We start from the raw sequence: 57,671 nt of genomic DNA on the forward strand, positions 1-57,671 counted from the left end.
GAGTTGTTATGCAACTATTATTAAATGCAAATGCAGCTAATATTGAAGATATAGAAAAAGTATATTATGAATTATTAAAAGAGGGGATTCCTAAATTTTTAGATTATTTTAATACTTTGGAAGAAAAAAATATCATAGAAAATACTGAGATAAGAAGCAGTAGAGTACAAAATTAATATGTACTAGGTATGTTATACTAGTAATATATTAACTATAGAAATAATTAAAAGAGGGATGAAATCATGAATATTCAAATATTTGGAGTGAAAAAATGCTTTGATACTAAAAAAGCTGAAAGATATTTTAAGGAAAGAGGAGTTAAGTTCCAATTTATAGATTTAAATGAGAAGCCCCTTAGTAAAGGGGAATTTCAGAGTATAAAAAGCTCTGTAAGTTTAGAAGGCATGATAAACAAGGAAAGCAAAGAATATACTAAATTAAATCTTGATAAAATAAGAACTTCTGAGATGAGAGAAGAAATAGCTCTGAAAAATTCAAAAGTTTTAAAAACACCTTTAGTCAGAAATGGAAAAAAAGCCACTATAGGATATATGCCAGAGGTGTGGAAAGATTGGGAACAGGAATAAAAATATAAATTATAAATTTATTGCATTGTGATATAGTAATTTAATATGAAAACTTCAATTTAATGAAATGACATAAAATCTAATTAAAAAATATTTTGTAAATATTTAATCACTAGTAGATATTTTATGAAATATATTACATAAAAGTATATATACAGTTAAAAGTGCTGTATAATTATTATAGATTTAAAATTCACATAATTACTTAAGGGTGAAATTTAACTTAGGGGGAATGGGAATGTCAGAGAAAATAAGAGCTATACTTTTAGGGGCTGGAGATAGGGGAACTATATATGCAAATTACATAAAAAATCATAGTGATCAAGTAGAGATTGTAGCAGTAGCGGAGCCAATTAAAGAGAGAAGAGAAAACATAAAGAATATGTTTAATCTATCACAAGATAGAGTATTTGACTCTTGGGATGAGACCTTGGCATTAGATAAAATAGGAGATGTAGCTATTATATGCACTCAAGATAGAATGCACTATGAACCCACTATGAAGGCATTAGACCTTGGATATCATGTGCTTTTAGAAAAACCTATGTCACCAATTTTAAAAGAGTGTGTGGATATGGTAAATAAAGCTGAAGAAAAGAATCGTCACTTGGTAGTATGCCATGTGCTTAGATATACGGAGTTTTTTAAGAAGCTTAAGGAACTTTTAGATAGTAAAATAATAGGAGAATTAGTTACAATACAGCATATAGAAAATGTAGGCTACTTCCATCAAGCACATAGTTTTGTTAGAGGGAATTGGAGAAATAGAGAGGAATCTGCTCCAATGATATTAGCTAAATGTTGTCATGATTTAGATTTAATGTATTGGTATGCTGACGGTGAATGTGAAGAATTATGTTCCTATGGAAGCCTAAGACATTTTAAATCAGAAAATGCCCCAGAGGGATCTACAGAAAGATGTTTAGATGCTTGTAAAATAAGAGATATTTGTCCTTATGATGTTAAAAAGATATACTTCAAGGGTGCTCAAAACAGCAGTAGTAATACTACTTCTACAAGGATGTGGCCGGCTAGTACTATAACAGAAGATTTAACTATAGAGGGCATAACAAAGGCCCTAGAGGATGGACCTTATGGAAGATGTGTATACCATTGTGATAACAATGTGGTAGATAATCAAGTTATTAGTATGAATTTTGACAATGGAGTTACTGTGGCATTTACTATGACTGCATTTACGGACAAAGTTTCAAGAATCACTAGATTTATGGGAACTCATGGAGAAATAAGAGCTACTACAGAAACTAATGAAATAGAGATTTATAATTTTAGGAATGGGACTATGGAAAAGATTAAAGTTGAGCCTCCTAAGAGTGGACATGGTGGAGGAGATTATGGAATAATGAATGATTTCTTCGAACTCATAAAAACTGATAAAATGAATAAGAGATTTACAACTGGAAAAATATCTTTATCAAGCCATGCTATGGCATTAATGGCTGAAGAGTCTAGATTGAGCAAAAAATCAATAAAATATAATGAATTTCTAAAGAATGGATATTAATTATAGTAAATATTTATAGAGAGGAATTGTTTATTTATGAGTGATGATTTTAAAAGAGTAGATCTGATGTCTGATGATGAGATATATGCAATGGCATATAGAAATGCAAAAGAGAAAAGTGAGTTTTATGTACATTTAGCAGTTTATGTGTTAGTTAATGCTATGCTATGGTTTACTATAGGCGGTGACTGGCAGATTTGGGTTATATTTGGATGGGGGATTGGGCTAGTATCCCATGGTATAAGCATATTCTTTGGAGTTAGTCATAAAAGAGTAGATAGAGAATATGAAAAGTTAAAACAGAAAATGAACAAATAAGAACTCAGCAGGATTTACCTGCTGAGTTCTTTAAATCTCTAACTTCTTTGGTGTTTTATTGCAGGTATCTATGTTAGGCACCATCATTAAAGCTATAAAACCTATTATAAATAAAGGAATTATTCCTAGGATTCCATTACTTGTTCTTCCAGTAAGTTGGGTAACTATACCCACTATAAAAGGTCCAAGGATAGCTGCAAACTTTCCAAATATACTATAGAATCCAAAAAATTCAGAAGATTTTTCTTTAGGTACAAGTTTTGCAAAATAGGACCTAGATATAGCTTGAATTCCACCCTGCGCGGAACCTACTGCCATAGCTAAAATCCAAAAATCAAAGGCACTATCTATAAAATATGCATAACAACAAATTAAGGTATAAGTTATAATTCCAACAAAAATAAGTTTTTTTCCACCATATTTATTAGCAAGTCTTCCATAAAGTATGGTGAATGGGAAGGCTACAAATTGAGTAACTAATAAAATTATTAATAGAGAAGTCATAGAAATTCCTAAATCAGTACCATAGGAGGTAGACATGCCTATAATAGTATGAACTCCATCTATATAGAAGAAAAATGCTATAAGAAATAAGAAGATAGGCCTATGTCTTTTAATCTCCTTAAAGGTTTTTCCAAGGTTCTTAAAAGATTTTTTTACCACATGGGGTTCTTTCTCAATATAGTATTTTTGATTAACATTTTTTAGTAGAGGCATGGTGAATAATCCCCACCATAATGCAGTTATAATAAAAGTTATTTTACAAGCTAAGGCTATACTTATAGGTAGAATATTTTTCTGAGTTAATAATACAATGGCTAAACATACTATAAAAGGTATAGTACTTCCTATATATCCGAATCCAAAGCCAAAGGAAGAAACCTTGTCCATTCTGTCTTCCGAGGTAACGTCTACTAAAAAGGCATCATAAAAAATATTTCCACCTGAGAAACCAATTACTGTAATAGTATATACCACAAGTAGTAAAATAGGAGTATCTTCAGGAACAAATACTAAGGCTATAGTTGATACTACACCTAATAGGAAGAAAAAGTTAAAAAATTTTTTCTTATTTCCTTTATAGTCGGCTATGGTTCCAAGTATTGGTGCTAGGAGTGCTACGATAAAGGTAGCTATGGATATGGTATATCCCCAAAGGGCTGTGGAAGTACTAGGTTCCATTCCGCCGTTTTCAGCTACCATCTTAAAAAACATGGGGAGTATGGTAGTACTTATAGTCATGCTATAAGCCGAATTTGCCCAGTCATACAGTACCCAACTTTTTTCTTCTTTACTCAATCCTTTCATATTACACCTCTATATATCTAATATTTTTTCTTCCACTACTCCATCGGTGTTTTTTAAAGAAAGTCCTAACAATTTAGCTAAGGTAGGTCCATGATTTATTATGTTTCCACTTTCAATTAAAGTATTGTTTTTTATACCCACACCACTTCCAATTAAAAAAGTAGTATAGTTTGGTTTCCTAGGAGAATATCCATGAGTAGCCTTTGTCCTATGTGATTTTACTCCAACTTCAACATCTTGAACTTCTTCAATGAAAGCACCTATATGTTCATCTATAAAGTAGTATCCTAATTTAGCTTCTAACATAAAGCTACAGCTAGGATCTGCACCAGCATCCTTAGCTTCTTGTGAATTTAATATGAATTCAATAGGACATTCATCCATAGAGGAAATATCTCTAAGAATTTTAAATAGTTTTTCCTTTGTTTCACTATGATTTTTATCTTTTAGGTAAATATAACTACTTCCATCACAACTTTTAGCAATAGTGGTGTAATTTTTAATGGCGCCTCTAGAATTAACACTTATAAGTCCATGTTTTAAAAATAGAGAATTTAATCTTATGAGTTTATTTCCTTCAAGGGAACTATGGTCACCTAGGGCCACAATAGTGCTTTCCTCATATATGTTTGAGATTTTTAATGAGGAAATTATTTCTCCTAATCTCCTGTCTTGACGTAAAAGAGATTCTTTTGTATCCACGCTATGAATACCAGTATAATGCTTATGGGTATCCACATCAGTTAAATGAATCAACATTAAATTAGGCTTGAAATTTAGTATGGTATATTTTGCACACTCAGTAACAAAATTATCCAAATAAGGTTCAGCTATACCATTTCTAAGATGTCCAAATTTTTTATTAAGAGTTAATTGATATTTTATAGAACCTGCTAAGGAAGACATGAAAATTTGATTATGCCAAGGCTTGGTACAACATATTTCAGGCATATTATAAGTTATTTTACTTCTTCCACTGACAGGCCAAAGTAGGGAACAGGTTTTTAAACCATTTTTTTCTGCTAAATCAAATAAAGTTTCTCCTTCTATATATTTTCTATACCAATACCAATCAGGAGTTTTTTCTTTAGGTTTTAATAGAGTGTTGTTTACTACACCATGATTGCAGGGATATTTTCCGGTAACTATGGTGGCATGAGCTGGATAGGTTAGGGTAGGATAAATACTTTCAACATTTTTTATGGTAGCGCCATTATGTATAAGTTGTGAAAAATTTGGAAGTGTACTTAATATAGTCAAATCCTCAGAGGAAACTGCATCAAAAGATATAACTATTAAATATTTTGGTATCATAATATTTACCTCTTTTTAAATATATGTATATATATTTTACCATTATATACAAATTTAGAATATAGTATATATGCAAATAAAAATAAAAAAGGAGCAAGTGCTCCTAAAATTTAACTTAATTTTTTAAAAAGTTTAGTTCCAATATTTTTTAACAATATCCATAGTGATAATATTAGTATTAATAATATTATAGATAAAATAATAAAATATAAATTTATAGCAGTAATTTCAAAGTATACAAATATACCAATAGGTATAGCTATAAACCCAAAGGAAAATAACATAGAAATTAAAACACTAGCACTTTGTTTTACCACCGCTGTGTCAGAATTCCACTCTAATTTAGGAAGGTATAGATTCACTATTAATCCAGTCATAGAGGTTAGAAAAGCACATAAGCTAGGCAAAAGAATCATCCAAAGCAAGTTTACTAGGTTTAACTTAAAGCTAATAGTAAATAATAGTGCGCTTAATATTATTGCTGGGATAGTAATTAATAAATTTACACCTATTTTACCCTTGAAAATATCTATCTCACTTATGGGCGAAGATTTTAGAATCCAAAGATTTTTTCCCTCTAGAGAGATAGAGGAGGAGGTTGTACAAGACATAAACACTGAACCGCATAATAATGCTAGCACCATCATTGGAAGTATATCTTCCCTAAGTGGAATTTGGAGAGTACTTTCTAAAGTAGATGGGCTTATAAATAAAGAGGCTATAGATAGTGCAACTATAAGTACCATTCCAAACAATGTATTAAGTACATATATATAAGAAGAAAAATATCTTTTACACTCTTTTTTTAATAGTGCAACTACTGGAGAAGAAGATTTTAATTTTCCAAGTTTATAATTAGAACGTTTATAGCTCTCTCCAAGCTTGGAAACTAAGGAATTAAAACTATTATTAAAAATTATAAGAAATATTATAAATGGAATTATAGATATAGCTACAAATTTAATTAATGAAATAATGTTTAAGGTATCTAAAGCTTCACTAAAATAATAAGCTGGAATATATATTTTCTTTATACCATGTAAAATAGAATCACTATTTGAGATAACGCTATTTAACACATCATTAAATTTAAAGGAGCCAATCATTACACCTATTAGCAATATAAAGCTAAATAAGGTTATAAACAAATTGCTATGCTTAATTTTAGAAGAAAAATAACTCAACATAAAAGCTAGTATAGAAGCTATAACTGCTGGTATTAATGGTATAAATAAAAATCCTATAATCAAATACAGCAAAAATATAGGTGAAGTATCTGTATTATTAAAATATACTAAGCATTGAGGTATAAATATAAATAGTTCAAAAAAGTAGTTGAATAGTAGTAGCCATAATACCTTGCTGGTAAGTATTGTGCTTGATTTAATTGGCAAAGGCATTAATATATTGTAGTCTCTTGAAGAAAATAAAATTCCTTGAGCATTGTAAATAGACATGAAAAAGCATATTAAGGTACTGCTTAGTACAGAATTTATCAATAGAATCTTAAGCATACCCATTGAGTTTAGAGTTGGTGCCATCTGTGAAGAAAGCATATAACTACTGAATGCCAACATTACCATAGCAAAGCCTATAGTAAAAACAATAAAAATACTTTTAAGCTTCTCACTCTTGTTTTCTTCTTTCATAAATTTATTTATGCCTGTATAGTTTATTGTATTAACTTTTAATAAATAAAATAAATTAGTCATTTTTAATCAACTCCAAAAAGATATCTTCTAAGGAACTATTTCCAATTACTTCTTCTGTTGTGCCTTGTGCTACGATTTTTCCACCTTTTATTATGGCAATTTTATCACAAAGCTTTTCTGCCACCTCTAATACATGAGTTGAGAAAAATATTGAAGCCCCATTATCACAAAGTTTCCTCATGATTTTCTTTAAGGTATGAGCAGCCTTAGGGTCTAATCCAACAAAAGGTTCATCTAGAACTAGTAGTTTAGGATTATGAATTAGTGCAGAGATTACAGTGAGTTTTTGCTTCATACCATGAGAATAAGAAGATACTAAGTCTCCTAAGGAATCTGTAAGCTCAAATTCATCCGCATATTTTTTTATTACTTCTTCTCTTTGAGTTTTAGATACTTTAAATATATCGCCAATAAAATTTAAATATTGAATACCTGTTAAGGATTCATATAAATCTGGATTATCAGGAATATAAGCTATGATTTCTTTGCATTTCATGGGATTCTTTTTTACAGATATTCCATTAATAAAGATATCTCCGCTATTTATTTCTAAAATACCAACTATGGATTTGATGGTAGTAGTTTTACCAGCTCCATTATGTCCTATAAAACCATATATTTCTCCAGGATTAACAGTAAGGGAAATGTTATCTACAGCTTTTTTTGAACTTCTATAGGACTTTGAAAAATTTTCTATCTTTAACATTGGAATTACCCCCTTTATTAATACAACGCATATGGCGAATATTTAGTTCAATGTTTTTTAATATTATATTTTAAATTTTGTATCTATTTTAAATGATTGTTGATTTTAGAACTACATACTATTACGAAGCAAGCTATTTATTAAATAAAAGCACTATGTTTTTTTATATAAACATACAGTGAATAAATAGTACTTAACCCAACCCAGCCCAAAATTCCAAACAGTATTGCCTTTTCAGCAGAAATAAAGAAAGATAAAGTAAATTGAGCTATAGCAAAGGGAAAGCTTGTATATCCAAGAAGCTTATGAGAAGCTCTCCAAGAATCTTCATCTCTACATGTCCAAGGTAATCTTAATCCAAAGTACCAATTTCTTTTAACTTGAGGCATTTTGTTTCCAAGTACCATCATGATTATAGAAATAAAGCCTACAATGAATTTTTCATTTGTATTTTGAAAAAATGGTGAATTTATTGGAGCTAAAACTGTGGCTAAAGTTACAATAACTAGTATACACATAATGAACCTATTTATAAATTTTAAGGTTTTCAATCTAGGACTATCTTCAGAAGTATTAGTTATTCTAGGTATGTATTTATCCCAAAGTATTAGGAAGATTAATAATGTACTTAGTACAATTCCTTCAATCATGGGAGTTTCAGGCAGGAATATGGCTAGAGCTATATATATTAAAGATATAAAAAATATAAGAACATGTATAAAATCAAATTTTCTTTTATTCATTATTTTTATCCTCCTCAGAATTAATCAAATTTAGAAAACCACATAGAGCTGATTGAAGTACTGAAGTATTTATTGAATATATAATAAATTGTCCATTTCGTTCTGCCACAATAAGTTCAGCATCCTTTAATATATCTAGATGTTTAGAAATAGAAGGCTTAGATATCTTAAAGCAGTCTGAAATTTCTCCGGCATTCATATCTTTTTTTGATAATAATGTTAAAATTTCTCGCCTAGTACCATCACTTAGAGCTTTAAATACTTTATTTATAACTATCACCATCCTTAAACGTAATCTTTCGTATAAGATAAAGTTTTATAAGAATTAAAATATGTACTTTTAAGATTAATTAAAAGTATTAGAATTATATCAAGTAATTTTAATTCATTGAAAGTAGATATTTAGCTAATTAGCTAAATATATTAATATAATAGTATAGAACTTATAAAAAGTAAAGATAAATGAAGAGTTTATTATAATAAAGCCAAAAATAAAAATATGATTAATATGGCTATTTTAAAGATAGTTTATATATTTTTGGTATAATATAACTATAAGAAGTGTTAATATAGGAGGTGTATGGTGGATAATATAGTAAATTTTAGTAGTTTGATATATGAAGATAAAAATAGAGTATACGAATTTATAAGAAAAATGGATGAAAATTATAATAGAGATTTAGAAGAGACTATGTCATTTTTAAATGGAGAAGTTTTTTCAAAAGGTGATAATTTCTTGATTCTATGCCATGAAAATAGAATAGTTGCAACTATGGGGGTTATTACTAAGGAGGCAGAAGTAAGTGGGTATTTATTTATATCAGAGGTATATGTAGAGAAAGAGTTCTATAAAAGTGGAATAGGAATAAATAGATTAGATGAACTTATGAAAGATATTCTTGGCATATGCAATAGATATGAGAAGAAAAAAATAAGAGTAGGGTTAAGAGATAAAATGAATTTCATAGAAGAGTTCATATTAGGCTATGACTTTCATAAAGTAGATGAAGCACTAGTAATGACAATAGATAGCATAGAAGAGTTGATATGTTTAGATAACCATGTAACATTACATCCACTTAGGGAAAAAAGTAAAGAGTTATTCATGCATATGCATAATAAAGGATTTATGGGCACTCCTAATTCTGCTAGTCTCAGTATTGAAGAGGTAGAAACCTTCATTAGCATGTATGTTAATCATGAGGAACTAATAGGGATTATAGAAGCAAACAATACTCCAATCGGCATGTATATGCTTACTATTGAAGGAGAGTTAGGTTGGATAGATAATATTGCCCTTATAAAGGAGTATAGAGGGAAGGGATATGGCAAAAATATAGTAGCTAAGGTTATTCAGATATTGAAACCTAAGGTTGAAGAAATAGGTTTATTGGTTATGACATCAAACAACATAGCCTATAATTTATATAAAACTGTAGGATTTAAGGAGAAAAAAATATTTTCAACTTGGTATGAGAAAGAAATAATTGGAGGGTAATATGATTTTTAGACAAGCTGTATTAAAAGATTTAGATAATATAGAAGTGATGCTTAAGTGTGTAGTTAAAGAGGGAAGAGGAAAAGGCTTAAACTGGACGGAAAAATATCCTAAAAGAGAGATCTTTGAAAAGGATATTTTGAAGAGAGAAGCTTACATAATAGAGAATGATAAAGAATTGGTTGGAGTAGTTGTATTAAATTCAGAGGAAGATATAAGCTATAAGAATTTATTATGGCAGGAGGATGAAAGGTTTATAGTTATACATAGATTTATGGTTTCACCCAACTATGAAGGTCAAGGATATGGAAAAAGATTTCTAGGAGAAATATTAGATTGGGCTAGAAAAAATAATTTTAGGTTGGTTAAATTAGATACAGAAGAAAAAAATATAAGAGCTCAAAGATTATATGAGAGTATGGGCTTTAAGCCAATTGGAGAAGTTCCTTTAAGTGATATAGAAGGAGTTTTTAAATGCTATGAATTTTTAATTAAAAATAATGAATCTTAAGGGAGATGGAAGTATTGGATATAGCCATAATTGGTTTTGGAGCTGTAGGCAAGGCTTTAGTTCAATTGATAAAGGAAAAGAAGGGAGAATTTTTAACATTAGGATTAGACCTAAATATTAAATATATAATAAATAGCAAGGGTGGAATATATAGTAATAAGGGGATAGTTACTGATGGATTAAATGTAAATTCTATAGAAGTGCATAATGATTGGAGTATCGGCTTGAACTATGGTCATATTATTCGTAATAAAGATGTAGACTTATTGGTAGAGCTAACTTCTACTAATATTATAGATGGAGAGCCAGGAATTACTCATATAAAAGAGTGCATTAAGGCAGGAATTCATGTAGTAACAGGTAATAAGGGGCCAATTTTATTTAATTATAGAGAGCTAAAGGTGCTAGCAGAGAGCCATAGAGTGCAACTTGGTATTGGATGTACTACTGGAGGAGCCTTGCCTTCAATAAATGCAGGACTATTTGATTGTGCAGGTGCCAATATTTCTTCCATAGAAGGAGTATTAAATGGTACTACTAATTTTATATTAAAGACCATGGAAGAAGAAGGTCTGGATTATAGCAAGGCCTTAAAAAAAGCACAAGAATTAGAAATAGCAGAAAGAAATCCTCAGATAGATGTAAAAGGCATTGATACTGCTATAAAAATAATTATATTAGGAAATGTACTTATGGGTAGCAACTTAACTTTAGAGAGCATAAGTATAGAGGGAATTGAAGAATTAACCTTTAAGGATTTAATGAAGGCAAAGGATAAAGGTAAAAAGTTAAAGCTTTTGGGAAAGGTTGAGAAAATTAGTGATGATAAATTTGAAGCTAGTGTAGCCCCAAAAGAAGTAGATAAAGGACACCCACTATATACTGTAGAAGGAAAAAATAAAGGGGTTTATTTTAAAACAGACACATTAGGAGATATAACAGTAATGGGAGGAGCATCCTCACCTAGAAATGCAGCGGCAGCTATAGTAAGAGATATCATAAATATACATAAAGGATATAAATTTATTTAACTTAAAATAGAACATTATAATTAATTGATAAAGTCAGGGGGAACAAGGTATGAAGGATTTAAAAAAATATGGGATAAAGATAGGAACCTTGCAGAGTGGTAAGAGAAATCTTATTACCGATGTAAAAGGAGTAAAAGTTGGACACGCTACTATAAAGGAAGAAGGGATAAATACGGGTGTTACTGCCATACTTCCTCATAGCGGAAACATGTTCAAAGAAAAGGTCTATGGTGCGGTACAGGTGATTAATGGCTTTGGGAAAACCATTGGAACAGTTCAACTTGAGGAATTGGGAACGATAGAAACGCCCATATTATTAACTAATACTTTAAATGTTGGAAAGGTAAGCCATTATCTAGTTCAATATATGTTGAAGGATAATGAAGATATAGGGACAACCACAGGAACTATAAATCCTATAGTATGCGAATGTAATGATGGATATTTAAATCATATAAGAGGGACTCATGTAGAGGAAGAGCATGTGTTAAAAGCTTTAGAAGAGGCCAGTGAAGAGTTTGAACAAGGAGCCGTTGGTGCGGGAACAGGTATGAGTTGTTTTGACTATAAAGGAGGTATAGGATCATCTTCTAGAATATTTAATTTAGGAGAAGAGGAGTATACTATTGGAGCTTTAGTATTATCTAATTTTGGTTTAAAACAGCATTTTATTTTAAATTATGAAACAACTAGAGAGTATTTGAATGATTCTTATGAGGATGAATTAGAGCAAGGTTCTATAATAATAATTCTTGCCACTGATGCTCCATTATGTAACCGTCAATTAAAAAGAGTAGCAAAAAGAGCGGGAGTAGCCTTAGGAAGATTAGGTTCTTTCCTAGGGAATGGAAGTGGAGATATAGTGATAGCCTTTAGCACTGCTAACAGAGTTAACCATTATGAAGAGAGAGGAACTGTAGATATTAAGGTTATAAATGAAAATCTAATAGATAGAGTATTTAAAGCTACTGTAGAGGCTACAGAGGAGTCCATACTTAAATCTATGATTCATGAAGAAGATTTCATAGGAAGAGACGGTCATATGAGTAAGAAGTTTAATTTTAATGGGATATAATTAATATAAAGAATTCTTGGGGATTTCTATTTCTTACTTAAAAATTCTTAAGAGTTTCCTACAATTTGCAATTAATTATTACTAAATAATAAGTGAAAAATTATTGACAGGTAATCTGATAAATGGTAAATTATCTACAATAGGAGATGATAGATATGAAATATTTAAAAAATAGAAAACATCATCATCATAGTTACAAGGTCTGGTAGTGGATAAATTTATTTTTAATCCATAGATACAGGCCTATTTCCGCTGTGTGGATGTATCTATGGTGAGATAGAGAAAAGTCTCTAAGGGTACATTTGCTCTTAGGGCTTTTTATTTTGATAAGGCATCTTGAAAAAATTATGTGAAGGAGAGAGAGAGATGAAAAGAGATATTGTTAAACCAAGTATTTTACCAGGATTTATGGAGCTTAATCCAAGAGAGCAAATAGCTTTTAATAAAATGCAGGATATTATAAGAAAAAATTATGAGAAGTTTGGATTTCTTCCTATAGATACTCCAATTATGGAAAAGAGTGAAGTTTTATTAGCTAAGACTGGTGGAGATACAGAAAAACAAATTTATACCTTAACTAAGGGTAGTAATGAAATGGCATTGAGATTTGATTTAACTGTACCACTTGCAAGGTATGTAGCACAGTATATGGATTCACTAACCTTCCCTTTTAAAAGATATCAAATTGGAAAGGTATATAGAGGAGAAAGGAATCAAAGAGGAAGATTCAGAGAGTTCTATCAGTGTGATATAGATATTATAGGAAATGGAGCATTAAATATAGTAAATGACGCTCAAATACCTGTAGTTATATATAATATATTTAAAGAACTAGGATTCGAAGATTTTGCTATTAGAATTAATAATAGAAAGATACTAGATGGATTTTTAAGAGGATTAAAGATAGATAGTTATACTGAGGTTTTAAGAACAGTAGATAAAATAGATAAAATTGGACCAGAAAAAGTTAGAGATGAGCTTCAGGAATTTATTTCATCAGAAGAAGATATAGAAAAAATAATAGGATTTATAACCATAGAAGGTACTAATGAAGAAAAATTAGCTACTCTTGATAAATTGGGTATAGACAATGAAAGATTTGCAGAGGGTGTTGAAGAACTAAAAACTGTATGTAAATATATCAGGGCTTTTGGTGTAGAGGAGAAAAATTATTCTATAGATTTTAAAATTACTAGAGGATTAGATTATTATACAGGAACTGTATATGAAACCTTCTTGAATGAATATAAGGATTTAGGTTCTGTATGCTCAGGAGGAAGATATGATGACCTAGCTAGCTTCTACACTGATAAGAAGTTACCAGGAGTAGGTATTTCAATAGGGTTAACTAGATTATTTTATAGTTTTATGGAAGCAAATTTAATAGATTTAACAAACAACTCCACCATAGATGCATTAGTAATGCCAATGGATGAAGAGTTAGATTATGGGGTTGAAATCTATAATAAATTAACTTCTCAAGATCTAGGAGCAGATATATATTTAGAACAAGGGAAATTCCAAAAGAAGATGAAATATGCTAATAAGCTAGGAGTACCAAATGTAATTATTTTAGGAGAACAGGAAAGAGTAGAAGGTAAAGTTCAGCTTAAAAATATGATTACTGGTGAACAAAGCAATGTTACCATAGAAGAAGCAATAAAATTAATTAAGCAATAAAAAGTAGGCTATGTATTCAATTTAATGGAATGCATAGCCTATTAATTTGAAAGTAGTGATAAATTCACATATAAGAAAAAATTAAGTAATAAGCAAATAAAAGAAGTTAAAAGTGCTATAATAGGGTTAGTAGGTATTAACAATGTTGAGGTTATAGAACGAAATTACTGAAAGTAAAAATTTAAATTATTAAATCAATTCTAAAATTATGAAACAGTGCTTTGGAGGAAGCTATGGAAGATATTATAGATATTAGAACAATAAAAAAAGAGGATATATCAATAATAAATAGAGTAATCCACAATTGTTTTAATGAATTCATTGCAATAGATTACCCTGAGGAGGGAATTAATGAATTTATGAGATTTATTCATACTGATAATATCATGAAAAGATATGAAAAGGGAAATTATACTTTAGTAGCCTGTAACAATAAGGAAATAGTAGGAGTTATAGAATTAAGAGATTTTATGCATATATCCTTATTATTTGTAAGTAAAGGTTATCATGGAAAAGGAATAGGAAGGGAACTGGTTAATCAAGCCATTGAAGTATGTAAGAAGAATTATTACATTAGAGCTATAACTGTAAACTCTTCACCTTATGCAGTAAAGATATATGAGAAGCTAGGATTTTACAAGATAGAAGAAGAAAAATGCATCCATGGAGTTAGATTTACACCTATGAAATTGAAGGTAAAATGATGATTACTTAATAATACATACAATAAAAAATAAATCAACTTTAGAATTAATAAAATTCTAAAGTTGGTTTATTCATTAAAAAAGAAAGCAATATGTTTTATCATATTTATAACCCTAAATAGAAATAATATCTGTTAGTTCATTATTTAAGAACTTAGATACTGCTTCCTCAACATTTCCACAAGCGCCTCTTATAACTTCTAGTCCTGAACGAGTTAAATGATTATAAGCCTTTTCATCAATTATATTAGCAATAACTATAGATACCTTTTCTCCGATAAGCATATTAGAGAGACCTAAATAATTGTCCTGAAGATCTTCAGAAGAAATATCAAATTTATCTGATATTTTATTATTTTTAATATCAACTATAGTAAAGCTTTTACTACTTAAAAAATTATCATTTATTAGACAACCTTTTTTAGGTATAGCAATAACCATATAAATCACACTCCTTTACTCATATTTCTACAATATATTATAGCACATTTAATTTAGAATTACCAATTATTATGGAACTTATGATATTATATTGAATATAATATGAGGTTTTTTAAAAAAAATTAGTATAAATTAATTTGTAACTTATTATTAGGATTATTTTAACAAAATATAAATTAACTATATTATAATATACTTTAAGAGTATTTTTGTAAATAATAATAATTTTATTACTAGTCTTTACATAAAAAAGAATAAAACTATATAAAAGCTTAATAAAATAGTAATTTTGTAATATTTTAAAAAAATATAGAATGTATCCTTTCAAAACTTAACTTAGTTTGAAAAGACACATTGAATTTTAATTTAATGTATTTTTGATAGATGCTCTAACTTTTCATAATCAGTAATAAATATTTTTTTATTACGTATAGCTATAACACCTTGATTTTTTAACTCATTAATAACTCTAGTAACTGTTACTCTAGAACATCCTACAAGGTTAGCTAGTTCCTCATGGGTTAGAGGAAAGACAATTTCAATAGAATTGATGTTTGCTATAGGATACTGTATAGACATCCTATATATGGTGGAACAAATTCGAGATTTAGGGGAAGATTTTAACAGATCTTTCATCTGAAATAGAGATATTTGATATTTTCTTACTACACTATGAAATATATATTGATAAAAGGTTGAGTTATTCCTAGAATATTCTAACAATACTTCATTATCAATGAAACACACTGTGGTGTCTTCAATAGCCTTAGGAATTATATTTATATGAGTAGCTGAAAAACTTTCCTCACCATAAATTTCTCCAGGTACTAAAAAAAATAATATTTTTTCTGAACCCGCTATAGTATACATACTAACCTTAACTTTTCCACTAATAATAACAGATAGCTTTTTATTGGGAAAATAGTCAAGCTCTGCACCTTTTTTATATTCCTTGGTTTTACCCAGAGGAGCAATACTTGTTAAGAAAAAATTTCGCATGTCTACTTGTGAATCCTTATTAAAAAAATCATTATACATATAATCCTCCATTGGGTAGTTTAATTATAATATATTATAATTAAAAACTTAAATTAAATACAATATAATTAAAAAAATTAATTATTTAAATAAAGGTTAAAGCTAGATAGCAGATTATAAAAAAACAGATAATCTAAAAAGATTATCTGTTTTTTTATAATCTACTATCTAGTTATTGTCTAACTATTATTCATATGTTGTTTCCAGTCTCCATGGGAGATGTAAATTGAGTGCTGAGTAAATTCAGCTTTGTCATTAAGAGCATATTTATATACATAGCATTGTTCAATTGAATTAGTTTCAAGATTCTCTACATCCATAATTACTCTATTATATTCATTCTTAGAAGAGTTTTGTCCGAAATATCCCTCCATTTCATCTATAGGAATGATATCTTTATGGAAGTCTTTTAAAGACATTATTTCTCCAATAACATCATCCTCTCCATCTAAAAGAGCAGGATATCCCTTGTGAGGCATATGATATAGTTTACCTTTAACTTTACCTAAGTACGATTCTTCTACTTTATTAGTAAGGTATTTATCATAATTAAAGAATCCATTTCTTAAACTACCATATACAAATACTTTTCTTTCATCCTTTGGTAATATCATTAGCAAATAGTCCCTCCAATTGTTTTTATGTCGTCTGTGCACTTTACAGCAGCTTCTATGGAAAGTTCAAGAGCTTTTGAAATATCCAGAATACTCATACTAGGCATATTTGGTTTTGCAATTACCTGATTTGGAATGTATGGGACGTGAATAAATCCACCTCTCATATTAGGATATTTTTTGTCTATAAGATATAATAATCCGTACATTATATGGTTGCAAACAAATGTACCAGCGGTATTTGATACTGCTGCTGGAATTCCATTGTCACTCATGTTTTTAACCATAGCCTTTATTGGCAGATTAGAAAAATAAGCTGGAGCTCCATCTTCCTTAATTTTTATATCTATTGGCTGATTACCTTCATTATCTTTAATTCTAGCATCGTCCATGTTTATAGCTATTCTTTCAGGATTTACTGTAAATCTTCCACCAGCTTGTCCTACACAAATAGTTATATCCGGAGTATATTGTGCTATATATTCCTCTAATTTTTCTAATGACTTCTCAAATACAGTAGGTATTTCTACTTTTATTATTTTAGCTCCTGCTATTTCATTAGGTAATAATTTAACTGCTTCTAATGCAGGATTTATACTTTCTCCACCAAAAGGGTCAAAACCAGTAATTAAAACTTTCATCATAAATTCCTCCTAGATTAGTTTAAAATGCTAAGAAATACATTAATAAAATATGAACTAAAAGAATAGTACAAGCTACAGGCACTTGATGTTTGATTATAAGATTTTTATCCTCAATCTCCAAAAGTGCAGCAGGCATTATGTTGAAGTTAGCACCCATCGGGCTCATTAACGTACCACAATATCCAGCAGTAAGAGCTAGTGCTCCAGCTATTGCAGGATTTGCACCTTGTGCAAATACGAAAGGTACTCCAACTCCAGCAGTTATTACGGCAAAGGCTGCATAGGCGTTACCCATAATCATTGTAAATAATGCCATCCCTATACAATAAGCAGCTACTCCAGCTAATATATTTCCTTGAGGAATTATTGTTGATATACCACTAGCTATAACTTCTCCAACTTGTGCAGCAGTGAATACAGCACCAAGGGCAACTAGTAGCTGAGGCAGTATACTTGTAGTTCCAACAGAGTTAAGCATTCTTACACCATCTTCTACAATATATTTAGGATTAGCTTTTGTAATTAATAGAGTTGTAAGGATAGCCACTACTGCGGATATTCCTATAGCAGCAGTTCCACTAATTTCAGTAAATTGAGCTACAAGTAGTGCAACTATAGCAATGACAAGAGGTGGTAAAAATACCTTGTTTTTTAATTTATTAGCTTGCTCTTCAGCAAATTTTGAATCTAAAGGTTTTAAAGTTACCATCTTAACTTGCTTAGAAGCAGTTAGAACTCCAAGAAATATAATCAAGATACCAACTGTTTCATAAGGTATAAATTTTCCAGCTATAAATATTACTCCAAGGATACCCCAGAATAAGAAAGTTCCATATCTAGCTTTGTGCTTTTTATCCAATATAGTAGTAACAGCAACTGATATCATTAAAAAACCTATTAAGGCGTAAAATATATCAAGTAAAAAATTTGATAATGCTTTCATATCCATATTTCAAAATCCTCCTTTATTATTTATTCATATATTTTTTATCTAAGGATTTATCAAGTAGGTAGTTTTGAGCTATAACTACTAATAATGTTGCTATAGCAGCTGGTATAGAAGCTTTAGCTACCTCAAGACCTGTAATCGAAACCCCTGCATCCTTTAATAATGGTAAATCATTTATGGTATTCATAACTAAAAGTACTCCAGAACTAGCCAAGAATAGGTTTTGTCCAAAGAAGTTACCGTAGTTCTCCATAGCGGCAGCAGCAGCTTTAATTTTATCTTCATCTTTTTTCTCTATTTCACCATATTTACTAACTGCAGCTCCTTGAGCCATAGGACTAATTAGGGGTCTAATAAATTGAGGATGTCCACCAAGTCTTATGGATAGGGCACCAGCAATTTGTCTTATTAGTACATAAAGACTAAATAATTTTCCTGTAGAAAGAGATTTAGCTTGACTTATTAGTTGAGTAGCTCTTTCTCTTAATCCATATCTTTCACATATACCTATTACAGGTAGAGTTAATATAAACAACGTAATATGTCTCTGTTCAACGAAAGTTTTTCCTAATGTATTTAATATTTCAGCTAGGCTCATATCACCTACGAATCCAGTAGCAACTCCAGCAGTTAAAACAACAGCAATTGTGTCCAATTTTAATGCAAATCCAATTATAACAATTAAAATACCAATTAATTTAATCATTCGTTTCACTGTCCTTTCATTATCATTAACATTTTTTATATTCTGATTATAGTAGAAATCAAAACTTAATTCTGTATACCTGTATACATTTTAAGTCATTCTATAATTTACTAAAAAAATTTTAAGTAAAGTTGTAAATAAGGGAAATAAGTAAATTATTAGGATAGATTTACTATACAGTGGATTTTAATTATGAGATCATGTGAAAACTTAACAGAATAGATATTCTATTGCAATGGATGAATAAAATAAAATTCTTCAAACGATGTATGATTGAAGAAGGAATGAGTATATAATAATTAGTATGTAATTGTGGGGAAAAAGCAATTTAGATTAAGTATAATTTCATTGAAGGATAAAGGAGAATACATATGCAAGATTTTCACATTGATTTACAAGAAGTTAAGGAGTTATGCGGAAACGTAGTATATAACAGAGCTGAAGATATGTATTTTAGGAATAAAATAAGAAAAGTGGATATAAAAGAGAATAATGAAAATATAATTTCAATAACTTCTATAGTAGAATCTGCCTATGATATTAAGAATTATAAGGTAAGTTTAATAATAAATAAGAGGAATTCTACAATATATAAAAGTTGTTCCTGTGAGGCTTTTGATACCTATAAAATATGTAAGCATATAGGGGCTACACTTATAAAGTTACATAGAGATGGACTTCATGAAAGGAGAGGAAAAATAAAGCATAGTGAGGAGCAGGAGCTTTTAGAGTTTTATAAAAATAATTATGAAGAAAAAATAGAGAAAGAAAATATAAACTTAGATATAACCCTAGTGGTAGAAAAGAATTATTATAATTCCAAAGAAAATCATTATTACTTAGAGTTTAAAGTTGGGTGTAATAGGCTTTATGTAATTAAAAATATTAGAGAATTTATTGAGGGAGTATTTATAAGAAGTAATACCTTATATTTTGGTAAAGAATTAGAATTCAATAGAAATCTATATAAATTTAGAAATGATGATTATGAGATATTAAAGCAAATAAAAGATATATATGATATGAATGCACAGGTAAATGAGAATCTTTATAGGAAGTCACTATTTCTTAGTGGAAAAAGGGCAGTACTTACAGAAAATCAATTATTGAGATTCTTAAAAGAAAAGCAAGGTAGTCATATTAACTTAGAGATTCATGGTGAAAATCATAAGGATATTGCTATAGTAGTAGGAGACCTTCCTATAAGTTTTTATATGTACCTAGATAAGGATTCTATTAACATAGAATTAAACGAAGTCATTCCTAAGGATATAAGTAAAGAGGGAGGGGTATATTTATTTGAAAATAAAATATATTTACTATCTCAAGATGAAAAAAAGGCTTTCAAACCGATCCATGATTTGATGGTTAAAAAGGGAAAGGGAACCATGAAATTTAATGTGGAGAACATATCACAGGTAGCAAATTACATACTTCCAGAGCTTAGGACATTAACACCAATAATAATTAAAGATGATAATATAAAAAAAATACTTCAAGAAGAGCCATTAAAAACTTCTTTTTACTTAGATAAAAAGGGGGATTTTATATTGTGTGATATAAAATTCACCTATGGAGAAGAGCGTTTTTCTTATAACTCAGAAGCTATGAATAAAGAAGAACAGAAGACTGTCATTAGAAATTTAAAAGAAGAGAGAAGTGTAGTAGAAAAACTAATTGAGTTAGGCTTCCATAAAGAGAAAAGTGAGTTAATTTTAAAGGAAGAAGATGATATTGTTGAATTTCTAACCTATGGAATTGAAGAGGTTATAGATTTGGGGAAGGTATATTATTCTGATAGCTTTAAAGAGATGAAAATACTAACACCTAAGATGTTTAAATCTTCTATATCCCTAAATAACTCTGATTTATTGGAATTTAGCTTCAATATAGAAGGGATAAATGAGGAAGAACTTAAGAATACATTTAGCTCACTAAAGCAAAAGAAAAAATATCATAGATTAAAGAATGGAGCTATTATTCCATTAAGGGGAGAAGAAATTAAAGAATTATATTCTATTATGGATAATTTCGATATTTCGCTATCTAAGCTTGCAAAAGGAAATGTAACTATACCTAAATATGCATCACTATATATTGATGAAAAAATAAGAGAGGGTTCTTTAGGATTCATTAATAGAAATAAAGAATTTAGAAATTTAATAAATACTATTAAAGAGATTAATGAAGTAGAGTACTCTTTGCCGGATCAATTGAAGGGAATTTTAAGAGGATACCAAGAGATAGGATTTAAGTGGTTTAAGACCTTAGCTAGTTGTGGTTTTGGTGGGATTTTAGGAGACGAAATGGGGCTAGGAAAAACTCTTCAGGCAATATCCTATATAGTTTCAGAAAAAGAAAATGGAACCCTTCAACATAAGGCTTTAATAGTTTGCCCAACATCTTTAGTTTATAACTGGGTTATGGAATTTGAAAAATTCTCTAAGGATATAAAGGTATTAGCTATAAGTGGAAATAAGGGAGAGAGAGAAGCATATATTGAGAGTATAGAGGACTATGATGTTATAATTACGTCTTATGCACTTATAAGAAGAGATATTGAGTATTATGAGAATAGGAACTTCTCTATATGTATTATTGATGAGGCACAGCATATAAAAAATCCAACTTCTCAAAGTTCTCAGGCAGTAAAGTCCATAAGAGCAAAAAATAGATTTGCACTAACTGGAACTCCTATTGAAAACTCATTAACTGAACTATGGTCTATTTTTGACTTCATAATGCCAGGATACTTAAAGAGTCATGGAAAATTTGTGAAATCTTTTGAAGGTCCTATAATTAAGGAGAAGGATGAAAAGGCACTAGGTGAACTTTTAAAATTAATAAGACCATTTATACTTAGAAGGTTTAAAAAAGATGTAGCATTAGAATTACCTCCTAAAATAGAACATAAAGTTGTAGTTGAAATGACAGATGAACAGAAGAAGATTTACTCCTCTTATGTGAATTCTTATAAGGAAGAGATGAAGCAAGAGATAAAAGAAAATGGTTTTAATAAGAGTAAGATAAAGATTTTAGCATTACTTACTAGGCTTAGACAAATATGCTGCGATCCTAGTTCCTTTATTGAGAACTATAATGGAGATAGTGGTAAATATTTAGCACTAGAAGATATTTTAGATGATGCTATAGGCAATGACCATAGAGTACTTCTATTTTCTCAATTTACTACTGTTTTAGGCAATATTAGACATAGACTTAGTAAAAGAGGAATAGAGTGTATGTATTTGGATGGATCTATACCTTCTCAAGAAAGAATGGATATGGTAAATAGATTTAATAGCGGAGAGGCCTCAGTATTTTTAATTTCATTAAAGGCTGGAGGTACAGGATTAAATTTAACTGGAGCAGATACTGTAATACATTTTGACCCCTGGTGGAATCCAGCAGTAGAAGAACAGGCACAGGATAGAGCACATAGAATCGGCCAAAGTAAGACAGTAGAGGTTATTAAACTTATAGCAAAGGGCACTATCGAGGAAAAGATATACAACATTCAAGAGATGAAAAAAGAGGTTATTAGTAAGGTACTAGATGGAGAAAATCACAATGACGTTATATTATCTTCTATGACGGAAAATGAGTTTGAGGAGTTATTTTCTTAAACATACTTTAGTTTTCATAGCACCAATAAAAACAAATAAGAATTAATTATAACTACAATATCACCACTTAAAAAGAATTTTAATTAATGATATTGTAGTTATTTTGTTTAATATATTATCACAAGGAGAAAAGTTGCATATTATAAATAAAAGATTCAATAATGTCTTTTATTTAAGCACAGACGTAGATAATTTATTTATGAGGTGATTTTATGAAGGTAGATATGGTATTTGAAGGTGGAGGAGTTTTAGGCATAAGTTTTGTAGGATCTATAGCATGTCTTAAAAAACATGGATACTCCATAGAGAGATGTGCGGGGGCTTCAGCAGGAGCTATAGTGGCAGCATTAGTTGTAGCAGGATATACTGAGGATGAACTATTTAAATTAATTAATACACTAAATTACAAATATTTAAATAAGCCTACTTACGCAAATGGAATAAAGGTACCAAAGCTAGCAAATTTATGGTTTAAAAAAGGATTGTATAATGGAAATAACATAGAAACTTGGATTGAACCTCTTTTAAAAGCAAAGGGAATTACAAAATTCAAGGATGTGATGAAAGATGGAAAGAGTAGATTAAAAATAGTGGCTTCAGATATAACTACAAGAAATATGCTTATATTACCTGATGACTTAATAAAGTATGGAATAGATCCAAAGGAGTTTGACATTTCCAAGGCTGTTACCATGAGCGCCAGCATACCATTTTACTTTACACCTTCTATATTAAAGTATGATGAAAAAAACATATATATTGTAGATGGTGGACTATTAAGTAACTTTCCCATATGGATATTTGATGTAGCAGGGGTTCCGAGGTGGCCAACCTTAGGATTAAAATTAAATGATGGAAAAAGTAGAACCATGCAGGGAATGGATGGATTTATAAACTATACAAAAGATGTAATTTTAGCTCCTTTAAATGTAAATGAAGAAACCTTTATAAGAGATAAAGATTTAGTTAGAACCATTACAGTAAAGGTGCCTAATATAAAGGCCACAGATTTTAATTTGGCGGATAAATATGCTATGGAAATGTATAATAATGGATATAAAGCTACGGAGGAATTTTTAAAGAGCTGGAATTTTAGTAGATATGTTCAAAATTATAGGAAATAACTAAAATATGATATAATAATTTGGCAGAGAAAAACATAGGAAGGAAGTAGTTTAATGGGAAAAGTTTTAGTACTTGCAGAAAAACCATCAGTAGGAAGAGAGATTGCTAGAGTTTTAAAGTGCGGAAAAAAGGGAAATGGATATATAGAAGGGGACAAATACATTGTGACTTGGGCATTAGGACATTTAGTTACCTTAGCAGACCCAGAAGTTTATGATGATAAATATAAAAGTTGGAAGTTAGAGGATTTACCAATGCTACCTAAGCATTTAAAGCTTGTGGTTATTAAGCAGAGTGGAAAACAATTTAGTGTAGTTAGAGAACAATTAAATAGAAAAGATGTAACAGACATAGTAATTGCAACAGATGCTGGACGAGAAGGAGAGCTTGTAGCACGATGGATAATAGAAAAGGTTGGAGTTAGAAAGCCAATAAAGAGACTTTGGATATCTTCTCAGACAGATAAAGCTATATTAGAAGGCTTTAGAAATCTGAAGCCTTCAGCTCAATATGATAATTTATATAGGGCAGCAGAGTGTAGAGCAGAGGCAGATTGGGTGGTAGGTTTAAATATTACGAGAGCACTTACGTGTAAGCATAATGCACAATTAACTGCAGGGCGTGTGCAATCGGCTACCTTAGCTATGATAGTTAATCGTGAAGAGGAAATAAGAAATTTTAAACCAAAGGATTACTATGTAGTTAATGCAAAAGCTAAAGGTTTTATTCTTCAATGGAGAGATAAAAATAATAATAGTAATATTTTTGAGGAAGATAGAGTAGAGAAAATTCTTTCAGTTACCAAAGGTAAAGATGGAAATATTGTAGATGTTACTGAAAGTTATAAAAAGCAATTTGCACCTTCGCTTTATGACTTAACGGAACTTCAAAGAGATGCAAATAGAATTTTTGGATATTCAGCTAAACAGACCTTATCTATAATGCAAAGACTTTATGAAAATTATAAGGTATTAACTTATCCTAGAACGGATTCAAGATATATTTCCACAGATATAGTGGCTACCTTGCCGGATAGATTAAAGGCAATCTCTATTGGAAGTTATAGAGCCTGTGCAGAAGAAATATTAAGAGGCAAAATAAATGCTAATAAGAGTTTTGTAGATAATAGTAAGGTAAGTGACCACCATGCTATAATTCCAACAGAAGAAAGAGGAAATATAGCTCTTTTGAGTAGTGAAGAAAGACATATTTATGATCTAGTAGTTAAAAGATTCTTAGCAGTGATGTTACCTCCTTTTGAATATTTACAAACCACTGTAACTGTAGATATTAATGGAGAAAGTTTTATAGCAAAGGGTAATGTTATAAAAGCTAAGGGTTGGAAGAAAGTATACGACAGAGCAGATGACCTAACAGAGGATGAGGATGAAAAAGATAGTCAGGTATTACCTGTAGTTAAAAAAGGGGATAAGTTAAATATAACAGCAGTTGAAAGTAAAAAATTAAAGACAAAGGCACCAGCAAGATTTAATGAGGGAACACTACTGTCAGCCATGGAAAAACCACAAAAATATGTAAGTGTAGATAAGGTTTCTGCAAAAACCTTGGGAGAAACTGGTGGTATAGGAACAGTTGCTACAAGAGCTGATATAATAGAAAAGTTATATAATATGTTCTATATAGAGAAGAACGGAAAAGAAATAATTCCAACGGGTAAAGGTAAGCAATTAATAGAACTAGTTCCTGATGAGTTAAAGTCACCTTTAATGACTGCAAAATGGGAATTAGAATTAGAACTTATAAGTAAAGGCAAAAAAGACCCTAGAGCCTTTGTAGAGTCTATGAGAAAATATGCAGCAGAGTTAGTTCAGGATGTTAAGGGTAGCAGTGATAAATTTAAACATGATAACCTTACAGGTAAGAAATGCCCTGAATGTGGAAAGTATATGCTAGAGGTTAAAGGCAAACATGGAGTAATGAATGTATGTCAAGATAGAGCCTGTGGTCATAGAGAAAATGTAAGTAAGTTTACTAATGCAAGATGCCCAGAATGTAAGAAGAGATTAGAGCTTAGAGGGCAGGGAGAAGGACAAATTTATGTTTGTCCAGGAACTAACTGTAACTTTAGAGAAAAGGCATCCTCCTTTAATAAGAGATTTGACAATAAAGGAGATAAGGTAAATAAAAAAGATGTAAGCAATCGCTTAAAGCAGATGAAGAAAGAAGCAGAAGCTCCAATGAATTCAGCACTAGCAGATGCACTTGCAAAGTTAAATTTAAAATAAAACATATATTAGATAATAAACTTAGAATTTCAATGAGTTATAGAAATAGTGTGGATACTCCACACTATTTTTTATGAGAGTAGATAAGTTTTAAATTAGCTATATTTTAAATTTATAAAATAATATGAGTGTATTTAAAAAGTATTAAAATAATTTGAAAGCTAAAAAACAATATATAAATATATATTTATAACAATATATAGTATTCATGCGGGTTTAGGCGATTTAGCAGTTAAATGAATCTTTCTATGAAATCAGTAAATACACCATCACAACTTAAAAGGTCTAAGGTCTTAACAAGAATTGGTGAGTTCACGGTGTAAGCAAAAACTTTAAGATTATTTTCATGATCAGATTTTGTGAGAGCCTTTGTGACTAGGGTAGCCTTAGGATTTAATGAATATGCTCCTAAGGACTTTGCATATTCTATTAGTCCTTGAATTTTTTTATCATAAAGCAATCCTACTTTAATGTTAGGATTTATTTTTTTGCATTTCTCAATTGATTTATGATAGAAGCTAGAAAGAAGAACCTTTTCAGTAATATTAAATTTTTCTACTAAATTAATGACTTCTATTTCAATATTTTCATAGTGAATCACATCTGTTTTTAATTCTATGTTAAGAAATATATTTTTATCTACTATAAGTCTAAGTACTTCTTCGAGGGTTGGAATTTTACATAATTCATCCTCTTGAAATTTAAGATTTCTACACTTAAATTTTTTTAGCTCCTCTAAAGTATAGTCTTTTACAAGACCTTCACCATTATAAGTTCTCTTTATATCTTCATCATGTATAACTACTAATTTATCATCCTTAGTCTTATGAACATCTAACTCTATGGCCTTAGCACCCACTTCTATAGCTTTTTTGAAAGCTAACATAGTATTCTCAGGATAGTTTCCACTAGCCCCACGATGAGCAAAATATATCATTATTGCTTCCCCCTTTAGGCATACATATGCTTTATTAATATCTACTAATATTATAAAACTAAGAAATTAAATAATAAACTATTTTCATTATTTAGTTTCATTATTGAAACTTATATAGATTCATTAGTTAAGTTTACAGTCAATTAAAAAAGTTAAAGGCAAAAGAGAGTAGGCATAGCCAACCTTTCATTACAATATAAGTAATAATATGGTATAATAGACGCATTATTACCGAGCTATTTTAAGTTAAAGGAGATAGATATGAAGTTAGATAAAAACATAAAAGAAGCATTAGGAGCTTTAATATTTATGATTATCTTCATGATAGCAGATGCATTTTGGTATCCTATTGGAGTAGATGGAAGTGTGCCAGTGTTTTGGATAACTTATTCTATAATTTTGGTTATAACAAGAAGATGGAAGGAAGGTAAGGATGGAAAAATAATATTTATATTACCACTAGCCATTATTATTAACTATATATTATATAGAGTAGGAGTATATATACAAAATAGTTTTATAATATTAGGTTTTATGACTTCCATTATTATAGTATGCATAGTTAGAGCTGATATGAATTATAAAAAAATTAGCATATTAGGTATTTTAATCATATTTGTAGGTTATTTTTCATTGAATTACCTAGTTGATGAAAATCATTTAATTAAGGACAGATTTTTATATAAATCTATCAAAAAAGAGCATTCAATAAAAGGAAGAATTACGGAGGAGGGTTTACGTAAAGTAACTCTACTATATGGAAGGAATCTTTCAGACATATCTACCTTGGAAGGAATTGAATACATGGAAAATCTAGAACGTATAACTATAAAAGATAATATAAGAATTAAAGATTATTCTAATTTAAATGGATTAAAACATCTTAAAATGATAACAATAGAGAAAGGAGATTTAAATAAATTAAATACTTTTAATAATATGACGTCAGTAGAGTCGTTAAATATTACGATTCCTAAAAGAGGAGAATTTAAAGATTTAAGTTATTTTCCTAATGTAAAAATATTTACAAGTGAAGAGGCTGATATTAAATTTGAAAACCTACATGATGCTAAAGAATTAGAGAAAATAGTTTTATATACACCTAAGAGTATAAATTTTAAAGGTATAGAAAATTTAAATAAATTAAAGATTTTACGTATTTATGATGGAAATCTAGATTTAAGAGAGTTAGAAGGAGCAAAAACATTAGAAACATTAGAAATAATGTCCCCAAAAAACCTTAAGATTAATGGAGTAGAAGGTACCGATAGTTTAAAAAACTTGAAATTGGAACAAGTATATATTGATAGTATAGATGAAATATTAAAATGTAAATCTCTAAAAACCCTTGAATTAGAAAACTGTACCTTAAAAGATAAGGATGGTTTTATAAAGAATCTGCAGCATAAAGGAATAAATGTTATTCAAACTGGAGTTATAGCTCAAGGAAATAATAATCCTAGCCGATAATGAGCAAAATACAATGTAAATAGAAAGAATTTTAAATTATAGAGATTGTAATAATATGAAGTTCTAATTAATCTAATTTTATATTTAGGCCTATTTGTATAATGTAGAAAATTAATTACAACCTATATATTATGAAATTACTATAAACAAAGATTAAAAACTTTGATTTTTTTAACCTTTACTGATATAATTTGCCTATTAGAAAATTTGCCGAAAGGCGGAATGGAAGTGTTTTATGAAACTTAAAGAAACAAATCAATATAAAAAATCAAAAATGGCAGTGCCAGCTGTGATTCTTTATATTGTAGCTATTTTATTTGCTATTATAACTCTATTTGCCATTTATAATACATCAGTTTACATCAAAGGATTAGTTAGCCAAGGATTAGTTATAAAAGACAGTTTAGTGGATGTTATAAACTTTTATTTTAAAGAGTGTTCACAGTATGGCGCATTCACTGTTATTTTTGCTATTGGAGGAGTTGCTATTCAAAAAATTTATGATTGCAAAGCAGTTCTTGGTGAATTAGAAGTAGAAGAAGAGATTATTAATGAAGAAGTTAATGCAGGTACTGAAACTATTGAAGAAGTTAATAATGAAGAATCAACTGATATAATGGAAGAAGATAATACAACTGAAGATAAATAATTATTTTAGTCAGATATCAATATATTAAAAATTAAATTAGTTAAGAAGCTGTGTTGTTCTATTTGTGTAGCAGATGGATAACACAGTTTTTTAATACGACTAAAATCAGAGGCTAATCTGTGCGGAGAGATTATAAAAAGGTAATTCAACTTGTACCAATTACAGGATAACATTATAATTAATGTATAATGAATTTTTAGGAGGAGATAGTATGATTAAAGTAGTATCAAAGTCATATTTAAAAAAAGGAACTTCAAAACAATTTATTGAACTATCCAAAGAATTAGTAGACAATAGTAGAAGGGAACAAGGTTGTATTTCTTATGAACTTTTTCAAGATGAAAAAAATGAAGACATATTAACCTTTGTTGAGACTTGGGAAAGTAAAGAAGCATTAGAGGCTCACTTTAATACGGCACATTTTAAAACAATTGTTCCTATGCAAGCAGAACTTAGAGAAGACAAAGAATTAAACATATATACTCAAGTATTATAGAAGAGGATATAAATTTATTTTGAAAATAGAATTTTAAGGTTAGGAGGTGGTGTAATAGTATGGAGATAAATATCTTAGTGGTAGATGATGAGAAGGAAATAGCAGATTTAGTAGAGTTATACCTTAAAGGTGAAGGATATATTGTACATAAGTTCTATGATTCAGAGGAAGCATTGAAATGTATTAACAGTACTAACCTTGATCTTGCTATATTGGAGGTAATGTTACCCAAACTAGATGGTTTTGAGTTGTGTAGAAGGATCCGAGATAAATACGCCTTCCCTGTAATTATGTTAACTGCTAAGGTGGAAAATATAGATAAAATAACAGGATTTACAATAGGAGCAGATGATTACATTACAAAACCTTTTAATCCATTGGAGCTGATAGCAAGAGTAAAGGCACAACTTAGACGTTATATAAGTTATAATGATAATACTAAGCCCTGTGATCATATTATTGATTTTTCAGGACTTATTATCAATAAGAGTACCCATAAATGTACTTTAGATGGCAAGGATATTCCTCTTACACCCATTGAGTTTTCTATTTTATGGCTATTGTGCGAAAATAGGGGGAAGGCAATAAGTTCTGAAGTATTGTTTAAAAAAATTTGGGGAGAAAAGTATTTTCATTCTAATAATACAATAATGGTTCATATTAGAAAGTTAAGAGAAAAAATGAATGAGGAGCCAAGAGAACCAAAGTTTATTAAAACTGTTTGGGGAGTTGGGTATAAAATTGAATAAAGAGTTTAGAAAATTAAGATTTAGGCTTTTGATGTGAAATTTTGGTTTTAATATAACCTTAATAATATAATAATTAATATGATGTAATGGAGGAAGTTTAGTGAAGGAAATACAAAAAATTTTATGTCCTCGAATTGACGAGAAGTTAGACGAAGATATAGATATATACTCACTTGTAGAAGAAGGAGAGGTTATAACTAATATTATAGTTAAGGATTGCTACCTTGATGAAATTAAAATTCCTAGAGTAGAATTTAATGGAGTAGTCTTTAAAAATGTGATATTTAATGATTGTAATTTAAGTAAGATTGATTTAATGAATGTAACATTTGAAAATTGTGATTTATCTAATGTGGATTTTAGTGAGGGAAGCTTACATAGAGTAGAATTTATAGATTGCAAAATTACAGGTATAAATTTAAGTGAATGTAGCCTAGAGAATGTACTATTTAAAAGATGTAATGGCAAATATAGTTCCTTTGCTTTCTCAAAATATAAATTAGTAAATTTTATAGAATGTAGCATTGTGAATTCTAATTTTCAAGAGTGTAAGCTTAACAAAGTAATTTTTACCCAGTGTAATTTATCTTCCAGTGAATTTTCAAAAACTAACCTTAAAAATATAGATTTAAAAGATAATGATATAATGGGTATAATCGTAGGAGTTCCAGAGCTTTATGGAGCAATTGTTTCACCAATGCAAGCTTTAGAATTATCAAAATTAATAGGAATTATAATTAATGATAGTGAATAAAGAATGTAAGGAGGATATAGATTGAATATAGGAAGTTTTTTTAAATTGGTTGAAATACAAACTAAGGTAGCAAGCATAATTCCATTTCTACTGGGGACAAGTTATGTAATATATACTTTTGATGAATTTAAGCCAATAAATTTAATAATAATGTTTTTATCTATGATAATTTTTGATATGACAGCAACGGCTATAAATAATTATATGGATTATAAAAAGGCTGTAAAAAAAGAAGGTTATGGGTATGAAAGTCACAATGCTATAGTAAGGGATAAAATTAATCCAAAGCAAGTTAAAGCTATTATTTGTATTATGCTAATAATTGCAATTGGATTAGGTATAGTATTATTTTTCAATACAGATATTGTAGTTCTACTACTTGGAGGAATGTGCTTTGCTATAGGGATACTGTATTCTTATGGTCCAGTGCCTATATCTAGAACGCCCTTCGGAGAAATTTTTTCAGGAGTAACTATGGGATTTCTAATAACTTTTTTATCTATATATATTCACATATTTGATAGCAACATTATAACTTTAGGAATTTCTATGGAAAATTTTTCTGTAAACTTTAATTTACAGCAATTAATAAATATATTTATTATCAGTGTGCCACTGATTGTTGGTATATCTAATATAATGTTAGCTAATAACATATGTGATATAGAGGAAGATATAGTAAATAAAAGATATACTTTACCAATATATATAGGTAAACATAGAGCTTTAAAGTTATTTAAATGTCTATATTATGTAGGGTTTTTATTTATAATGCTAGGAGTAGTACTTAAAATTTTACCAGTGGTAAGTATAATATCTATTATTACTTATAAGGTTATAGAAAGAAATATAAAAGAATTTATAAAATCTCAAAGTAAGAAAAATACTTTTATATTGGCAGTAAAAAACTTTTTAATAATGAATGTAGTATATATTTTCACTATTGTAGTAGGAATATTTATTTAGTAATGTTAAAAAAATCACTAAACAGTCTACTTCTCATATTTAATTAGTTATATTTTTTCATAAGTATTAAAGAGGTAGCGTGTAATCACGCTACCTCTTTAATTTATATGATCGCTTTTAAAGCCTTCTCTTTTTATAGAATGTTTTTTAGCAGTTCTATTATGGTTCTTCCCCTCTTCACTAGTTATTGGAGTTTGATAATTACATTTTTCCATTCTAGCTTTTTTGTTATCAGGTTGACTATCCTTTGTCATAAACTTACCTCCTTTAAAATTTACTACTATATTAGTTTAAATTATTTTGAATTTTTTATACTTAGAATATTATATAGGAAATGTAAATGGATATTATTTTAAATTTAATAATAGATAATCTTTAAATATTCATATTAAGAGATAAATTAGTAAAGTATAATAACAATAAATAGAAAAGTATAACTTAGGGGTGAACTAATGGAAAAAAGAAATCACATGGAATACAGTTATGATGGTGAAAATAAAGATATAGCTGTAATATTTATTCACGGAATTTTAGGAAGTCCAAATCAGTTTAAGAAAATAGCCGTTGCTATAAATAATAAGGGGATAAGTACTAGGTGTATACTTTTACCAGGTCATGGAGGTAAATGTAAGGAGTTTCGAAAGTGTACTAGTATAAAATGGTATGATTATGTGGAAAAGCAAGTAAAAGAATATAGAAAAAAATATAAAACTATAATAATAGTAGGTCATTCTATGGGTGGATTATTAGCAGTTAATGAAGCGGTAAATGAAAGAGTTGAAGGCATTGTTTTATTGTCATCTCCATTAAAAGTTAGAGTTACATTTAAAGAGATGGAAATATGCTTTAAGATATTATTTCAAAAGGAAAATGAAGATGATACATTTATGAAAAGTTATAGGGAGGCAATTAGTATAGAGAGAGGTAGATTATATGAGTATATATTTTGGGTATCACCATATATTCACCTATTTAAAATGATTAAGTATACGAAAAAGGTTCTTCATAAGATAAATGTACCCACTTTAATAATACAATCAAAAGGTGATGAAACAGTAAATTATAGAAGCGCTGATAATTTTTATGATGAGATTGAAAGTGAGAAAAAGTCAGTAATCTTATTAAGGGAATCAGGTCATAGCTATTATGAAGAGAATGAAATGAAAGTAATTATAGAAAATGTTGTGGGCTTCGTTGAGAAATTTCTAACACTTCACTAAAAGAAGTTATTGCATCTTTTAGTGAAGTACAGCTGTAGGTTGTGGTAAGGATTCACGGCAATTTAGCCAATGATTAGTTCGAATTTGTTGATATTAAATAAAGTGTGGTGTACTTTACTCCATACACCTTATAAAACTCTATAAATAGTGGTGGTAATAAAGCATACAACAAAAGCTATGATAGTTGGTATTAAAAAGGAAAGTAAAGTCCATTTAAAACTACCAGTTTCTTTTTTTATAGTCCATAGAGTTGTAGAACACGGCCAATGCAATAGACTAAATAATAAAGTATTAAGAGCAGTAAGGTAAGTCCATCCATTGTCAATAAGGGTTGTTCTTAAAGATTCTATACTGGAAAATTCCGTAAGAGTTCCCGTTGATAAGTATGCCATAAGAAGTACTGGGAGCACTATTTCATTAGCTGGTAGACCAATAATGAAAGCCATTAATATAAATCCATCAAGACCTATAGCATTACCAAGAGGATTAAGAAAATTGGAAACGTGAGTAATTATACTTAGATCACCAATATAAACATTTGCTAAAATCCAGGTTATAGCACCAGCAGGAGCAGCAACCCAAATAGCTCGGGATAATACAAATACTGTCCTATCTATTAAAGAAGTATATAAAATTCTTCCGATCTTCGGATGTCTATAGGGTGGGAGTTCCAAAGTAAAGGTTGATGGTACGCCTCTTAGCAGAGTTTTAGATAATATATAGGACACTACTAGAGTAATACCAATACCTATGAGAACTAATAGTGTTATAGTTATACTTGGAATTATATTATTTATTGTGTCACTAGAAAAAGTAGCAAAGAAAACAGTAGCAAGTGCAATCATAGTAGGAAATCTACCATTACAAGGAACAAAATTATTGGTTACAATGGCAAGCATTCTTTCTCTAGGAGATTCAATTATTCTACAACCTATAACACCAGCAGCATTACATCCAAACCCCATGCACATGGTAAGACATTGTTTGCCATGAGCACATGCCTTTTTAAATAGGTGATCTAAATTAAAAGCAATACGGGGTAAATAGCCTAAATCTTCTAATAAAGTAAATAACGGAAAAAAAATAGCCATAGGTGGTAACATCACTGAAATTACCCAAGCTAAGGTTCTATAAAGGCCCAATACAAGGACTCCATGGAGCCATGCTGGTGCATTCATGGTATTAAACCAATGAGTTAAAGTATCTTGAAATCCTAAAAGTAAATTACTAAGAAGTTGAGAGGGAATATTGGCTCCTTCAATGGTAATCCAAAATACTAGTGCTAATAACAAAAGCATTAATGGTATTCCAAAAGCCTTGGAAGTTATTATATCATCTATTTTTTTATCTCTATTAATTTTTTTTATATCTTCTTTAACATACTTTTCCTTTAGCTCATTAGCATATCTATAATTTTCTTCTGATATAAATTCTCTAAGTTTATTTTTATCAGAATCAATATTAAGAATATGAGGATTTTTATCTATTAGAGATACAACATCATTGTATTTAGGCGAACCTTTAAATATAGATATTGGACTGTCTATAAGTCTAAGGGATAGCCAACGTTTATTATATATTGGAATATCCTTTAAATGTGGAGTTATCCTATCTACATTAGTTTCAATTAATGATGAGTATTTTATTAGATTAGGTGTTGTAAAATAATCGCCTAGAACTAATTTTTCTATGGTTAGCTTTAAATTCTCTATACCTTCTCCAGCTCTTGCAGATGTAAGAATTACAGGTATTCCTAATGATTTTTCTAACCCTTCTTTATCCAATACGATATTTTTTTTTCTAGCTTCATCTATGAGATTGATACATAATACTACTTTGCTTGTATATTCCATAACCTGAAATACTAAGTTTAAATTTCTCTCAAGACATGTAGCATCGGCAACAACAACAACAGCATCATAGTTTCCATAATATATGAAATCCCTTGCTATCTCTTCATCTATAGAAGAAGTAAATAAGGAATAGGTACCTGGTAAGTCTACTAAAACATATTCATTATCATGATATTTAAAATCTCCACGAGCATTAGCAACAGTTTTACCAGGCCAATTACCTGTGTGCTGATGAAGACCAGTAAGATAGTTAAATACAGTGCTCTTGCCGGTATTTGGATTACCGGCTAGAGCAATTACAAATTCATTTGACTTTTTATCTATATGGAAAATATCTTCCATAGCGTTTTTTTTGCTAGATTGTACTGTAAGACCCATTGTGAACACCTCAATTTAATATTTCAATAAGCTTTGACTCCTCATTTCTTAAGGCTATCATTGCACCTCTAATTCTAAATAGAGTTAAGTTATTACCAGGACCCTTTCTTAAAACCTCTACTGTTGCTCCTTTTGTAAGACCAAGGGCTAAAAGTCTCTCTTTCAAAGAATCTTGAGCATTATTTTGTTTAACCATAACAAGTTTACCTACATTAACATCTGAAAGTGTATTCATTTTCTTCACTCCTTTAAATTGGATATGGAAAAGTTAACCGAGGTTAACTTTGTCTATATTCATATAATATGAGGTAATCATTAGATATGACACAAAAATATTCATATGAGAGTTCTTTTAATATAAGCACTTGAGTATAATTCAATATAGAAAATATAGTACAAAGTTGGTGGATTTATGAATAATGAAGGATTCTATACATTTAGTGGATATATAAAAAAAGAAAACAATTATTTAACGGCATCTATGGAGGATTATATAGAAATGATATATAGACTGTCTCTAAATAAAGGATTTACCAGAGTAAATGAATTATCACAAATTCTCAATGTACAACCACCCTCCACCACTAAAATGATTAAAAAACTATCTACTTTAAATCTGGCTAATTACGAAAAATATGGAGTTATAACTCTTACAGATTTAGGAAATGACATAGGGAAATTTTTATTAGATAGGCATAACTTAATTTCTAAATTTCTTGAATTTTTAGGAGTAAGTAATAATTTACTAGAGCAAACAGAACAAATAGAGCATGTTGTTGATGAAGAAACACTAAAGTGTATAAGTAAATTCGTTAGGTTTATAGACGAGAATTCAGAAATAAAAAATAAATATAATGAGTTTAATAATATTTAAGGAAAATCCAGATAAAATTCTAAAGAATATATCTGGATTTTGTTATATTTAGGTAAAATATATTAAATATGTTATAATTACACAAATAATTATAAGTTAAATATAGAGATAAATAATATAATAAAACTAATTCAGTAAACTTAACTATGTGTAATGTACATGTAGAAACAATAATAAGTATGAGAAATGAGGGATATAGATTATGCTATTATATAGAAAATCATGGTTTAAAATTCTAATTTCGTCTATATTAGCCATAGGGTTTATTATAGGGATTTATTATTACAGCAATGAAAATTATCCAAACAAGAATATGAAAAATATTATGTATACATCCTTTAATAATTTTGGAAAGTCATTGGAAGATTTAAATGACACTATATCTAAGGTTATAGTATTAAAAAATTATGATAAATTGGAGGATGGAAGATATATTGATACTTCTCAAGTATCAGAATTTGTGACGAGTTTGCATAAAGCATGTGAATATTCCCAAACAAATAGTAATTTCAAATATACTGATATGTATTTATTTAATGTGAATAATACTATAGATAATATATTAAATGATAGAACACTATCCATTGAAGAAGAAAGATATTTAATGGCCTTGTATAGATATAATGAGGAACTAATAAAAGAATATAAAAAAATTCTTGGGGATGGCTATAAACAGAAGAATCATGTAGATGCTAAAGCGGTGGAGAATCGTATAATAAAAGCATATATGGGTTATACCAAGATGGCAGAGGAGCTATTAAATGAAGAGGAGTTTAGGGGTTTAGAAAATTATAAAGGTAAATTTTCATCAGCTATTACTTTTGAAGAAGTTGAAGCTTATTGTAAGGATATATTTAAAAAGTTAGATATTAAAAAAGAATTAAAATATAATAATAAGGAAGAGAAAAATTTAGATAAATACATATTCAGAACTCATAGAGAAGAAGAGATTTATAATGATTCTATTGAAACACAATATACCATAAAATACGATAAAAATACCAATAAAATTTATGTACAACCAGTTAAATTTACAACCGTGGGTAAATCTATCAAATATAAAGAAAATCAATTAGATGCTATAGCAGAAAAAATAATGGATTCATTTAATAAAAAAGCTGTAAACTATGAAAAAGAAGTAATATATGATAAAAACTATGGAATAGACAGGATAAAATATTCTTTTATAGAAAAAATAGAAGGAGTATATGATGAAAACAAAAAAATCGACTTAACTTTAGAAGGTAATAAATTGATAAGTTATTTTTCCACATCATATCCTATGGATAAACCTATACCTGTACCATCAATTAAAGAAAAAGACATATCAAAGAAATTAGATAAAAATGGAGAAATAGAAGAAATTTTAACTATAAGTAATCCAGAAGGAAATATAGAATATGAGGCCCATATAAAGTATGGAAATACTGAATATGCAGCAGTATTTAATGGAGAAAGCTTTGAGTTAAAATATTATGGAAGGGAATTAAGAAAATATAGATAGGTAGTACTAAAGTACTACCTATTTTCCATATTTACTCTACTTTCCCAACAGGAGCAACATATATGGCAAATTCATCTTCGCCATCAAGATTTAAAAATTTATCTATAGCATCTTGGTCATAGGCAGCTATAGCACAGGTACCACAACCAATCGCTTCACAAGCTAAGTAGAGATTTTGGCAAACATGTCCCGCATCTAATAGCATAGGTTTATGAGCCGTTTCTCTATATCTCCATTCTCCTCTATAGGGAATAGCACTCCAAATGAAGGTTACAGCACTTTTACCTACAAATTTCTGACCTAGGTTAATTGTAGATAAGGTTTCTTCTAGGTTTTCTCCTTCAAATAGATATAGTAGCTGATGAGTTAAAGCTAGATAGCGATATACTCCAGTTTTTAAGCCTTCAACCCTATTTACTACAAGATAAGTTTCAAAGGGATGTCTTGCACCAGCAGAAGGAACAGGCCTTATAGTGGCATAGTTATTCCCCCTAATTTCCTTAACACCTTGAGTACTCCAAAGAAGGAAAGATAATTCCTTTAAACTTAAACCTTCACTGGTATAAGATCTATGACTTTTTCTACCTTTTAAAATATCTAATAGGTTAGTTTTTGTAAAGATACTATCATCTACTTCAGGTAAATCTATAGCCTCCATATTACTATCAAAAGGTTTTTGAAGTGGGGGTTGAGGCAATTGTAGTTGTTGATCAGATTTTACATCATCTTCCTCATCAGCATTAAATCCAGATTTCATCCATTTTCTTTGTTCTTTTACAATATCCATAAAAATACCTCCATATATTTTAAAGTTTGACTATGTTTTAATATATCAAAAATCAATACTATATTATCTTAGTTTTAGTTATAAATTTAATCTATTTCAGAAATTTTAGCTACTGTGTGCATTTCCACCCAAGCGGGAAAATAACCACATCTTTGCGCTATATTTCTTGAAGCTATATTAGAGCACCAAGTGCCATAGTAGGGGATAGCGCCCCTTTTTAAGATTTCCTCAGTGAGTAAATTTACAAGATAAGTAGCAATACCTGATTGTCTATATCCAGGTAGTACATCAATGCCTATTTGCCAAAAGGTTTTACTATCCATACTAGCTCCAGCCATGCCAGTGATGTGGTCACCATCATAGGAAGCCACTGCTAATATATCTGGCCTTGGGGAATTTATATCATAAAGCAAGGCATTTTTAAATCTAGGGTCACTATAAAGGTGTGGAATATCCTCTCTTTCAAACCATTTTATAGCTATATTCTTGCTATTGGTCCTAGTGAAGTTTTCATAGGGTAAATATAACTCATGTATTGTATCTAGTTTTTGATTATATTTTAAAAGCTCTTCATCCATTTCATTCATCACAGGATGTTCAAATAAGCGAATTCCACTATGTTTACTAAAATATTCCTTGCACCAAGAATGAATAATAGGATTAGCAGATATAACTGCTCCATTACCAAAGGTAGCTATTTTCATAAAATAATCCTGTGAAGAAAAGGGTCTATTACCTTCTAATTGTCTATAGGTAGTTATAGTATTTTTTTCTTTAGTAAAATCTTCATAATTGCAGTTTAAGTCAGTAGCTAATTGTTTCATAGCCAGTTTAATAATTTCTGGTTTATTCATAAAACTTCATCCCTTCAATATGGATATTCAAGTATATCTATTATAATACATATAAGAGGATATAGCATTTATTTTAATCCATTTAATCTAATTTCATTTAATTCATCTATACCTAAAACTTCAGAATTATATAGATATAAAAATTCCTCAGAAACACTACTATTAAAGAGTAATAAATCATCTGTATTCACAGTTACATTAATTCCAGCATGAAATAATTCTTTTATTGGATGTTTTTCTATGTAGCTTACTGCTCCGAGTTTTACATTACTGGAAGGACATATATTAAGCCTTATGTTTCTTTCTTTAATCATGTCGATAGCATAGGAAGAAGTTACACTGGAAATTCCATGCTGAAGTTCATGTGGAGCTAGTACCTCTATAGTTTCTATCAATTGGGAAACTTCACAAAACTCTCCAACATGAACCTTGATTTTAAGATTTTTTTCTTTAGCATAATTAAAATACTTAGAGTATATATCTAGATTATTTACATCTTCCGGTCCATATAGATCTAGTGAAAGAAAGGGTCCATTATCTATACAGGGAATAACTGCTGTTTCCCATATTTCTATGGGTAATCCTCTATGAACACCTAGGCATGGCCTAAAAATAATATTAGGAGAATATATCCCTATTAAACTCTTTACATAATTGTAAAAATCATTCCTATTATCATAATAAAGCTCATTAGCAATATCAATACTCGGCTCTATAATAGTAATACCATCTTCAATGCCAGCTTGAATGGTGGCATTAATCATGAATTCAAAACCTTTGCGGCTGTCAACATATTTAGCTGTTTCAGTTTTAATGTACTGCTCTAAACCAGCAATTCCATTCATCTTTTTTGGCGGAGGAGTAACTCCACCTCCACACCATTTATTATAGGTAGAAAATCTCATACCAAGACCAGCATGATTATGGAGATCAGCCTTCGGTATAGTTTTTAAAAGGTCAAGATTACTAGTTGATAGTGCTTCTTTAAATACTTTTTCATCCATAATGTCAGCTCCTTATATTAGTCCTCTTTTAATTTCCTTCTCAACTTCTTTTTGTACTCTACCAAAGGAGGTTTCTATTTCATCTCCGCCTACATTCATATAACCTTTAGCTAAATCTTCCACAGTACTTTCTAGCAAAGTCATAAACTGGCCATAGGCAAAATTAAATTTAGGATCATTTTCATCTTGTCCAAAAACTTCATATAGAAGTCCTTCAAGCATTTGATCCATTCCCCATAGCTTTAGATGGAGTAATTCATGTATGATTAAGGCTTCTAAGTTAGTTTGTTTAGGGTCACAGTTATTTAACATTAATATTGCCTTTTTATCACTTATGTCAATTTTTATATCTCCTGTTTTTCTCCAAGGGGTGAGTACAAATTCATATTTTATATCAAAGTCACTAAGCCTTAAGATCTTTTGCCATTTACACAGATATTTAACAACATCTTCGTCTTTGAAATAAAACTTTTGATTCTTCATATAATTAAATTTTTCCTTAGTAAGCCTAACTAAAAAGACATCCTTATAGGTTGGAATATGAGAAAATCCATATTTAAGTAAAGCTTTCTGACCAGTTATGTTTAAAAGAGAAATATCATCCTCCATAATTTCTCCACCATATTCATTAAAATAATAATTTAATATTAAATCCATAGCTTCGTGGCCATAGCCTTTGCTTCTATGAGTAAATTCAACTTTAATATTAGGCTCTATTTTAAACCAAGGTTGATAATAGATAGTATAAAAGTGGACAATAGTTATCTTGTCCACTTTTGTTTTAAATTTCTTTATCAAGCATTATTTTTAATTCTTTGGCAATCTCTTGTGAAAAATTATGTTTTTTATCACTAAATGTCCACCCAAATCCGTCTCCCTTATATCTTGGAAAAACATGCATATGGTAATGTCCAATATCATTAAATTCTCCACCATTTTGCATTACACTATAGCCATCAGGAGAATACTTTTCTTTAATTACCTTAACAATTCTTTTAGATAATACCATCATAGACGTTACTACCTCAGTTGGAATTTCATCAGTATCTAAATAGTGACTTTTAGGAATTATAAGTACATGACCTTCATTTATTGGCTCTATAGTTAAGAAACACATAATTAAATCATTCTCATATACTAAGTTAGATGGTAAGTCACCTTTTACAATTTTACAAAATATACAATCCATAGTTACCTCCTTAATTATTCTTAAACTTTCGTATTATGATACAATTGTTCAAAACTTTATATTAGTATTATACATAATTTAGTGATTATAATTCCAGTATTTATACAAATAAAACCTAATTTAAACAAATATTGGTACTCTTGTTTTAAATTCCTTAACCATAGTATAACTATGGGCAATATTACTATGGACTATCAAGTTTTTGGTTCTTACTATGTCTTTTTCAGTGCTAAATGAGTTTATCCACTTATGCCATTTCATATAGTTGCTAAGATATTTTGTAGCCACACCGTTAAATTTTGCCATCCACTTCTTTAAATTAGAATGTAGGCTATTTATGTGGTTTATATGGTATATATCCTCTTTATGCCTACCTCTTTTAATTCTCTTATGGTCTAATGACATACCCGTAGCAAATTGTATATATGACTTATGAGAGTCTGTGCAAAGAATAGAGTCTTCTCCTATACGATTACCATATAGACGTTCTAATTCATTAGCGGTAACTCTGCCTGTACATAACAATTCAATTATTATATTGCCTTGTCTATCAAGAGCAGTACCAACACATACTTGCTCCTTGGAAATACCTCTCTTTTTAACTTGTTTTCCTCTTTTACGAGAAGGTCTTGGCATATTTGCAGTTTTAGTTCCTTTGTATGAGTAAGCAAAGAAAACTTCATCTGCTTCTACTACACCTTCAACAGAACCTACACCAAGAAATTCACTTATACAATTAAGTATTTTGTGTCTCCAAAAGAATGAAGTTGCAATACTAATTTCTACTTCTTCGGCAGATTTTCTTATAGAATAGCCATTTAACATACATTTCGCGTATCTAAGCCATTTATCTAATGTTTTCTTACTTCTATAAGTGGCAGAGTTGGTTAAATCGGAGAAACTATGATTGCAATTACGACAAAGGTATCTTTGTACACCATTCCTTTTACCATTTCTAACAACATTAGTACCTTCACAATAACAACAAACTCTCCCTTTAGAAAATCTCATTTCTTTAACTTCCTTAGTTACTTGTGCAACTTGAGAACCTAAAACAAGGTATTCTTCTAATTGAGTTAACAGTTCTTGTTGTTCTTGTTTTAACAAGGCTTTTGCTTGTGCTAATACTGACGTTACATTGTTCATGATAATACCTCCGAAAATTGATTATACCTATATTATAACCTATTTTCAGAAAAGTATCACATATCAACCACTATTTAAAACAGAGCCTAATATTAAAACAGGCAGTCTTAGAATATATCTCAGGTTTTCTAAAGCTAATTTCTCCAACAGGAACATCGTCCATGGTATAGATTAAAAAGTATTTATTTAGATTATTCCCAGGAAACACCATTTTCTTATAAAAAGCCTCTCTATCTCTTAATTGAAAGGGACCTCCTAAGTCTTTAGTAGTATCAATATCACTCCAAAGCGTTTCTACATAATCGAGTTCTTCAAAGGTAGGTTCCTTTATATATACTAAAGACCCACAAATTTTTAGTGATGTATATTTATTACTATCTTGTCCTCCTATTGAATTAAAAATTTCCCCCTACTTCCTTAAATTTAAAAACTTTTCTTCAACACCAGCATACTACAGTCAAATTTATAGTCCTGTCTAATAAGGGAAGCTTCCATGGGGTAATTATCCACATCTATATCACCTATAATACTTTTTATACCACTTTCTTTTAAAATTCTAGTTCCTTCTATTAAAAAATCATCAATGTAACCCTTACCTCTTTGCTCAGGAACAACTCCAATATAATTTATAGCTCCATGAACTTCATCAAACTTTTGAGGAATTATTAAACCTATAAATTCTGAATTAACATATCCTAAATGCCACCAAGTGGGATTAAAATCTATATCTTTTAAACTATTAAAATAATTTACGGCAGCGTTATGAGAACCAAAATCTCTAATAGAATCTAAATCATCTTTATCAAAAGTGTTTTCTGTTACTCTTTCAATAGCGTCTATAAAGGTAGAATCACCAACTTTCTCAAGAGATTTAAAGGTAAGCTGGTGAGGGTGAGTGTTAATGCACCCTTCCTTCCAAAGGTAACTTTTCTTTTCTTGAGTGACTTGAAATCCACAACTCAGGAAGGCTTCTTTATAGTTTTCGTAGCCATTTTTATCAGAATAAAGATGAGGTGAGACTTCATGGAATTTATATTGTTTTATTAGTTCTAAACTCCCATTTAAGAGTACTTGTATATGGGAAATTTCTGGGGAGAAGAAGTGTATTCCAAAGGTGAGTTCTTTATCAAAAGCACTATAAATAATTCCTCCAAGAACTTCACTATTATCTTCTAAAACAAAACACCAATCTAGATTAGTTATACCATTACTTACAGAAGTAAAAAAGTTTTCCTTAAATTTATCTAAAGGGGTATTAGTAAGTTTTGCAAAAATCTCAATTTCATTTTTAATAATATTTCTAACTCTCATAAATTCTCCTTTATCATATATAGAATAATAGATCTAACACTCAGATGGAGAGAGGTATTCATCATAAGCAAACTCCATCCGAGTATAGGAATTACTTGCTAAGTTGTATGATTTAAAACAGCGCCTAAAATTTAATAAATTAAATCTCTCTATCTGTAAATAAAACTCCTATTTTTTATAACAAAAGGCGCATTCATTAATTACTAAATTACTCTTTGGTAACTCTTATTTTTAACCAATCATTTTTAAGCAAATCCATATAAACCACATTAGAGAATCTTCCATATCTACTATCAAAGTAACCTTCTCTAATAACTCCAATTTTTTTAAAACCAAGCTTAGAATATAGTTGTTGAGCCCTAGTATTATCTGCCATGGTGGTTAATTCAATTTTATTTAAGTTTAAAAACCTAAACATAAAATCTATAAAATTATATAGAGCATCTTCTCCATAACCTTTGCCTTGCTGCTTAATTTCACATATTTTTATACCAAGCTCACATTTTTGGTTTCTAACATCCCAATCACAATAATTCATTTCTCCTATGGGTTCTAAGGTATCCTTTTTACATACAATAAATCTTTTGCTAGAGGGGAAGAGAGTAGAATTCTCAATTTCCTTAGAGATATTAATTTTTATAGATTCTTTACTCTGTAGAGTACCAAAGGCATGGGTAGCATGGCTCATTAAATCTCCATCATTCCACCATTTATATAGAAACTCTTCATCACCTAACTCAAGAGGACGTATAAATACCCTTTTTCCTTCAATCATTTCAAACCTCCTATAAATATAAATAAAAAATCTAGTATTTCCTTTATAGTTTTGTCTATGAACAATTAAATTCTAAGTGACAATCATAGGGTTCAAGAAGAAATAAACTTTCATTTAATTCATCAGCAGGGATACAGCCTAAACCCTTATAAAAGAGTTGTCCATTTTCACAGGAAGAAGCTGATATATATAGCTTTTTTGCCTTAAAGTCCACAGCTTTATGAACACATAAGGAAAATAGAGCTTTGCCAATGCCCATATGTCTATATTCACTTGTAATATGAAGCATAGATAATTGGATATATTGATTTTTACTACCAAAGAATTCATGCTCTAAGGAGGCAAAACCAACTAATATATCATGTTGGAAGGCTCCAAATACTGAGCCTCCCTTAATAATAGTATTTTTAAGCCCTGCATAGACTTCCTCTAAATCTTTTTTATCCCAGTCTTCCGTGTACCTAATATCCTTTAGTGACTGAACTCCATCTTCTGTTCTCCAAGCTTTATAAACTTCTTCATGTCTATTAAAATCATTTAAAAGCTCTGGTATTATGTTATCTAAAGTTAATTCTTTATATTTAATAATCATTTTAAAGCCTCCAGTTAAGGGAAGGATAAATAAGCTTATGTCTATTTTGTAAATCTTTCTTGCTATGCTTCTTTAAGAAAGCTATATTGAGCACAGTATAGATTATAATAAACACCTTTCTTAGCTAACAGTTCTTCATGATTACCACATTCTGCAATCTTACCATGTGATAAAACAAAAATTTTATCACAATCTCTTATGGTGGATAATCTATGAGCTATTACAAGAGAAGTTCTTCCTTCCATTAGTTTTTTTATGCCTTTTTGCACAAGGCGTTCTGTTTCCGTATCTATATTAGCAGTAGCCTCATCTAAAATTAGTATCCTAGGATCAGCTATTAGAGTTCTAGCGAAGGCAATTAGTTGACGTTGACCAAGAGAGAGACGGGAACCTCTTTCATTTACATCAGTATCATAGCCTTCTTCAAATTTGCTTATAAAGTCATGAGCATTTACTGCTTTAGCGGCTTCCATGATCTCTTTATCAGTAGCATTTAGCTTTCCATAACGAATATTTTCTTTTATGGAAGAAGAGAATAAGAAGGAGTCTTGAAGCATTATACCCATTTGACTACGAAGACTTTCAAGATCTACATTTCTAATATCTATATCATCTATTAAGACCTTGCCAAAGGTTGGGTCATAGAATCTGCTTATTAAATTTGTTATAGTGGTTTTACCAGCTCCAGTTTCTCCAACTAGGGCAATTTTTTCCCCAGCATTGATGGTGAAAGTTGCATCTTTTAAGGCATGTATATCATCATTATCATAGGAGAAGGTAACATGATCAAATTTAATATCGCCTTTGATTTCAGGAAGTATCTCTGTGGAAGCATCTTCATACATATCATTTTTAGTATCTAATACATCAAAGATTCTTTCAGCAGCAGAAATATTAGTAATAAAGGAATTATAGAAAGATGCAAGATTCATTATTGGTTTCCAGAGCATCTCAATATACATAATAAAGGCCATTAGGGTTCCAAGAGAAAGATTATCACTACTAACTAGTTTGTACCCAGAGAAAAGTATTAATGCAATTCCAAGTCCTTTAGAGATATCCACTAGAGGCCAGAAAAAGTCTTGTATCTTAACAGCACTGATAAATCCGTCAGCATGAGCAGTAAGATTTGAATTAAATTTACTTCTTGTATAGTGTTCTTTTCTAAAACCTTGAGTTACTTTTACACCAGAGAAGGCCTCATGAGTATATCCAAGTAGCATAGAACGTTTCTCTCTATACTGTCTCCAAAGAGTGTTAGACCTTACTTCAACAAAGAACATAGAAGCAAAGAGGAAAGGTATAACAGCAAGGCAAATCAATGCTAGTATCGGATTCATTATAAACATCATAATTATTACTAGTGATATGGTAAATATATTAGGTATTAGATTCATGATACTATTATTTAGCAAATTTTGTAGAGCATTAACATCTCCAACAATTCTAGAAAGTATTTTTCCTACAGGTCTATTGTCAAAGAAAGAAAAGCTTAAGGTTTGAATGTGAGTATAAACTTCATCTCTTATATCTACTAAAATTTTATTAGTTATCTTACTCATGGATAAAATTCTTATCTTAGATAAAATCATGGAGATTAAGTTCAATCCCACAAGAACTGCACCAAAGGTTAAAAGTCCTTTCATATCGCTATTTTCTACAAAAGTATCAATACAGATCTTCATCAAGTAAGGGTTTAGAGTATTACATCCCATAACTAATAGTAAAAGGAATATAACACCCAAGGTTTTCCATATATAAGGCTTTACATATGTAAAAAGCCTTTTTACGGTTTTCCATTTATGAGTTTTCTTAATTTCGTTTTCCATATTAGCTCACCTCCGCTACTAAGGAGTCAAAATCTTTAAATTGATGGCGATAAATATTATAATAGTAACCTTTTTTGCCAAGGAGAGTAGTATGATTTCCCATTTCTACTATTTCTCCATCCTTCATAAACAATATAATATCTGCGTCTTTAACTCCGGATATTCTATGGGCAATAATAAAGGTAGTACATTTTGAATCTCTATTTGAGAGATTTTTTAATACTTGGAACTCAGTTTCCATATCTAGAGCTGAGGTAGCATCATCAAGAATTAGAATAGGAGATTTTTTTATCAATGCTCTTGAAATAGCTAGTCTTTGTTTTTGTCCACCAGATAGGCCAACACCTCTTTCACCTACAAGGGTTTCATAGCCTTCAGGCATTTCATCAATGAATTCATAAGCACAACTTTCCTTTGAAGCAGTAATAATTTCACTTTCAGAGTGGTTACCACCAAAATCAATATTGTTTTTTATAGAATCAGAGAATAAGAAGGTATCTTGGAATACTACAGACATATTATTTCTTAATGTACCTAGATCCCAATCTTCTACATTAACACCGTCAAGGAGAACCTCTCCTTCAGAAGCATCATAGTATCTTCCTACAAGAGAAAGTAGAGTGGATTTTCCGCATCCTGTTTCACCCATGATAGCTACAGTGCTACCAGCAGGAATATTTAAGTCTATATGGTGTAGTACATCATTATCTTTATATCTAAAAGATACATTTTTAAAGGTAATATCGCCTTTAACTTTTTCAGGAGAAAAACCATTTTCTTTAGATTTTATCTCTGGTTCTCTTTCTAAAATAGCAAAAATTTTTTCCATAGAGGCCCTATTCTGTGAAAGTAAGTTTATAAGTCCACCTATAAATCTTACAGAGCCAGATAAGCTTAATACATAACTACTAAAAGCTACTAGAGTACCTTTAGTTATATCACCTGTTATAGCAAGATATCCTCCAAAGAGTATCATAGCTATAGGGGCAAGATTAGTTAGAAATTCTATTAATGGAATGAAATTACTAACTATTTTTGCTTGGGATACATTCAATCTATAGTATTCATTATTAACCTGTAAGAATTTCATAATTTCATGCTTTTCTCTAGCAAAAGCCTTTACAAGTCTAATACCTGATATATTTTGTTGTGCTATAGAATTTATTTCAGCAGTTTGGTCACTTATTTGTGAGTAAATATCCCAAAACTTATTGTTAAATGCTAAACCTAAAATACCAACGGGAAGTAGTATAGCAAGACAAAGTAAAGTTAAACTAGGACTTAATTTAAACATAATTGTAGAAGAGATTAAAAGAAGAATTATACCTTCAATGAGAAGTCTAAGGCCATAAGCAAGAGTCTCCCAGACAATATCTACATCTTCACCAATTCTAGACATAAGCTCTCCAGTATTGTTGCTGTCAAAAAAGGAAAATTCGAAGGTCTGTATTTTATCAAAAAGATCTTGCCTAATTTCTTTGGCTACATCTATAGAAAATTTATCAAACATGAATTCTTTTACATATCCAACACCGCTCCTTAATAATGCAAGACCAATAAAAATAATAAAAAATGTAACAAGCCAATCAGAATTATCTCCTAATAGAATATCATCTACAAATATCTTTTGGAGATAGGGAAATGCGCTGTCTATTGATAATGTAATTATCATAGCCGTCAGCGGTATAATTAAAAATTTCAAGTGTTTAGAAATATAAACTTTAAATAATTTCATTAAAGTCAACCCCCTTTATAGTTAGATTTCTCTAAATCAGGAACAAAAAAACTTACTTTATCCATACAAAAAGAGCACGGCTAACATCAGCCATGCTCTAAATTTACGGGATAAAAGTAAGTTAATACTGAATGCATTCACTACAGAAAGCAACCATAGTCAGTGCATAAAATCCTTATTTAGAGATAGAACTGATGAGTAATTTATAGCATTATTATTTTGTGATAAGTTTATTGGAAAATTCATATTTGTCTTTTTCATCATTACTACCTCCTTTTTAATATTTAAAATTGTCATAAGCTTATTATAATTCAGAAAAATCTATAAAGTCAACCCTTTTATTTAAAAATTTGTCAATATAACAAAAAATGTAATCACCCCAGGGGTGCTTACATTTTTTGTTATTGAATAAAAGGGATAATATAAGGGGAAATAGAATTAATAGTATACAAAATAAAAACGTGAAAATAGGAGAAGTTCAATGAAAATAAAATTTAAAGAATTGGCACTTACTATGGCTATGCTTGTTATAGGTACATCAGGATGTACGATAATAAATATAGAAGAGAATAAAGGTGAGGAAATTTCAGCTAATAATCCTCCAATAGAAGAAAAGGTAGATTTAGTTAAAGAAAAGTTAGATACTATGACATTAGAGGAAAAAATAGGGCAATTGTTTATGGTGAGTGTTGAGGGAGAAACTCCAGATGAAAATATAGCAAAGTTAATACAACAATATAAGGTAGGAGGAATAATATTATTTTCAAATAATATTAAAACTTCAGAACAAACAAGGGCATTATTAAATAATTTAAAGGAATTAAATGTTAATAACCCATTAAATTTATTTCTTTCTGTGGATGAAGAAGGAGGAGTAGTGTCTAGATTTCCAAAGGATATTTCTAATTTTGAATCAGCTTGGAAAGTAGGGCAGAAAAATGATGTAAATTATGCAAAAGAGCATGGTAGAAAAATTGGAGATACTATTAGAAAATTAGGATTTAATATGAATATGGCTCCAGTGCTAGATGTCAATTCTAACCCTAAAAATCCTGTCATAGGAAGTAGAGCTTTTTCAGATGATCCACAAGTAGTGAAAAACATGGGAGTTCAAGTATATAAGGGACTAGAAGAAGCAGGTGTTATAGCTGTAGGTAAACATTTCCCAGGACATGGAGATACATCAGAAGATTCACATACAGGGTTGCCTATAGTAAATAATTCTATAGATAGATTGAGAAACTTAGAGCTTATTCCTTTTCAACATGCTATAGATAATGGAATAGAAGTTATACTAACTTCTCATATCTTGTTGCCTAAAATTGATGAGGAAAATGTAGCTACAGTTTCTTCAAAAATCATTACTGATATATTGAGAAAAGAGATGAATTTTAAGGGAGTAGTTATAACTGATGACATGGCTATGAAAGGTGTAAGAGTGAATAATACCATTGAAGAAGGGAGTGTTAAAGCTATATTAGCTGGTTGTGATATAATTCTTATATGTCATAGCGTTGAGGATCAGGAAAAGGGTATTAATGCTGTTTTAGAGGGAGTAAAAGCTGGTATAATTTCAGAGGAAAGAATTAATGATAGTGTATACAGAATAATTAATTTAAAACAAAAACATTTGGGCTAGATTAAAAAGCTTAGTGAGAGAATAAACTGTAACCTTGTAGATTAAACAAGGTGCAGTTCAAATCCTACACTAAGCTTTATTTCATCAATTACTGCCTACTCCAGGTGGAGTAAGGTACAGCATAATTAGTGGAGGCATTAGCTTTAGTGTAATCATAGAAGCTTTGAAGAAATTCAGCTCTAGTTTGATTGTGAGTAAGTACTATGCCACCAGCAGCTACTTGTGCATCAAGAATTTGTTGTAAACTTAAGTTTTGTGGATTATTCATCATTTGATACATAGCCATGAAGGTGGTGGTTCTTCCTTCACCATGGTCACAGTGAAAATGTAGATGGGCATTTTTAGGTTTGTTTTTTATAAAGGTAACAAAATCGTCTACTACCTGAGGACTAGGAATATGCCCGTCTCTTACGGCAAATAATTTATAGTTAATTTTTGCACCGTTAACAACTTCAGGTTCAGAAGATACACTTTCAACTTTAACAGTTTTTAATAATTTCCCTCGTTTATTATATAAATTTAAGTCTGATCCTACCTTTATTTCGTTTAATTCTTTCTTCTCAGCAGCTAAAGTTTCATCAGAGGTAAAGCCATTATTTAAAACTTTTTGAGGGCTATAGAAACTTATAGCGATATCATTGACAAAGCCATGAGATTCTTGACGGAGGTCAACGATGTACAAATCTTTGTTGTCAATGGCAGTTATCATATTTTTAAACTGAGAGGGAAGAAACTGAGCACTGCCAGAAATATTTAGACTATCTATTATTCTAAATCTATTAGGTAGAGGCTTGGAAGATTCTGTGTCAATTACAATAAACACTTCATGATTATTAACAGGTGTCAAAGGTGTGGCAGCACAGAGTACAGTACTAAAGAATAAGAATATAATTAAAATAAATGAAATTTTACTTAAGTATTTTTTCATGATTTACTCCTTTGCATAATATAATCTTAATTGCCTTTAGGTATAGTATTTTAAATTATAAATATTTTATTCATATGTTAATAAAGAAGCAAATCTATTGACTTATTAAAAGTAATGAATATAATATATAACTGTATATTTTTATAGTTATTTTAATTATTTTAATAAATCACCAAGAGGATTGGGGTGCTAGTATGAACTTTCTAATTAACTTTTTAAAAGGGGTTGCAATAAGCATATCTCAAATAATTCCAGGAGTAAGTGGAGGAACCATAGCCATAATTTTAGGTATATATGATAAATTACTCCATGCAGTTAATAATATAATTGCAGATTTTAAAAATCAGTATAAAATATTATTACAAGTTGGATTGGGAGCAGTAGTAGGAATTTTCCTTTTTAGTAACATAGTTAAAACTGTCCTTACAAATTTTCCAACACCAACAAGTTACTTTTTTATAGGAGTAATCTTAGGTGGAGCTCCACTAATGTACATAAAAGCTAAAGAAAATGGATTTGAAAAAAGAAATTTAATATATCTAATTATAGGTATAGTAGCAGTACTTCTAATGACAGGAGAACATAAAGATAGCTCTATAGCGATAACATCTCTAAATTTATTAAATTTTATCTGGCTGTTTATCGGAGGAATTATAGTTGCTATAGCACTTATACTTCCAGGGATAAGTGGATCATTTATGTTATTGGTATTAGGCCTCTATAATACTGTAATTACTGCAGTGACAGAACTTAATATTCTCATATTAATTCCTATAGCATTAGGAGGAATATTTGGAACTCTTGCTACGGCTAGAATAATTGAAAATCTATTGAGTAAATATCCACAGCAAACCTATATGATGATTTTAGGCTTTGTTTTAGGGTCTGTGTTTGGAATTTTTCCAGCATATGAAGGTGTAGGAAGTACTATAGTAGGAATAATTTTAGCTGTAGTAGGATTTCTATCAATATATTATATGAGTAAAAAGGATATGAGCAAAAAAGAATATATGGAATAAGTGAAGAGCATTCTACTATAGGTGGAGTGCTTTTTACATAGGATTCTACTTAATATCTAGTTCTAAAATCAACAATTATTTAAAATAGAAATTTACATAATAAAGAATTATTTATACTATAGAAAGAATATCTAACCTGTATTTGAAAAATACTAACTAAATAGTTCTAAGTTATGGAGGAATTTATGGTGGAGAATATTAGAAAGTTAATAACAAAATGGAATTTAAATGTGGAAAGTATGATGAGACATGGAACCATAGCTGTGGTCTCTATGTTTATTATTGGATATATCTTTGGTGGTGTAAATGTAATGTTAGTATTTCCAATTGCCTTAACTTCTCTAGCTCTATCAAAACAGAATATATACGTAAAAACCTTTAAGAAGACCTTGAGATTAGTGTTAGTGTATTGGATACTAATATTGGTTTCCTTTATATCATCTCTAAATCCACTTATAGGAATACCCATAAATTTTATCACCATATTTATAATAGGTTATTTTCTCACCATAGGTTATAATCCACTAATATATAAACCCTTTTTAATGTTATATGTGTTTACTAGCTTTTTTCCAGCAACTATAGATAGCTTATTAGCTAGATTATTATCAATACTTATGGGAGTATTCATAGTGGTTATAAGTGAGGTTTTTATACATAAAACTGACAACAGAAAAGTATTGAATAAAACTATATGTACTTCTATAAAGCTTATAACAGGACAAATTGATAATTTGTTAAAAAATGAATTTAGTACCAAGCTATATAGGCTTCATTCAGCAGAAATGAGAGATTTGAGTTATAAAATTTATATAACTAGATATAGAAAAAATTTTACAACTAACTTAGGTAAAATTCAATTTGATTTATACATAGCTATTGAGTATCTAAATATTTTTATCAAGAATATAAATAAGTGGAATAATGAGGGTCTTAATGATATATTAACAAAAGCCATGGGAGAACTAAAAGAGGTTCTACAAGCAATATGTAGATATTCTAATGAAGATATGGATTTAGGACAACTAAAAATTAGCATATACGATTTCTTAATGAATTATGAAGAGTATAAAAACTATAAAGAATTAGATGACATAATTATAATAATAAAAAGTATAGAATTATCTATTATAGAGCTCTCAAGATTAAGTAAGAAAAAGGAAAATAGAACATATAACTCATGGAAGAGAACTAATATAGAGAGAGTTAGAAATATAGTTAAAGACAATTTTACAGTAGGGTCCATAAGATTAAATTTTGCCCTAAGGCTTTCAATAACATTGACTATTTCTCTATTTTTAGGTCATTTATTAGATTTCTATAAAATAATATGGGTATCTATAACCATAATGTCCATAATGCAACCTTATTATGAGGAAACCATAAAAAGAAGCAAAGATAGAATAAAAGGAAATATAATAGGATTAGGAATAGTTATCTTTATATTAACTATAAGTAATAGTTTAATAGTTAATATAATTATACTTATTATATCACTATATTTAACTTATGGATTTAAAGAATATAATAAGTTATCTCTCTTTACTGCGATAGCTTCTATTAGTATAGCTTCCATAGGAGCTAATATCTATGGTACAGCTGTTTATAGAGTTATCTATATTATTTTAGGAGTGATAGTTGTAATAATTTCAAATAAGTTTTTATTTCCATATAAATTAGAAAGTGGGATAAAGCAGCTAATAATAAAAATTATGAAATTTAACAAACTATTGGTAGAGGAAGCCTCGAAAGAAAGAGAAATAGATGATAATGCAATCAGAGATATAGCCGTTTATGAAGCAATAAACTATCAGAAGCTATATTTAAGAAATCTTCAATATAAACATGAAGGAATTGAAAAAATAATAGATGAAAATAATGAATTTATTATAAAGATAGCATATGATAATTTAGTTAAAAGAGTTATTTTAAGTAGTTCATAATATTAATATATAATTTAATCATAGAGTTACTTAGAAGAATGGATTTATTAAATTACTTATTGAAATAATGATTAATTTATTATAGGACAAATGAGAAATAAGTATATACTTTCTTCTTTGATACATACTAAAAGTGATAAATTTTATTTAGACATTTTAAAGAAATAGCTATTTAGTATTCTAGTCTAGTTAATTTCAAATGTCTCAAAGGAGAGTTGTATATGAAGATAAAAAATAAAAGAGAGTATAATAAGGAAAATTATTTACGGAATGGATCAAAGACTCAAAATCAATATGCGAAGAGTAGCTTTAACACCACTATAGAAGAACCAGGAACTAATGAAAGTGGAATAGAGGCAAAGAAAAAAGGATATTAATTAAATTCCTGTAATTTAGTTAAATTGAACTAATTTGCAATAGTAATTATTAGAGTTGTTAGTGAGAAGGACAGTAAGGTGTATTAATGAACTTTTAACCATAGGTTAGGAGTTCATTTTTAAATTTTTATCATATAATAAATTGTGAATTTATAGTAAAATAGCACTAAGAGCCATATAGACAAGGGGGAGATTATATGAATTCAATTAAAAAAGAGAGAATAGGTATGTTAGCGTTAATTGTTGTTACATTTTTATGGGGAGCAGGATATCCTGCTATTGAATTCGCAAATAGAAGTATTACACCTATTTATCAAATTGGATTTAGATTTTTAATCGCAGCGTTATTGATGTCAGTGCTATTTATTAAAAAGTTAAAGTTTATAGATAAGAAAATAGTAAAAACCTCAGGGATACTTTCCGTACCACTGTTTATTATATATTTCTTATCAGTGGTTGGAGTAAAGTATACTACTGCTTCAAGAGCTTCTTTTTATTGTTGTTTAGCCATTATAATAGTACCTTTTATTTCGTGGATATTACTGAAAATAAAGATAAATAAAAAATATTGGTTTTGCATAGCTATATGTATAGTAGGAATCCTTTTAGTCTCATTTAATGGGAAAGGGGATTTTGGATTAAATTTTGGAGATATACTTTGTATAATTTGCTCAGTAGCATTTGCGCTTCACATTGTATTAACTGAAAAGTTCTTATCGAATAATGATGCTACTCTAGTCACAATTCTGCAAATGTATTTTGTGGCTTTCATTGGTTTCGTTATAGCGCCTTTTTTTGAAAGCTTTCCTCAAAATATTCAACCTGTGAGCTTCTATTCCTTAATTTTTATGGGAGTATTTTGTACTGCTTTTGCCTTTTGGGTTCAAACACACTGTTTAAAATTTATAAGTTCAACTAAAGTAGCAATGATTTTTACATTAGAACCTGTATTTGGGGCTTCTATATCTTGGATAGTTCTTGGACAGGCATTGAGCAGTAAAGGTATATTAGGTGGACTGTTAATAATATTAGGTCTAATATTATCAGAAATTGACATTTCAAAGATTAGTATAAGGAAAGAAGAGAAGAATATGAAAGTATAAAAATTGTACAATGGAGGATTAACATATGATAAATATAGAGTGGAAACCGGATAAAGAGTCATCTAAACCTATATACATTCAAATAATTGAATATTTTAAGAGTAAAATAATTAATGGAGAGTGGCATATAGGAGCTATTATTCCAACTCAAAGAGAATTAGCAAAACTTTTCAATGTGAATAGAAGTACTATAGTTTTTGCTTTAGATGAATTAAAGGCAGAGGGTATATTAGAAGGTAAAGGCAAAGGTGGAACTAAAATAGTTAGTAGCGTATCCCCACTATTGACAAATCTTCAGACTAACTGGAACTCTTACATTGAAGAAGGAATTCATATACCTAATGTTAAAACTATTAAGCAAATAAACATATTAGAGTTTCAAGATAATTTTATTAGATTAAGTACTGGAGAACCTTCTCCTGAATTATTTCCTCAGGAAAAAATGGGGATTGTTTTAAAAGAGGTTTCTAGTGAAATGAATAGTCTAGGTTATGAGGGACCTAACGGAATGCTTTATCTTCGAGAGCAGATAAGTAATTACTTAAAAAAATATGGAATAAATGCATCTCCAGCATCAATACTAATTGTATCAGGAGCTCTTCAAGCCATGCAACTAGTATCTATGGCATTATTACAGCCAGGATCTACAGTGTTATTAGAAGATCCCTCTTACATGTACTCTCTACAGATATTTCAATCTTTAGGTATGAGAAGAAGTGGAATACCTATAGATAAGGAAGGAATTCGAGTAGACTTGATTCCAGATTATATAAAAAAACACGTACCATCAATTTTATATACTATACCTAATTTTCAAAACCCTACATCCATAGTGATGTCAGAAAAAAGAAGAAGAGAATTGGTTAAGATGTGTGAAAGTGAGAAGTTACCTATAATCGAAGATGATGTATATAGAGAGCTTTGGATTGATTCACCTCCTCCTAATCCTATCAAAAGTATAGATGTTAATGGAATAGTATTGCATGTGGGAAGTGTGTCTAAAACTCTAAGTCCAGGACTTAGAATAGGATGGATTGTAGGACCAGAGCCTGTTATAGAGAGATTAGCAGATATTAAGATGCAAACAGATTATGGTTCTAGTTCATTATCACAGTTAACTGTAGGAAAATGGATGGAAACTGGATTGTATGAGGAACATTTAGAATTTTTGAGAAAGCAGCTATATATAAGAAGGAATGTTACCATAGAGACATTAGAAAAATATTTTTCTGACATTGCTACTTGGAGTATTCCAACTGGGGGATATTATGTTTGGATTACATTAAAATTTAAAGTTGGTATGTATAAACTCTTTGATGAAGCATGCAAAATGGGTATATTACTGTATCCTGGATATATATATGCCTCATCTTCCAACTATTCTTTAAGAATATCTTATTCTTATGCAAAAATAAGTGATTTACAAGAGGGATTATATAAATTATCTAAGCTCATAAGAGGAATGTGTAAATATGAAAAGCAACCATAG

56 protein-coding genes (1 of these 56 cut by a window edge) are annotated in these 57,671 nt (G+C 29.6%); 28 read left to right on the forward strand and 28 right to left on the reverse strand.

Going from position 1 to position 57,671, the window contains the following annotated elements; translation table 11 throughout:
- The 4 genes from ACI48Q_RS03565 to ACI48Q_RS03580 all read left to right on the forward strand — a co-directional run.
- On the forward strand, positions 1 to 176 hold the 3' end of the coding sequence (locus tag ACI48Q_RS03565) for a TetR/AcrR family transcriptional regulator (RefSeq protein ID WP_474917669.1). Its footprint begins 475 nt before the window's first position; the window shows 176 of its 651 coding nt (coding positions 476-651); the start codon falls outside the window, past its left edge; its stop codon occupies positions 174 to 176.
- 66 nt (positions 177 to 242) lie between these two features.
- Positions 243 to 587, forward strand: a complete 345-nt coding sequence (locus ACI48Q_RS03570; RefSeq protein ID WP_474917670.1) for an arsenate reductase family protein — start codon at positions 243 to 245, stop codon at positions 585 to 587.
- A gap of 238 nt (positions 588 to 825) precedes the next feature.
- On the forward strand, positions 826 to 2,112 hold the full coding sequence (locus tag ACI48Q_RS03575) for a Gfo/Idh/MocA family protein (protein WP_474917671.1): 1,287 nt from the start codon (positions 826 to 828) through the stop codon (positions 2,110 to 2,112).
- 36 nt (positions 2,113 to 2,148) lie between these two features.
- Positions 2,149 to 2,430 (forward strand): 2TM domain-containing protein, encoded by a 282-nt coding sequence (locus tag ACI48Q_RS03580; protein WP_474917672.1) that lies wholly within the window; start codon positions 2,149 to 2,151, stop codon positions 2,428 to 2,430.
- Positions 2,431 to 2,460: 30 nt separating this feature from the next.
- Here the strand turns inward: ACI48Q_RS03580 and ACI48Q_RS03585 are convergent, their stop codons facing one another.
- The 6 genes from ACI48Q_RS03585 to ACI48Q_RS03610 all read right to left on the reverse strand — a co-directional run bounded on the left by ACI48Q_RS03585 (position 2,461) and on the right by ACI48Q_RS03610 (position 8,496).
- Positions 2,461 to 3,738: an MFS transporter gene (locus ACI48Q_RS03585; protein ID WP_474917673.1), complete on the reverse strand. Its 1,278-nt coding sequence runs from the start codon at positions 3,736 to 3,738 to the stop codon at positions 2,461 to 2,463.
- 9 nt (positions 3,739 to 3,747) lie between these two features.
- Positions 3,748 to 5,052, reverse strand: coding sequence for an alkaline phosphatase family protein (locus ACI48Q_RS03590; protein WP_474917674.1), 1,305 nt, complete (start codon positions 5,050 to 5,052; stop codon positions 3,748 to 3,750).
- 110 nt (positions 5,053 to 5,162) lie between these two features.
- Positions 5,163 to 6,764 (reverse strand): ABC transporter permease, encoded by a 1,602-nt coding sequence (locus ACI48Q_RS03595; RefSeq protein ID WP_474917675.1) that lies wholly within the window; start codon positions 6,762 to 6,764, stop codon positions 5,163 to 5,165.
- Complete coding sequence (locus ACI48Q_RS03600; RefSeq protein ID WP_474917676.1) at positions 6,757 to 7,470, reverse strand: ABC transporter ATP-binding protein; 714 nt, start codon at positions 7,468 to 7,470, stop codon at positions 6,757 to 6,759. Before ACI48Q_RS03600 ends, ACI48Q_RS03595 begins: the two co-directional genes overlap by 8 nt.
- A gap of 140 nt (positions 7,471 to 7,610) precedes the next feature.
- Entirely contained in the window at positions 7,611 to 8,213 is a 603-nt protein-coding gene (locus tag ACI48Q_RS03605; RefSeq protein WP_474917677.1) for an SdpI family protein, read from the reverse strand.
- Positions 8,206 to 8,496 (reverse strand): autorepressor SdpR family transcription factor, encoded by a 291-nt coding sequence (locus ACI48Q_RS03610; RefSeq protein WP_474917678.1) that lies wholly within the window; start codon positions 8,494 to 8,496, stop codon positions 8,206 to 8,208. Before ACI48Q_RS03610 ends, ACI48Q_RS03605 begins: the two co-directional genes overlap by 8 nt.
- A 300-nt stretch (positions 8,497 to 8,796) precedes the next feature.
- Between ACI48Q_RS03610 and ACI48Q_RS03615 the strand changes: the two genes are divergently transcribed.
- From ACI48Q_RS03615 to ACI48Q_RS03640, 6 genes are all read left to right on the forward strand, one after another.
- Complete coding sequence (locus tag ACI48Q_RS03615) at positions 8,797 to 9,711, forward strand: GNAT family N-acetyltransferase (protein WP_474917679.1); 915 nt, start codon at positions 8,797 to 8,799, stop codon at positions 9,709 to 9,711.
- 1 nt (position 9,712) lies between these two features.
- Entirely contained in the window at positions 9,713 to 10,222 is a 510-nt protein-coding gene (locus tag ACI48Q_RS03620; protein ID WP_474917680.1) for a GNAT family N-acetyltransferase, read from the forward strand.
- Positions 10,223 to 10,236: 14 nt separating this feature from the next.
- Entirely contained in the window at positions 10,237 to 11,253 is a 1,017-nt protein-coding gene (locus tag ACI48Q_RS03625; protein WP_474917681.1) for a homoserine dehydrogenase, read from the forward strand.
- A 49-nt stretch (positions 11,254 to 11,302) separates the two neighbouring features.
- Positions 11,303 to 12,328 carry a DmpA family aminopeptidase gene (locus tag ACI48Q_RS03630; protein WP_474917682.1) on the forward strand — a complete coding sequence of 342 codons (1,026 nt, stop codon included), beginning with the start codon at positions 11,303 to 11,305 and terminating at the stop codon, positions 12,326 to 12,328.
- Between the two features lie 366 nt (positions 12,329 to 12,694).
- The gene (hisS, locus tag ACI48Q_RS03635) at positions 12,695 to 14,008 is read left to right on the forward strand and encodes a histidine--tRNA ligase (protein WP_474917683.1); all 1,314 of its coding nucleotides are present in this window, start codon (positions 12,695 to 12,697) and stop codon (positions 14,006 to 14,008) included.
- A 233-nt stretch (positions 14,009 to 14,241) separates the two neighbouring features.
- Positions 14,242 to 14,712, forward strand: a complete 471-nt coding sequence (locus ACI48Q_RS03640; protein ID WP_474917684.1) for a GNAT family N-acetyltransferase — start codon at positions 14,242 to 14,244, stop codon at positions 14,710 to 14,712.
- 114 nt (positions 14,713 to 14,826) lie between these two features.
- Here the strand turns inward: ACI48Q_RS03640 and ACI48Q_RS03645 are convergent, their stop codons facing one another.
- The 6 genes from ACI48Q_RS03645 to ACI48Q_RS03670 all read right to left on the reverse strand — a co-directional run bounded on the left by ACI48Q_RS03645 (position 14,827) and on the right by ACI48Q_RS03670 (position 19,101).
- Entirely contained in the window at positions 14,827 to 15,153 is a 327-nt protein-coding gene (locus ACI48Q_RS03645; protein ID WP_474917685.1) for a NifB/NifX family molybdenum-iron cluster-binding protein, read from the reverse strand.
- Positions 15,154 to 15,519: 366 nt separating this feature from the next.
- Complete coding sequence (locus ACI48Q_RS03650) at positions 15,520 to 16,191, reverse strand: Crp/Fnr family transcriptional regulator (RefSeq protein WP_474917686.1); 672 nt, start codon at positions 16,189 to 16,191, stop codon at positions 15,520 to 15,522.
- A gap of 179 nt (positions 16,192 to 16,370) precedes the next feature.
- Positions 16,371 to 16,805 carry a gamma-glutamylcyclotransferase family protein gene (locus ACI48Q_RS03655; RefSeq protein WP_474918329.1) on the reverse strand — a complete coding sequence of 145 codons (435 nt, stop codon included), beginning with the start codon at positions 16,803 to 16,805 and terminating at the stop codon, positions 16,371 to 16,373.
- On the reverse strand, positions 16,805 to 17,446 hold the full coding sequence (gene pcp, locus ACI48Q_RS03660; protein ID WP_474918330.1) for a pyroglutamyl-peptidase I: 642 nt from the start codon (positions 17,444 to 17,446) through the stop codon (positions 16,805 to 16,807). Before pcp ends, ACI48Q_RS03655 begins: the two co-directional genes overlap by 1 nt.
- Before the next feature lie 22 nt (positions 17,447 to 17,468).
- On the reverse strand, positions 17,469 to 18,398 hold the full coding sequence (locus tag ACI48Q_RS03665; RefSeq protein ID WP_474917687.1) for a DUF979 domain-containing protein: 930 nt from the start codon (positions 18,396 to 18,398) through the stop codon (positions 17,469 to 17,471).
- Between the two features lie 19 nt (positions 18,399 to 18,417).
- Positions 18,418 to 19,101: a DUF969 domain-containing protein gene (locus tag ACI48Q_RS03670; protein WP_474918331.1), complete on the reverse strand. Its 684-nt coding sequence runs from the start codon at positions 19,099 to 19,101 to the stop codon at positions 18,418 to 18,420.
- A gap of 374 nt (positions 19,102 to 19,475) precedes the next feature.
- Between ACI48Q_RS03670 and ACI48Q_RS03675 the strand changes: the two genes are divergently transcribed.
- The 3 genes from ACI48Q_RS03675 to ACI48Q_RS03685 all read left to right on the forward strand — a co-directional run bounded on the left by ACI48Q_RS03675 (position 19,476) and on the right by ACI48Q_RS03685 (position 26,101).
- The gene (locus ACI48Q_RS03675; RefSeq protein WP_474917688.1) at positions 19,476 to 22,730 is read left to right on the forward strand and encodes an SNF2 helicase associated domain-containing protein; all 3,255 of its coding nucleotides are present in this window, start codon (positions 19,476 to 19,478) and stop codon (positions 22,728 to 22,730) included.
- A 212-nt stretch (positions 22,731 to 22,942) separates the two neighbouring features.
- The gene (locus ACI48Q_RS03680) at positions 22,943 to 23,854 is read left to right on the forward strand and encodes a patatin-like phospholipase family protein (RefSeq protein WP_474917689.1); all 912 of its coding nucleotides are present in this window, start codon (positions 22,943 to 22,945) and stop codon (positions 23,852 to 23,854) included.
- A gap of 54 nt (positions 23,855 to 23,908) precedes the next feature.
- Positions 23,909 to 26,101 carry a DNA topoisomerase III gene (locus tag ACI48Q_RS03685; RefSeq protein ID WP_474917690.1) on the forward strand — a complete coding sequence of 731 codons (2,193 nt, stop codon included), beginning with the start codon at positions 23,909 to 23,911 and terminating at the stop codon, positions 26,099 to 26,101.
- Between the two features lie 232 nt (positions 26,102 to 26,333).
- Here ACI48Q_RS03685 and ACI48Q_RS03690 read toward each other — a convergent pair whose 3' ends face one another.
- Positions 26,334 to 27,038 (reverse strand): glycerophosphodiester phosphodiesterase, encoded by a 705-nt coding sequence (locus tag ACI48Q_RS03690; RefSeq protein WP_474917691.1) that lies wholly within the window; start codon positions 27,036 to 27,038, stop codon positions 26,334 to 26,336.
- Between the two features lie 261 nt (positions 27,039 to 27,299).
- Here ACI48Q_RS03690 and ACI48Q_RS03695 point away from each other — a divergent pair, with 261 nt between their 5' ends.
- The 6 genes from ACI48Q_RS03695 (at position 27,300) to menA (ending at position 32,122) form a co-directional block, all read left to right on the forward strand.
- Positions 27,300 to 28,508, forward strand: coding sequence for a hypothetical protein (locus tag ACI48Q_RS03695; RefSeq protein ID WP_474917692.1), 1,209 nt, complete (start codon positions 27,300 to 27,302; stop codon positions 28,506 to 28,508).
- Between the two features lie 235 nt (positions 28,509 to 28,743).
- Positions 28,744 to 29,157 (forward strand): hypothetical protein, encoded by a 414-nt coding sequence (locus ACI48Q_RS03700; protein WP_474917693.1) that lies wholly within the window; start codon positions 28,744 to 28,746, stop codon positions 29,155 to 29,157.
- 211 nt (positions 29,158 to 29,368) lie between these two features.
- Positions 29,369 to 29,653, forward strand: a complete 285-nt coding sequence (locus ACI48Q_RS03705) for a putative quinol monooxygenase (protein WP_474917694.1) — start codon at positions 29,369 to 29,371, stop codon at positions 29,651 to 29,653.
- 59 nt (positions 29,654 to 29,712) lie between these two features.
- The gene (gene vanR, locus ACI48Q_RS03710; RefSeq protein ID WP_474917695.1) at positions 29,713 to 30,402 is read left to right on the forward strand and encodes a VanR-ABDEGLN family response regulator transcription factor; all 690 of its coding nucleotides are present in this window, start codon (positions 29,713 to 29,715) and stop codon (positions 30,400 to 30,402) included.
- 100 nt (positions 30,403 to 30,502) lie between these two features.
- Positions 30,503 to 31,156: a pentapeptide repeat-containing protein gene (locus ACI48Q_RS03715; RefSeq protein WP_474917696.1), complete on the forward strand. Its 654-nt coding sequence runs from the start codon at positions 30,503 to 30,505 to the stop codon at positions 31,154 to 31,156.
- A 21-nt stretch (positions 31,157 to 31,177) separates the two neighbouring features.
- Positions 31,178 to 32,122, forward strand: a complete 945-nt coding sequence (gene menA, locus ACI48Q_RS03720) for a 1,4-dihydroxy-2-naphthoate polyprenyltransferase (protein WP_474917697.1) — start codon at positions 31,178 to 31,180, stop codon at positions 32,120 to 32,122.
- A gap of 98 nt (positions 32,123 to 32,220) precedes the next feature.
- Here the strand turns inward: menA and ACI48Q_RS03725 are convergent, their stop codons facing one another.
- Positions 32,221 to 32,376, reverse strand: coding sequence for a hypothetical protein (locus ACI48Q_RS03725; protein WP_474917698.1), 156 nt, complete (start codon positions 32,374 to 32,376; stop codon positions 32,221 to 32,223).
- A gap of 198 nt (positions 32,377 to 32,574) precedes the next feature.
- On the opposite strand from ACI48Q_RS03725, the gene ACI48Q_RS03730 reads away from it, so the two are divergent.
- Positions 32,575 to 33,342, forward strand: coding sequence for an alpha/beta hydrolase (locus ACI48Q_RS03730; RefSeq protein ID WP_474917699.1), 768 nt, complete (start codon positions 32,575 to 32,577; stop codon positions 33,340 to 33,342).
- Positions 33,343 to 33,470: 128 nt separating this feature from the next.
- Here the strand turns inward: ACI48Q_RS03730 and feoB are convergent, their stop codons facing one another.
- Positions 33,471 to 35,573: a ferrous iron transport protein B gene (gene feoB, locus ACI48Q_RS03735; protein WP_474917700.1), complete on the reverse strand. Its 2,103-nt coding sequence runs from the start codon at positions 35,571 to 35,573 to the stop codon at positions 33,471 to 33,473.
- A gap of 10 nt (positions 35,574 to 35,583) precedes the next feature.
- A complete protein-coding gene (locus tag ACI48Q_RS03740; protein WP_474917701.1) occupies positions 35,584 to 35,808 on the reverse strand; it encodes a FeoA family protein in 225 nt (74 codons plus the stop codon).
- Positions 35,809 to 35,985: 177 nt separating this feature from the next.
- Between ACI48Q_RS03740 and ACI48Q_RS03745 the strand changes: the two genes are divergently transcribed.
- A complete protein-coding gene (locus ACI48Q_RS03745) occupies positions 35,986 to 36,447 on the forward strand; it encodes a metal-dependent transcriptional regulator (protein ID WP_474917702.1) in 462 nt (153 codons plus the stop codon).
- Between the two features lie 202 nt (positions 36,448 to 36,649).
- Positions 36,650 to 37,951 carry a hypothetical protein gene (locus ACI48Q_RS03750; protein ID WP_474917703.1) on the forward strand — a complete coding sequence of 434 codons (1,302 nt, stop codon included), beginning with the start codon at positions 36,650 to 36,652 and terminating at the stop codon, positions 37,949 to 37,951.
- A 31-nt stretch (positions 37,952 to 37,982) separates the two neighbouring features.
- Here ACI48Q_RS03750 and ACI48Q_RS03755 read toward each other — a convergent pair whose 3' ends face one another.
- The 11 genes from ACI48Q_RS03755 to ACI48Q_RS03805 all read right to left on the reverse strand — a co-directional run bounded on the left by ACI48Q_RS03755 (position 37,983) and on the right by ACI48Q_RS03805 (position 49,173).
- The gene (locus ACI48Q_RS03755) at positions 37,983 to 38,738 is read right to left on the reverse strand and encodes a SagB/ThcOx family dehydrogenase (protein ID WP_474917704.1); all 756 of its coding nucleotides are present in this window, start codon (positions 38,736 to 38,738) and stop codon (positions 37,983 to 37,985) included.
- An 86-nt stretch (positions 38,739 to 38,824) separates the two neighbouring features.
- A complete protein-coding gene (locus ACI48Q_RS03760; protein ID WP_474917705.1) occupies positions 38,825 to 39,592 on the reverse strand; it encodes a GNAT family N-acetyltransferase in 768 nt (255 codons plus the stop codon).
- Between the two features lie 68 nt (positions 39,593 to 39,660).
- The gene (locus tag ACI48Q_RS03765) at positions 39,661 to 40,596 is read right to left on the reverse strand and encodes an amidohydrolase family protein (protein WP_474917706.1); all 936 of its coding nucleotides are present in this window, start codon (positions 40,594 to 40,596) and stop codon (positions 39,661 to 39,663) included.
- 12 nt (positions 40,597 to 40,608) lie between these two features.
- Positions 40,609 to 41,370 carry a GNAT family N-acetyltransferase gene (locus ACI48Q_RS03770; protein ID WP_474917707.1) on the reverse strand — a complete coding sequence of 254 codons (762 nt, stop codon included), beginning with the start codon at positions 41,368 to 41,370 and terminating at the stop codon, positions 40,609 to 40,611.
- Positions 41,371 to 41,377: 7 nt separating this feature from the next.
- The gene (locus ACI48Q_RS03775; RefSeq protein ID WP_474917708.1) at positions 41,378 to 41,785 is read right to left on the reverse strand and encodes an HIT family protein; all 408 of its coding nucleotides are present in this window, start codon (positions 41,783 to 41,785) and stop codon (positions 41,378 to 41,380) included.
- A gap of 120 nt (positions 41,786 to 41,905) precedes the next feature.
- On the reverse strand, positions 41,906 to 42,931 hold the full coding sequence (locus tag ACI48Q_RS03780) for an IS1595 family transposase (RefSeq protein ID WP_474917709.1): 1,026 nt from the start codon (positions 42,929 to 42,931) through the stop codon (positions 41,906 to 41,908).
- A 423-nt stretch (positions 42,932 to 43,354) separates the two neighbouring features.
- On the reverse strand, positions 43,355 to 44,242 hold the full coding sequence (locus ACI48Q_RS03785) for a hypothetical protein (RefSeq protein ID WP_474917710.1): 888 nt from the start codon (positions 44,240 to 44,242) through the stop codon (positions 43,355 to 43,357).
- A 208-nt stretch (positions 44,243 to 44,450) separates the two neighbouring features.
- Complete coding sequence (locus ACI48Q_RS03790) at positions 44,451 to 45,017, reverse strand: GNAT family N-acetyltransferase (protein ID WP_474917711.1); 567 nt, start codon at positions 45,015 to 45,017, stop codon at positions 44,451 to 44,453.
- 55 nt (positions 45,018 to 45,072) lie between these two features.
- Entirely contained in the window at positions 45,073 to 45,609 is a 537-nt protein-coding gene (locus tag ACI48Q_RS03795; protein WP_474917712.1) for a GNAT family N-acetyltransferase, read from the reverse strand.
- A gap of 62 nt (positions 45,610 to 45,671) precedes the next feature.
- Positions 45,672 to 47,438 carry an ABC transporter ATP-binding protein gene (locus ACI48Q_RS03800; RefSeq protein ID WP_474917713.1) on the reverse strand — a complete coding sequence of 589 codons (1,767 nt, stop codon included), beginning with the start codon at positions 47,436 to 47,438 and terminating at the stop codon, positions 45,672 to 45,674.
- Position 47,439: 1 nt separating this feature from the next.
- Positions 47,440 to 49,173 carry an ABC transporter ATP-binding protein gene (locus ACI48Q_RS03805; protein ID WP_474917714.1) on the reverse strand — a complete coding sequence of 578 codons (1,734 nt, stop codon included), beginning with the start codon at positions 49,171 to 49,173 and terminating at the stop codon, positions 47,440 to 47,442.
- A 481-nt stretch (positions 49,174 to 49,654) separates the two neighbouring features.
- On the opposite strand from ACI48Q_RS03805, the gene nagZ reads away from it, so the two are divergent.
- Positions 49,655 to 50,812, forward strand: a complete 1,158-nt coding sequence (gene nagZ, locus ACI48Q_RS03810; protein WP_474917715.1) for a beta-N-acetylhexosaminidase — start codon at positions 49,655 to 49,657, stop codon at positions 50,810 to 50,812.
- Positions 50,813 to 50,900: 88 nt separating this feature from the next.
- Here nagZ and ACI48Q_RS03815 read toward each other — a convergent pair whose 3' ends face one another.
- Entirely contained in the window at positions 50,901 to 51,740 is an 840-nt protein-coding gene (locus ACI48Q_RS03815; protein ID WP_474917716.1) for a phosphatase domain-containing putative toxin, read from the reverse strand.
- 194 nt (positions 51,741 to 51,934) lie between these two features.
- Here ACI48Q_RS03815 and ACI48Q_RS03820 point away from each other — a divergent pair, with 194 nt between their 5' ends.
- From ACI48Q_RS03820 to ACI48Q_RS03840, 5 genes are all read left to right on the forward strand, one after another.
- Entirely contained in the window at positions 51,935 to 52,759 is an 825-nt protein-coding gene (locus ACI48Q_RS03820) for a DUF368 domain-containing protein (protein ID WP_474917717.1), read from the forward strand.
- Between the two features lie 185 nt (positions 52,760 to 52,944).
- Positions 52,945 to 54,702, forward strand: a complete 1,758-nt coding sequence (locus ACI48Q_RS03825) for an FUSC family protein (protein WP_474917718.1) — start codon at positions 52,945 to 52,947, stop codon at positions 54,700 to 54,702.
- A 221-nt stretch (positions 54,703 to 54,923) separates the two neighbouring features.
- Positions 54,924 to 55,079, forward strand: a complete 156-nt coding sequence (locus ACI48Q_RS03830; protein WP_474917719.1) for a hypothetical protein — start codon at positions 54,924 to 54,926, stop codon at positions 55,077 to 55,079.
- 197 nt (positions 55,080 to 55,276) lie between these two features.
- The gene (locus ACI48Q_RS03835; RefSeq protein ID WP_474917720.1) at positions 55,277 to 56,182 is read left to right on the forward strand and encodes a DMT family transporter; all 906 of its coding nucleotides are present in this window, start codon (positions 55,277 to 55,279) and stop codon (positions 56,180 to 56,182) included.
- A gap of 25 nt (positions 56,183 to 56,207) precedes the next feature.
- A complete protein-coding gene (locus ACI48Q_RS03840) occupies positions 56,208 to 57,671 on the forward strand; it encodes an aminotransferase-like domain-containing protein (RefSeq protein ID WP_474917721.1) in 1,464 nt (487 codons plus the stop codon).

Source organism: Clostridium sp. LXY-7 (genome assembly GCF_056172015.1).

Coding starts and splice junctions, on each gene's coding strand:
- ACI48Q_RS03570 (WP_474917670.1), top strand. CDS start 243: ATGAATATTCAAATATTTGGAGTGAAAAAATGCTTTGATACTAAAAAA.
- ACI48Q_RS03575 (WP_474917671.1), top strand. CDS start 826: ATGTCAGAGAAAATAAGAGCTATACTTTTAGGGGCTGGAGATAGGGGA.
- ACI48Q_RS03580 (WP_474917672.1), top strand. CDS start 2,149: ATGAGTGATGATTTTAAAAGAGTAGATCTGATGTCTGATGATGAGATA.
- ACI48Q_RS03585 (WP_474917673.1), bottom strand. CDS start 3,738: ATGAAAGGATTGAGTAAAGAAGAAAAAAGTTGGGTACTGTATGACTGG.
- ACI48Q_RS03590 (WP_474917674.1), bottom strand. CDS start 5,052: ATGATACCAAAATATTTAATAGTTATATCTTTTGATGCAGTTTCCTCT.
- ACI48Q_RS03595 (WP_474917675.1), bottom strand. CDS start 6,764: ATGACTAATTTATTTTATTTATTAAAAGTTAATACAATAAACTATACA.
- ACI48Q_RS03600 (WP_474917676.1), bottom strand. CDS start 7,470: ATGTTAAAGATAGAAAATTTTTCAAAGTCCTATAGAAGTTCAAAAAAA.
- ACI48Q_RS03605 (WP_474917677.1), bottom strand. CDS start 8,213: ATGAATAAAAGAAAATTTGATTTTATACATGTTCTTATATTTTTTATA.
- ACI48Q_RS03610 (WP_474917678.1), bottom strand. CDS start 8,496: ATGGTGATAGTTATAAATAAAGTATTTAAAGCTCTAAGTGATGGTACT.
- ACI48Q_RS03620 (WP_474917680.1), top strand. CDS start 9,713: ATGATTTTTAGACAAGCTGTATTAAAAGATTTAGATAATATAGAAGTG.
- ACI48Q_RS03630 (WP_474917682.1), top strand. CDS start 11,303: ATGAAGGATTTAAAAAAATATGGGATAAAGATAGGAACCTTGCAGAGT.
- hisS (WP_474917683.1), top strand. CDS start 12,695: ATGAAAAGAGATATTGTTAAACCAAGTATTTTACCAGGATTTATGGAG.
- ACI48Q_RS03640 (WP_474917684.1), top strand. CDS start 14,242: ATGGAAGATATTATAGATATTAGAACAATAAAAAAAGAGGATATATCA.
- ACI48Q_RS03645 (WP_474917685.1), bottom strand. CDS start 15,153: ATGGTTATTGCTATACCTAAAAAAGGTTGTCTAATAAATGATAATTTT.
- ACI48Q_RS03650 (WP_474917686.1), bottom strand. CDS start 16,191: ATGTATAATGATTTTTTTAATAAGGATTCACAAGTAGACATGCGAAAT.
- ACI48Q_RS03655 (WP_474918329.1), bottom strand. CDS start 16,805: ATGATATTACCAAAGGATGAAAGAAAAGTATTTGTATATGGTAGTTTA.
- pcp (WP_474918330.1), bottom strand. CDS start 17,446: ATGAAAGTTTTAATTACTGGTTTTGACCCTTTTGGTGGAGAAAGTATA.
- ACI48Q_RS03665 (WP_474917687.1), bottom strand. CDS start 18,398: ATGGATATGAAAGCATTATCAAATTTTTTACTTGATATATTTTACGCC.
- ACI48Q_RS03675 (WP_474917688.1), top strand. CDS start 19,476: ATGCAAGATTTTCACATTGATTTACAAGAAGTTAAGGAGTTATGCGGA.
- ACI48Q_RS03680 (WP_474917689.1), top strand. CDS start 22,943: ATGAAGGTAGATATGGTATTTGAAGGTGGAGGAGTTTTAGGCATAAGT.
- ACI48Q_RS03685 (WP_474917690.1), top strand. CDS start 23,909: ATGGGAAAAGTTTTAGTACTTGCAGAAAAACCATCAGTAGGAAGAGAG.
- ACI48Q_RS03690 (WP_474917691.1), bottom strand. CDS start 27,038: ATGATATATTTTGCTCATCGTGGGGCTAGTGGAAACTATCCTGAGAAT.
- ACI48Q_RS03695 (WP_474917692.1), top strand. CDS start 27,300: ATGAAGTTAGATAAAAACATAAAAGAAGCATTAGGAGCTTTAATATTT.
- ACI48Q_RS03700 (WP_474917693.1), top strand. CDS start 28,744: ATGAAACTTAAAGAAACAAATCAATATAAAAAATCAAAAATGGCAGTG.
- ACI48Q_RS03705 (WP_474917694.1), top strand. CDS start 29,369: ATGATTAAAGTAGTATCAAAGTCATATTTAAAAAAAGGAACTTCAAAA.
- vanR (WP_474917695.1), top strand. CDS start 29,713: ATGGAGATAAATATCTTAGTGGTAGATGATGAGAAGGAAATAGCAGAT.
- ACI48Q_RS03725 (WP_474917698.1), bottom strand. CDS start 32,376: ATGACAAAGGATAGTCAACCTGATAACAAAAAAGCTAGAATGGAAAAA.
- ACI48Q_RS03730 (WP_474917699.1), top strand. CDS start 32,575: ATGGAAAAAAGAAATCACATGGAATACAGTTATGATGGTGAAAATAAA.
- feoB (WP_474917700.1), bottom strand. CDS start 35,573: ATGGGTCTTACAGTACAATCTAGCAAAAAAAACGCTATGGAAGATATT.
- ACI48Q_RS03740 (WP_474917701.1), bottom strand. CDS start 35,808: ATGAATACACTTTCAGATGTTAATGTAGGTAAACTTGTTATGGTTAAA.
- ACI48Q_RS03745 (WP_474917702.1), top strand. CDS start 35,986: ATGAATAATGAAGGATTCTATACATTTAGTGGATATATAAAAAAAGAA.
- ACI48Q_RS03750 (WP_474917703.1), top strand. CDS start 36,650: ATGCTATTATATAGAAAATCATGGTTTAAAATTCTAATTTCGTCTATA.
- ACI48Q_RS03755 (WP_474917704.1), bottom strand. CDS start 38,738: ATGGATATTGTAAAAGAACAAAGAAAATGGATGAAATCTGGATTTAAT.
- ACI48Q_RS03760 (WP_474917705.1), bottom strand. CDS start 39,592: ATGAATAAACCAGAAATTATTAAACTGGCTATGAAACAATTAGCTACT.
- ACI48Q_RS03765 (WP_474917706.1), bottom strand. CDS start 40,596: ATGGATGAAAAAGTATTTAAAGAAGCACTATCAACTAGTAATCTTGAC.
- ACI48Q_RS03775 (WP_474917708.1), bottom strand. CDS start 41,785: ATGGATTGTATATTTTGTAAAATTGTAAAAGGTGACTTACCATCTAAC.
- ACI48Q_RS03780 (WP_474917709.1), bottom strand. CDS start 42,931: ATGAACAATGTAACGTCAGTATTAGCACAAGCAAAAGCCTTGTTAAAA.
- ACI48Q_RS03785 (WP_474917710.1), bottom strand. CDS start 44,242: ATGAGAGTTAGAAATATTATTAAAAATGAAATTGAGATTTTTGCAAAA.
- ACI48Q_RS03790 (WP_474917711.1), bottom strand. CDS start 45,017: ATGATTGAAGGAAAAAGGGTATTTATACGTCCTCTTGAGTTAGGTGAT.
- ACI48Q_RS03795 (WP_474917712.1), bottom strand. CDS start 45,609: ATGATTATTAAATATAAAGAATTAACTTTAGATAACATAATACCAGAG.
- ACI48Q_RS03800 (WP_474917713.1), bottom strand. CDS start 47,438: ATGGAAAACGAAATTAAGAAAACTCATAAATGGAAAACCGTAAAAAGG.
- ACI48Q_RS03805 (WP_474917714.1), bottom strand. CDS start 49,173: ATGAAATTATTTAAAGTTTATATTTCTAAACACTTGAAATTTTTAATT.
- nagZ (WP_474917715.1), top strand. CDS start 49,655: ATGAAAATAAAATTTAAAGAATTGGCACTTACTATGGCTATGCTTGTT.
- ACI48Q_RS03815 (WP_474917716.1), bottom strand. CDS start 51,740: ATGAAAAAATACTTAAGTAAAATTTCATTTATTTTAATTATATTCTTA.
- ACI48Q_RS03820 (WP_474917717.1), top strand. CDS start 51,935: ATGAACTTTCTAATTAACTTTTTAAAAGGGGTTGCAATAAGCATATCT.
- ACI48Q_RS03825 (WP_474917718.1), top strand. CDS start 52,945: ATGGTGGAGAATATTAGAAAGTTAATAACAAAATGGAATTTAAATGTG.
- ACI48Q_RS03830 (WP_474917719.1), top strand. CDS start 54,924: ATGAAGATAAAAAATAAAAGAGAGTATAATAAGGAAAATTATTTACGG.
- ACI48Q_RS03835 (WP_474917720.1), top strand. CDS start 55,277: ATGAATTCAATTAAAAAAGAGAGAATAGGTATGTTAGCGTTAATTGTT.
- ACI48Q_RS03840 (WP_474917721.1), top strand. CDS start 56,208: ATGATAAATATAGAGTGGAAACCGGATAAAGAGTCATCTAAACCTATA.